The organism is Aeromonas popoffii (genome assembly GCF_000820025.1).
In the GTDB taxonomy this organism is placed as follows: Bacteria; Pseudomonadota; Gammaproteobacteria; order Enterobacterales; family Aeromonadaceae; genus Aeromonas; species Aeromonas popoffii.
Genome location: NZ_CDBI01000014.1, coordinates 115,344 through 173,014 on the forward strand (window position 1 = coordinate 115,344; position 57,671 = coordinate 173,014).

At 60.4% G+C, this 57,671-nt stretch carries 53 protein-coding genes, 1 tRNA gene and 1 pseudogene (2 of these 55 cut by a window edge); 27 read left to right on the forward strand and 28 right to left on the reverse strand.

What is annotated here, in order from left to right; genetic code table 11:
- Both BN1129_RS02825 and BN1129_RS02830 read right to left on the reverse strand, forming a co-directional pair.
- Nucleotides 1-191: the 5' portion of an RNA recognition motif domain-containing protein gene (locus BN1129_RS02825; protein ID WP_080741091.1), read on the reverse strand. It extends 88 nt beyond the left edge of the window; the window shows 191 of its 279 coding nt (coding positions 1-191); the start codon lies at nt 189-191; its stop codon lies off the left edge, out of view.
- Nucleotides 192-409: 218 nt separating this feature from the next.
- Nucleotides 410-952: a hypothetical protein gene (locus tag BN1129_RS02830; protein ID WP_042034362.1), complete on the reverse strand. Its 543-nt coding sequence runs from the start codon at nt 950-952 to the stop codon at nt 410-412.
- 167 nt (nt 953-1,119) lie between these two features.
- On the opposite strand from BN1129_RS02830, the gene mepA reads away from it, so the two are divergent.
- The 23 genes and pseudogenes from mepA to BN1129_RS02945 all read left to right on the forward strand — a co-directional run bounded on the left by mepA (nt 1,120) and on the right by BN1129_RS02945 (nt 25,289).
- Nucleotides 1,120-1,884, forward strand: coding sequence for a penicillin-insensitive murein endopeptidase (gene mepA, locus BN1129_RS02835; protein WP_157013237.1), 765 nt, complete (start codon nt 1,120-1,122; stop codon nt 1,882-1,884).
- A 42-nt stretch (nt 1,885-1,926) separates the two neighbouring features.
- Complete coding sequence (locus BN1129_RS02840) at nt 1,927-2,532, forward strand: LemA family protein (protein WP_042034363.1); 606 nt, start codon at nt 1,927-1,929, stop codon at nt 2,530-2,532.
- The gene (locus tag BN1129_RS02845; protein ID WP_042034364.1) at nt 2,529-3,251 is read left to right on the forward strand and encodes a TPM domain-containing protein; all 723 of its coding nucleotides are present in this window, start codon (nt 2,529-2,531) and stop codon (nt 3,249-3,251) included. Before BN1129_RS02840 ends, BN1129_RS02845 begins: the two co-directional genes overlap by 4 nt.
- Before the next feature lie 29 nt (nt 3,252-3,280).
- Complete coding sequence (locus BN1129_RS02850) at nt 3,281-3,898, forward strand: TPM domain-containing protein (RefSeq protein ID WP_042034365.1); 618 nt, start codon at nt 3,281-3,283, stop codon at nt 3,896-3,898.
- Between the two features lie 177 nt (nt 3,899-4,075).
- Nucleotides 4,076-4,163, forward strand: a tRNA-Ser gene (locus BN1129_RS02855).
- 324 nt (nt 4,164-4,487) lie between these two features.
- Complete coding sequence (locus BN1129_RS02860) at nt 4,488-5,246, forward strand: flagellar motor protein (RefSeq protein ID WP_042034366.1); 759 nt, start codon at nt 4,488-4,490, stop codon at nt 5,244-5,246.
- Nucleotides 5,221-6,099 carry a flagellar motor protein MotB gene (locus BN1129_RS02865; protein WP_042034367.1) on the forward strand — a complete coding sequence of 293 codons (879 nt, stop codon included), beginning with the start codon at nt 5,221-5,223 and terminating at the stop codon, nt 6,097-6,099. The genes BN1129_RS02860 and BN1129_RS02865 overlap by 26 nt, the downstream gene beginning before the upstream one ends.
- A 314-nt stretch (nt 6,100-6,413) precedes the next feature.
- The gene (locus BN1129_RS02870; RefSeq protein WP_042034368.1) at nt 6,414-6,818 is read left to right on the forward strand and encodes an NADH-quinone oxidoreductase subunit A; all 405 of its coding nucleotides are present in this window, start codon (nt 6,414-6,416) and stop codon (nt 6,816-6,818) included.
- Nucleotides 6,819-6,847: 29 nt separating this feature from the next.
- Nucleotides 6,848-7,522 carry a NuoB/complex I 20 kDa subunit family protein gene (locus BN1129_RS02875; RefSeq protein WP_042034369.1) on the forward strand — a complete coding sequence of 225 codons (675 nt, stop codon included), beginning with the start codon at nt 6,848-6,850 and terminating at the stop codon, nt 7,520-7,522.
- 2 nt (nt 7,523-7,524) lie between these two features.
- A complete protein-coding gene (gene nuoC, locus BN1129_RS02880) occupies nt 7,525-9,330 on the forward strand; it encodes an NADH-quinone oxidoreductase subunit C/D (protein WP_042034371.1) in 1,806 nt (601 codons plus the stop codon).
- A gap of 62 nt (nt 9,331-9,392) precedes the next feature.
- Nucleotides 9,393-9,935, forward strand: coding sequence for an NADH-quinone oxidoreductase subunit NuoE (nuoE, locus tag BN1129_RS02885; RefSeq protein ID WP_042034373.1), 543 nt, complete (start codon nt 9,393-9,395; stop codon nt 9,933-9,935).
- Nucleotides 9,936-10,002: 67 nt separating this feature from the next.
- The gene (gene nuoF, locus BN1129_RS02890) at nt 10,003-11,388 is read left to right on the forward strand and encodes an NADH-quinone oxidoreductase subunit NuoF (RefSeq protein ID WP_042034643.1); all 1,386 of its coding nucleotides are present in this window, start codon (nt 10,003-10,005) and stop codon (nt 11,386-11,388) included.
- 133 nt (nt 11,389-11,521) lie between these two features.
- On the forward strand, nt 11,522-14,260 hold the full coding sequence (gene nuoG, locus BN1129_RS02895) for an NADH-quinone oxidoreductase subunit NuoG (protein WP_042034375.1): 2,739 nt from the start codon (nt 11,522-11,524) through the stop codon (nt 14,258-14,260).
- Complete coding sequence (gene nuoH, locus BN1129_RS02900; RefSeq protein ID WP_042034377.1) at nt 14,257-15,225, forward strand: NADH-quinone oxidoreductase subunit NuoH; 969 nt, start codon at nt 14,257-14,259, stop codon at nt 15,223-15,225. Before nuoG ends, nuoH begins: the two co-directional genes overlap by 4 nt.
- 128 nt (nt 15,226-15,353) lie before the next feature.
- Entirely contained in the window at nt 15,354-15,896 is a 543-nt protein-coding gene (gene nuoI / locus BN1129_RS02905) for an NADH-quinone oxidoreductase subunit NuoI (protein ID WP_042034378.1), read from the forward strand.
- A gap of 10 nt (nt 15,897-15,906) precedes the next feature.
- A complete protein-coding gene (nuoJ, locus tag BN1129_RS02910) occupies nt 15,907-16,470 on the forward strand; it encodes an NADH-quinone oxidoreductase subunit J (protein WP_042034380.1) in 564 nt (187 codons plus the stop codon).
- Nucleotides 16,467-16,775 carry an NADH-quinone oxidoreductase subunit NuoK gene (nuoK, locus tag BN1129_RS02915; RefSeq protein ID WP_042034381.1) on the forward strand — a complete coding sequence of 103 codons (309 nt, stop codon included), beginning with the start codon at nt 16,467-16,469 and terminating at the stop codon, nt 16,773-16,775. Before nuoJ ends, nuoK begins: the two co-directional genes overlap by 4 nt.
- Entirely contained in the window at nt 16,772-18,619 is a 1,848-nt protein-coding gene (nuoL, locus tag BN1129_RS02920) for an NADH-quinone oxidoreductase subunit L (RefSeq protein ID WP_042034382.1), read from the forward strand. The genes nuoK and nuoL overlap by 4 nt, the downstream gene beginning before the upstream one ends.
- Nucleotides 18,620-18,697: 78 nt before the next feature.
- Complete coding sequence (nuoM, locus tag BN1129_RS02925) at nt 18,698-20,218, forward strand: NADH-quinone oxidoreductase subunit M (RefSeq protein WP_042034383.1); 1,521 nt, start codon at nt 18,698-18,700, stop codon at nt 20,216-20,218.
- 61 nt (nt 20,219-20,279) lie between these two features.
- A complete protein-coding gene (gene nuoN / locus BN1129_RS02930; RefSeq protein WP_042034385.1) occupies nt 20,280-21,743 on the forward strand; it encodes an NADH-quinone oxidoreductase subunit NuoN in 1,464 nt (487 codons plus the stop codon).
- Between the two features lie 337 nt (nt 21,744-22,080).
- Nucleotides 22,081-22,299 (forward strand): annotated as a pseudogene (locus tag BN1129_RS24455) (hypothetical protein); the annotation flags it as partial.
- Nucleotides 22,296-23,729 carry an HD domain-containing phosphohydrolase gene (locus BN1129_RS02940; protein ID WP_042034388.1) on the forward strand — a complete coding sequence of 478 codons (1,434 nt, stop codon included), beginning with the start codon at nt 22,296-22,298 and terminating at the stop codon, nt 23,727-23,729. The pseudogene BN1129_RS24455 and the gene BN1129_RS02940, both read left to right, overlap by 4 nt.
- A gap of 18 nt (nt 23,730-23,747) precedes the next feature.
- Nucleotides 23,748-25,289, forward strand: a complete 1,542-nt coding sequence (locus BN1129_RS02945) for an HD domain-containing phosphohydrolase (protein WP_042034389.1) — start codon at nt 23,748-23,750, stop codon at nt 25,287-25,289.
- A 238-nt stretch (nt 25,290-25,527) separates the two neighbouring features.
- On the opposite strand, the gene purL is transcribed toward BN1129_RS02945, so the two are convergent.
- Complete coding sequence (purL, locus tag BN1129_RS02950; RefSeq protein ID WP_042034390.1) at nt 25,528-29,439, reverse strand: phosphoribosylformylglycinamidine synthase; 3,912 nt, start codon at nt 29,437-29,439, stop codon at nt 25,528-25,530.
- 149 nt (nt 29,440-29,588) lie between these two features.
- Between purL and mltF the strand changes: the two genes are divergently transcribed.
- Nucleotides 29,589-31,079 (forward strand): membrane-bound lytic murein transglycosylase MltF, encoded by a 1,491-nt coding sequence (gene mltF, locus BN1129_RS02955; RefSeq protein WP_042034391.1) that lies wholly within the window; start codon nt 29,589-29,591, stop codon nt 31,077-31,079.
- 353 nt (nt 31,080-31,432) lie between these two features.
- On the opposite strand, the gene BN1129_RS02960 is transcribed toward mltF, so the two are convergent.
- From BN1129_RS02960 to trmJ, 20 genes are all read right to left on the reverse strand, one after another.
- Nucleotides 31,433-31,666: a zinc ribbon domain-containing protein gene (locus BN1129_RS02960; RefSeq protein ID WP_042034392.1), complete on the reverse strand. Its 234-nt coding sequence runs from the start codon at nt 31,664-31,666 to the stop codon at nt 31,433-31,435.
- Between the two features lie 104 nt (nt 31,667-31,770).
- Entirely contained in the window at nt 31,771-33,267 is a 1,497-nt protein-coding gene (gene der, locus BN1129_RS02965; protein ID WP_042034393.1) for a ribosome biogenesis GTPase Der, read from the reverse strand.
- Nucleotides 33,268-33,341: 74 nt separating this feature from the next.
- Nucleotides 33,342-34,526, reverse strand: coding sequence for an outer membrane protein assembly factor BamB (gene bamB, locus BN1129_RS02970; protein ID WP_042034394.1), 1,185 nt, complete (start codon nt 34,524-34,526; stop codon nt 33,342-33,344).
- Entirely contained in the window at nt 34,519-35,169 is a 651-nt protein-coding gene (locus tag BN1129_RS02975) for a YfgM family protein (protein WP_042034395.1), read from the reverse strand. Before BN1129_RS02975 ends, bamB begins: the two co-directional genes overlap by 8 nt.
- A 3-nt stretch (nt 35,170-35,172) precedes the next feature.
- Nucleotides 35,173-36,450 carry a histidine--tRNA ligase gene (gene hisS, locus BN1129_RS02980; protein ID WP_042034396.1) on the reverse strand — a complete coding sequence of 426 codons (1,278 nt, stop codon included), beginning with the start codon at nt 36,448-36,450 and terminating at the stop codon, nt 35,173-35,175.
- Nucleotides 36,451-36,589: 139 nt separating this feature from the next.
- Entirely contained in the window at nt 36,590-37,705 is a 1,116-nt protein-coding gene (gene ispG / locus BN1129_RS02985) for a flavodoxin-dependent (E)-4-hydroxy-3-methylbut-2-enyl-diphosphate synthase (protein WP_042034644.1), read from the reverse strand.
- Between the two features lie 10 nt (nt 37,706-37,715).
- On the reverse strand, nt 37,716-38,660 hold the full coding sequence (gene rodZ / locus BN1129_RS02990; protein WP_042034397.1) for a cytoskeleton protein RodZ: 945 nt from the start codon (nt 38,658-38,660) through the stop codon (nt 37,716-37,718).
- Nucleotides 38,650-39,441: a PilW family type IVa pilus biogenesis/stability lipoprotein TapF gene (tapF, locus tag BN1129_RS02995; RefSeq protein WP_157013240.1), complete on the reverse strand. Its 792-nt coding sequence runs from the start codon at nt 39,439-39,441 to the stop codon at nt 38,650-38,652. Before tapF ends, rodZ begins: the two co-directional genes overlap by 11 nt.
- A gap of 12 nt (nt 39,442-39,453) precedes the next feature.
- Nucleotides 39,454-40,557, reverse strand: a complete 1,104-nt coding sequence (gene rlmN, locus BN1129_RS03000; protein WP_042034400.1) for a dual-specificity RNA methyltransferase RlmN — start codon at nt 40,555-40,557, stop codon at nt 39,454-39,456.
- Between the two features lie 166 nt (nt 40,558-40,723).
- Nucleotides 40,724-41,152: a nucleoside-diphosphate kinase gene (gene ndk / locus BN1129_RS03005; RefSeq protein WP_042034402.1), complete on the reverse strand. Its 429-nt coding sequence runs from the start codon at nt 41,150-41,152 to the stop codon at nt 40,724-40,726.
- 283 nt (nt 41,153-41,435) lie between these two features.
- Nucleotides 41,436-42,719 (reverse strand): aminopeptidase PepB, encoded by a 1,284-nt coding sequence (gene pepB / locus BN1129_RS03010; RefSeq protein WP_042034404.1) that lies wholly within the window; start codon nt 42,717-42,719, stop codon nt 41,436-41,438.
- Nucleotides 42,716-44,020 (reverse strand): aminopeptidase PepB, encoded by a 1,305-nt coding sequence (gene pepB / locus BN1129_RS03015; RefSeq protein WP_042034405.1) that lies wholly within the window; start codon nt 44,018-44,020, stop codon nt 42,716-42,718. The genes pepB (BN1129_RS03010) and pepB (BN1129_RS03015) overlap by 4 nt, the downstream gene beginning before the upstream one ends.
- A 158-nt stretch (nt 44,021-44,178) precedes the next feature.
- Entirely contained in the window at nt 44,179-44,517 is a 339-nt protein-coding gene (gene fdx, locus BN1129_RS03020; protein WP_042034407.1) for an ISC system 2Fe-2S type ferredoxin, read from the reverse strand.
- A gap of 1 nt (nt 44,518) precedes the next feature.
- Complete coding sequence (gene hscA, locus BN1129_RS03025; protein WP_042034409.1) at nt 44,519-46,381, reverse strand: Fe-S protein assembly chaperone HscA; 1,863 nt, start codon at nt 46,379-46,381, stop codon at nt 44,519-44,521.
- Between the two features lie 28 nt (nt 46,382-46,409).
- On the reverse strand, nt 46,410-46,928 hold the full coding sequence (gene hscB / locus BN1129_RS03030; protein WP_042034410.1) for a co-chaperone HscB: 519 nt from the start codon (nt 46,926-46,928) through the stop codon (nt 46,410-46,412).
- Between the two features lie 112 nt (nt 46,929-47,040).
- Entirely contained in the window at nt 47,041-47,364 is a 324-nt protein-coding gene (iscA, locus tag BN1129_RS03035) for an iron-sulfur cluster assembly protein IscA (protein ID WP_042034411.1), read from the reverse strand.
- Nucleotides 47,365-47,379: 15 nt separating this feature from the next.
- A complete protein-coding gene (iscU, locus tag BN1129_RS03040) occupies nt 47,380-47,763 on the reverse strand; it encodes a Fe-S cluster assembly scaffold IscU (protein ID WP_005310405.1) in 384 nt (127 codons plus the stop codon).
- Between the two features lie 41 nt (nt 47,764-47,804).
- Nucleotides 47,805-49,019, reverse strand: a complete 1,215-nt coding sequence (locus BN1129_RS03045) for an IscS subfamily cysteine desulfurase (RefSeq protein ID WP_042034414.1) — start codon at nt 49,017-49,019, stop codon at nt 47,805-47,807.
- Between the two features lie 57 nt (nt 49,020-49,076).
- Nucleotides 49,077-49,580, reverse strand: a complete 504-nt coding sequence (gene iscR / locus BN1129_RS03050; protein WP_042034415.1) for a Fe-S cluster assembly transcriptional regulator IscR — start codon at nt 49,578-49,580, stop codon at nt 49,077-49,079.
- Between the two features lie 93 nt (nt 49,581-49,673).
- On the reverse strand, nt 49,674-50,396 hold the full coding sequence (trmJ, locus tag BN1129_RS03055) for a tRNA (cytosine(32)/uridine(32)-2'-O)-methyltransferase TrmJ (RefSeq protein WP_042034416.1): 723 nt from the start codon (nt 50,394-50,396) through the stop codon (nt 49,674-49,676).
- 180 nt (nt 50,397-50,576) lie between these two features.
- Between trmJ and BN1129_RS03060 the strand changes: the two genes are divergently transcribed.
- Nucleotides 50,577-50,993, forward strand: coding sequence for a hypothetical protein (locus tag BN1129_RS03060; RefSeq protein ID WP_042034417.1), 417 nt, complete (start codon nt 50,577-50,579; stop codon nt 50,991-50,993).
- Here BN1129_RS03060 and ubiT read toward each other — a convergent pair.
- On the reverse strand, nt 50,940-51,479 hold the full coding sequence (gene ubiT / locus BN1129_RS03065; protein ID WP_084204564.1) for a ubiquinone anaerobic biosynthesis accessory factor UbiT: 540 nt from the start codon (nt 51,477-51,479) through the stop codon (nt 50,940-50,942). The two genes, BN1129_RS03060 and ubiT, sit on opposite strands and share 54 nt — an antisense overlap.
- Nucleotides 51,480-51,668: 189 nt before the next feature.
- Here ubiT and ubiU point away from each other — a divergent pair, with 189 nt between their 5' ends.
- Together ubiU and BN1129_RS03075 are read left to right on the forward strand one after the other, a co-directional pair.
- A complete protein-coding gene (ubiU, locus tag BN1129_RS03070; protein ID WP_042034420.1) occupies nt 51,669-52,664 on the forward strand; it encodes a ubiquinone anaerobic biosynthesis protein UbiU in 996 nt (331 codons plus the stop codon).
- 14 nt (nt 52,665-52,678) lie between these two features.
- Nucleotides 52,679-53,551 (forward strand): U32 family peptidase, encoded by an 873-nt coding sequence (locus BN1129_RS03075; protein ID WP_042034421.1) that lies wholly within the window; start codon nt 52,679-52,681, stop codon nt 53,549-53,551.
- 91 nt (nt 53,552-53,642) lie between these two features.
- Here the strand turns inward: BN1129_RS03075 and nlpI are convergent, their stop codons facing one another.
- The 4 genes from nlpI to secD form a co-directional block, all read right to left on the reverse strand.
- On the reverse strand, nt 53,643-54,590 hold the full coding sequence (nlpI, locus tag BN1129_RS03080) for a lipoprotein NlpI (RefSeq protein WP_280136028.1): 948 nt from the start codon (nt 54,588-54,590) through the stop codon (nt 53,643-53,645).
- 90 nt (nt 54,591-54,680) lie between these two features.
- A complete protein-coding gene (locus tag BN1129_RS03085; RefSeq protein WP_042034422.1) occupies nt 54,681-55,049 on the reverse strand; it encodes a rhodanese-like domain-containing protein in 369 nt (122 codons plus the stop codon).
- A gap of 99 nt (nt 55,050-55,148) precedes the next feature.
- Nucleotides 55,149-56,096, reverse strand: coding sequence for a protein translocase subunit SecF (gene secF, locus BN1129_RS03090; RefSeq protein ID WP_042034423.1), 948 nt, complete (start codon nt 56,094-56,096; stop codon nt 55,149-55,151).
- A gap of 9 nt (nt 56,097-56,105) precedes the next feature.
- Nucleotides 56,106-57,671 carry the 3' portion of a protein translocase subunit SecD gene (gene secD / locus BN1129_RS03095; RefSeq protein WP_042034424.1) on the reverse strand. 288 nt of this gene lie beyond the right edge of the window, so only the last 1,566 of its 1,854 coding nucleotides appear in the window; its start codon lies beyond the right edge, outside the window — the gene reads right to left on this strand; the stop codon is at nt 56,106-56,108.

The following is a 57,671-nucleotide window of genomic DNA, read 5'->3' on the forward strand; positions in this document are numbered from 1 at the left end:
CCATGTAAACCGGCGATAGCCTTCTCAGCATCGCCATTGACAGGCATTTCAATAAAGCCAAACCCCTTGGACTGACCGGTATCACGATCGATGATGATATCGACCTTTTCTACCTGCCCAAATTGGCTGAACACGGTTGTCAGTTCGTCGGCCGTCATCCGGTACGACAGATTACCTACGTAAATCTTCATGCCATCCACTCTCGATTCAAGGTGCCTTCTCTATCCAATCACCAACACAGAAGTAAGGGCACACCCTCCATGCCGGACCTGCCAGGGCATCATGCCGAGGCACTCCCCATTTTGTTCACTCAAGCCATTGATCTCTTGGGTGAACAGAACAGGCAAGATCAATTCGAGTCACTGGCAGTATCTGAGCTTTGAGGCGGATTGTCGAGAAAATAGTCAGCTCACATGGGAAGCAGCGCCTTGAGCATCTCCTTGAGTGCGCGGCGACCATGCCAGGCCCGTTTAAAGCCAAAGCGATAAATGCCGGGTGCGACTTCGTGGGTGCCCTCACGACCTAGCCCCATCAGTTTGGTCGCCGCCGCAAGCTGCTCACCATCGAGCCGAAGATCCAGGCTGAACGCCAGCCACTGGCCGTCGTGGCCCACCGTGCGATCCCGCTCAATGCCGACCAGAGCCGCTCTTGGCAGAGCCAGTGCCCTGTCATCGCTGCCATTGAGCAGGTAGAGGCGCTCATCGTCCCAGGCAAGTTCGGCCAGTCGCCAGCGCTGCCAGTTGCGAGGCAACACCATCATCAACAGCACTATGCCGCCAAACACCACCCCCACCCAGGGCAGCAGCCCCATCGCCGGATAGCCCAGGCCGACGGCGGCCAGCACAGTCACCAGACTCGCCAGCAGCAAGATCCCCATCACAGGATAAAAACGTCGGGCGGGAGGCATCAGGCAACAGAGCCCCGCCTTATCCACCAGCTCACTCACCTTCATCTCGTTCTCCTTATGTTCTCGTGCGCTCACCTAGATGTGTCGCGCATTGTGCGGGAGCCGGACGCCAAGATGCAACCCGACCGGCAAGTCGGGTGACGACCTCGCCAGACTCTTGATATGATTGGGGTTATCTGAGCCCACCTCTTAGCGTAATTGTCGGGAGTCTCATGCTTGCTACCACCCTGCTGTTCATGGCCAGTGCCCTGCATGCCGGTGCCCGCCCAATCGCCCCTGAAGCCATTGGCGGCTATTCGGCCGGCTGCCTCAAACATAGCATGGCCCTCCCGCTGACAGGGCCCGGCTATCAGGTGATCCGCAGCAAACGACTGCGCTACTACGGTCACCCCGACCTTATTCATTATCTCACGACCCTGGCAAACCAGACCCGGATGGCCGGCATGCCGGATCTCTATATCGCCGATCTGGCCATGGCCCACGGCGGCCCCTTCAGCTCGGGCCATCGCAGCCACCAGACCGGGCTCGATGCCGACATCTGGTTCCGGATGGCCAACCAGCCCATCAGCAAATGGGAACAAGATGCCCCCAAGGAGTGGGCGCTGATCGACGAGCCCAGTTACCGGGTCTTGCCGGGACGTTTCGGTCCCCAGCAACTGGAACTGCTGCGCCTGGCGGCCAGCAAGCCCGAGGTTGCCCGCATCTTTATCAATCCGGTGCTCAAGGGCGAGGTGTGCAAGCGGGCCGCTGATGAACCCTGGGTCGCCAAGCTACGTCCCTGGGTCGGCCACTTCAGCCACTTCCATGTGCGGCTGCACTGTCCGGCTGGCAGTCCGGATTGCCAACCCCAAGCCCCGATCCCGCCCGGCAATGGCTGCGACGCCGAGCTGGCCTCCTGGCTCAAGGACAAGCCGCAATTACCCAAGGTCTCGATGACGTACAGCAAACCCAGGCTGCCCGCCCGTTGTGGCAGTTGACCACAAGCTGTTATGGTGCACCTATATCCGCTAGAAATTTCAATGGAGAACAACAAGATGGCCACTTCACTCTGGCGCCGGACAACGCAGAGCCTGTTGACCCTGACCCTGCTGCTGGGACTGACGGGTTGCGGCATGAACAACATTCCGACCCTGGATGAACAGGTCAAGGCGAGCTGGGGCCAGGTTGAGAACCAGTACCAGCGCCGGGCCGATCTCATTCCCAATCTGGTGGCCACCGTCAAGGGCTACGCCAGCCACGAGCAGGAGACCCTGAAAGCGGTCACCGACGCCCGGGCCCGGGTCGGCAGCGTGCAGGTGAGCGATCCTGCCCAGCTCAAGGCGTTTGAAGCGGCCCAGAACCAGCTCTCCAGCGCCCTCGCCCGGCTGATGGTGGTGGTCGAACGCTATCCGGACCTGAAGGCTGATCAGCAGTTCCTCACCCTGCAGGCACAGCTGGAAGGCACCGAGAACCGTATCTCGGTGGCCCGTCGCGACTACATAGAGGCGGTGCGCCAGTTCAATACCGAGATCCGTACCTTCCCCGGCGTCATCTGGTCCAAGTTGCTCTATTCGGATCTGGAGGCCAAACCGAGTTTCAGTGCCAAGCCAGGTGCCGATGAGGCGCCCAAGGTCAGCTTCCAATGAGCAGGCTTGCCCGCTGGCTGTTGCCCTGTCTGCTGCTGTGGATGGCGGCGCTGCAAGCCGCCCCCACCTTTCCAGCCCTCAGCGGCCGGGTAGTGGATGAGGCAAACCTGATGTCCCGTAAGCAAGCCCATCAGCTGACCCAGCAACTGGCCGCATTTGAAAGGCGCAGCGGCATCCAGCTGGTGGTGGTCTCAATCGATACATTGGATGGTGGAACCATAGAGGAGTATGGCTACCAGCTCGGTCGCCACTGGGGCATTGGTCAGAAAGGCAAAAACAACGGCGTCCTGCTGCTGATCGCACAGGATGAGCGCAAGGTGCGCATCGAAGTGGGTTATGGGCTGGAAGGTGCCCTGCCCGACGCCATTGCGGCCAACATCATCCAGGCCCGGATACTGCCCGCCTTCAAGCGTGGCAACATGGCCGCCGGTGTGGTCGCAGGCAGCAGGGGCATCATGCAGGCGCTGGCGGGTGAGTACACGCCGGTGGACACTCCCAAACAAAAGGAGAGGCTGGGCGGTCCCTGGCTGTTCATCCTGATGGTGATTGTGATGCTAGTGCTGCATAACCTGCGCGGCGGTGGCGGTGGCCGACGCCGCGCGGCTTTGCTGACAGGAGGCTTCGGTGCCGGCAGCTTCGGCAGCCGGGGCGGCGGCGGTGGCGGTTTCAGTGGGGGCGGCGGCAGTTTTGGCGGCGGCGGAGCCTCCGGTGGTTGGTAACAGGAATACAGGCATGAAGAGACGACACTATGATTTCTAAACAGTTCTTCCACACGCTGCAGGCCAAGGTTCGCGAGGCGGAGCTGGAAACGGATGCTGAACTGGTCACAGTGCTGGCGCCAGCCAGTGACGGTTATCGCTATATTCCCACCCTGTGGGCGGCGCTGATTGCCATGCTCACCCCCCTGCTGGTGTTTGAGCTCGGCTTCTGGCTCGGCTGGTACGAGATCCTGCTAGCACAGTGGTCGGTGTGGCTGCTGCTGAGCATATTGTTCCACTGGACCCCCATCAAGATGTATCTGATCCCGAAGCAGGTACGCCAGCGCAGGGCGGCGCTGATGGCTCGCCTGCAGTTTGTCGAACAAGGGCTGCACCGCACTCGGGAACGGCTGGGGGTGCTGATCTTCGTCTCTGTGGCCGAACACTATGTGGAAATACTGGTGGATGACGGCATCGCCCAGCATATCGACAATGCCCTGTGGCAGGCGATCATCGACGACTTCACTCAACGGGTACGCAACCGGGAGGTGGAACAGGGATTCATCGAGTGCGTGGAGCGCACCCGCGCCATCCTGACCGATGCCTTCCCGGCGACCCGGGATCAGAATGAGCTGCCCGACAGTCTGATCATCTTGGACAAGCCCTGATCAGGTTTAAAAAACCGGCATTCTGTTCAAGGGATAGGCATTCGATAAAGATTATGAAAAATAAGGGGAAAAATGGTTGACCCTGGCAGCCCTTTCCCCTAAATTACGCCCCGTTCCAGCGCAACGGCGCGGCGAATGAAGTGTTGGCCAAACACGTTAAACCCTGGTCAAAAATTTGGTGAGGTGTCCGAGTGGCTGAAGGAGCACGCCTGGAAAGTGTGTATACGGCAACGTATCGAGGGTTCGAATCCCTCCCTCACCGCCAAATCGCTAAGCCCGACCTAACTGGTCGGGCTTTTTGCTTTGTGGCCTGCGCCATCTGCTCTCGACCGGCGAATGCTCTCCCCCTCCTCTCGCAACACACCGGCATCCCCGCGGTGACATTCTCCCTATCAGGCGTCCTTGCCCACCTCGGTATGAGCATGCCTTGTTTCTCACCCTGCCCAGACCGGCGTTCCGCCCTGCGCCGTAAAATATGTCCCCGCCGGACACGACCCTGATTTATTGCTCACCGATTGGATATCATTTTGAAAAACTGATACTTAAATAGCTACACTAGCCATTATCAATATCCAAGGACGTACAAAAAATGAGCTTGATTGGCCTTGTTTTTGCAATAGTTTGTATCCTTGGCGGTAATATCATCGAGGGGGGCCATCCCAGCGCCCTGCTCGATCTGCCAGCCTTCCTCATAGTGATAGGCGGTACGATCGGTGCCGCACTGACCCAGTTTCCCTTCTCCGTCGTCGGTAAAACCTTCAAACGCTTCAAGTGGCTACTCTCCCCCCCCAAGCTCGACATGCTGGAACAGGCACAGTTGCTGGAGACCCTGGCCGGCAACGCCAGACGCAGCGGCATGCTGGCTCTGGAGGGGATGATCGACGATATCAAGGATCCCTTCCTGAAAAAAGGGGTACAAATGATGGTCGATGGCTACGAGAAAACCAAGATCCACGAGGTATTGGAAAACGAGATCGAGTTCGAGCATGAGGATCTCGAGCAGACCGTCAAATTCTATGAGGCCATGGGCGGCTACTGCCCGACAATGGGGATAGTGGGTGCGGTATTTGGCCTGATCCACGCCATGGGCCTGCTGGATGCCCCTGACAAGCTGGGGGGGGCCATCGCGGTGGCCTTCATCGCCACCATCTACGGGGTGGGTGCCGCCAACCTGATCTTTCTTCCCTTCGGTAACCGCTACAAGGGGTTTGCCCATGATATCCGCCACTACAAGGAGATGACCTTGACCGGTATCCTCTGCATCGTGGATGGCGAGTCGCAAGCCCGGTTACAAGTTACCCTCGAACCTTATCTGGGAGGCCATGGTGGCCAAAAAGAAAAAGCCTGAAGCGCCGGAAAACCACGAACGCTGGCTGGTTTCCTATGCCGATTTCATGACCCTGCTGTTCGCCCTGTTCGTGGTGCTCTACTCCTTTGCCATGGCCAAACAGTCCGAGACCCGGGTGCTGATCCAGGGCTTCATCGAGTCGCTGGGTAAAATCGGCCTCATCTCTCCACCGGCAGGCTCTCCTGTGATGCAGGGCGGCACCGGGATCCTGGAGCCCGAATCCAGGACGACCCCCAGCAGTCCGGATAAAGAGACTGTGCTGGAAAAAGAGGCACCGACCGCAGCGGCAGATCCCTTCAACGAAACCATAGGGGCCTCTGAGAAGCCGAGTGCCACCGAGGCATGGCCGCACAAGACCAAGGAACAAGAGTGGGTACAGGTCACCAAGAAGAAGCTCGAGCAGCAGCTCAAGGCACAGATTGAATCCAAGGATCTGGAGGTGGAGCAGCTTGGCAGCCAGCTGGTGATCCGCATCGGCGAGAAGGCGCTGTTTCCGGCCGATTCGGCCTTCCTGCAGCCCCAGTTCATCCCGCTGGTCAACAAGATCTCCGGCATACTGGCAGACATCCCGGGCAAGGTGGTGGTGACCGGCCACACAGACAACTCGCAGGCGCCGATAGAGCTCTATCGCAGCAACTGGGAGCTGTCAGTGCTGCGCTCGGCCTCCATCGTCCATACCCTGCTCACCAACCCCAAGCTGGATGCAACCAGGGTCATCGCTCAGGGGGTGGCCGATGCCCAGCCACGTTATGCCAACGACACGCCGGAGCATAGACAGGCCAACCGCCGGGTCGAGATCACCCTCTCCCAGGGCAAGGCCGCGGAAGAGGCGCTCCCCATCCTCAAACCATGATCAACACACCCCGCCCTGCGGGGTTTTCTTTGCACATCATCTTGCCAGACTTGCTCCTGTCATCCGACCCGTATCCCCTGCTCTCCTTTGTATGTCACGCCTAGGCAAACTCTGCTGAGCGCCCTTTTCCAGGTCTATTCTCGCCGTTGGAAATGATTCTCAAATGAGAAAATTGACATTGCTAGCAAAATACGATTTTCCTCCCGATGATTAATAATTAATCCTTTGAAATGACATGTAAATCAGTATGGAAGTGGCATAATGCGTAACACCATTGTTAAGTCACATGATTAATTCGGTTAGGGAAAACCTATATGTTTGCTGATATCGCTGTCCAGCATTGGGCTTTTGCTATCTATGTCGTTGCAGCCATTTGCCTGTGTCTGATCATGATAGGTCTGGCCGCCTTGCTGGGAGGCCGAGCCTACGGCCGAGCCAAAAACAAGCCCTTCGAGTCGGGCATAGATTCGGTTGGCAATGCCCGTCTGCGTTTCTCCGCCAAGTTCTACCTGGTCGCCATGTTCTTCGTCATCTTCGACGTCGAGGCCCTCTATCTGTTCGCCTGGTCCGTCTCCGTTCGGGAGAGTGGCTGGGTCGGCTTTATCGAAGCCACCATCTTTATCACTCTGCTGCTGGTAGGTCTTATCTACCTGTGGCGCATCGGCGCCCTCGACTGGGCACCAAAGAAACGCGCTCTGACTGACAAGAAGCCAGACTGAATGACCGATATTCCCTTTGAGGTTGCACCATGAAGTACACCCTGACCCGGATTGACCCGGATGCGCCAGTTGAGCGCTACCCCCAGGAACAACGCCAGACCGTCGATGATCCGCTGGCGCAACAGGCTGAACGCGGCATCATGATGGGGCGTCTCGAGGAGGTGTTGCAAGACACCGTCAACTGGGGTCGCAAGAATTCCCTCTGGCCCTACAACTTCGGCATCTCCTGCTGCTACGTGGAGATGTGTACCGCCTTCACCTCTCCCCATGACGTAGCTCGCTTCGGGGCGGAAGTCATCCGTGCCTCGCCGCGTCAGGCCGATTTCATGGTGATAGCAGGGACGCCCTTCATCAAGATGGCGCCAGTCATTCAGCGCCTCTACGAGCAGCTGCTCGAACCCAAGTGGGTCATTTCCATGGGCGCCTGTGCCAACTCGGGCGGTATGTATGACATCTACTCCGTGGTACAGGGCGTGGACAAGTTCCTGCCGGTCGACGTCTACATTCCTGGCTGCCCGCCCCGTCCAGAGGCATTCCTGCAAGCCCTGATGTTGCTGCAAGACTCCATCGGCAAGGAGCGCCGCCCCCTCTCCTGGGTGGTGGGCGATCAGGGGATCTACCGTCCCCAGATGCAAGCCGAGAAGGAACGCAAGCGCGGCGAGCGGATCAACGTAACCAACCTGCGCACGCCGGATGAGATCTGATCATGAAACTGACCCGAGAATTCCCCAGTAACTACACCATGGCCCAGTGGCAACCGGGCGATCACCAGGATGCCCAGGTAGTCGGCGAGCTGTTTGCCCACTTCGGCGCCGAGCGCTTCACCGTTCAGACCACCCGCACCGGCGTGCCTGTGCTCTGGCTCTCCCGCGAGCTGCTGCTGGACGTGATGGGCTTCTTGCGCAAGCTCCCCTCCCCGTTCGTCATGCTGTTTGATCTCAGCGCCACTGACGAGCGGATGCGTAGCCATCGCGACGGCCTGCCCGAGAGCGACTTCACCCTCTTCTATCACCTCATCTCCATCGACCGTAACGCCGATGTGATGCTGAAGGTGCCGCTCAAAGAGAGCGATCTGAGCCTGCCAACCGTCAGCCGCCACTTCCCCAACGCCAACTGGTACGAACGGGAAGTGTGGGATCTGATGGGCATTCACTTCGATGGTCACCCCCATTTGACCCGCATCATGATGCCCAAAAGCTGGCAAGGACACCCGCTGCGTAAGGACTATCCGGCGCGCGCCACCGAATTCGATCCCTTCATGCTCGATACGGTCAAACAGGATCAGGAGCAGGATAACCTGCTGTTCAAACCCGAAGAGTGGGGCATGAACCGGGGCAACGAGAACGAGGACTACATGTTCTTGAACCTCGGCCCGAACCACCCCTCCGCTCACGGCGCCTTCCGGCTGGTGCTGCAGCTCGATGGTGAGGAGATCCGCGACTGCGTGCCAGACATCGGCTATCACCACCGTGGGGCCGAGAAGATGGGGGAGCGTCAGTCCTGGCACAGTTACATCCCCTATACCGACCGGGTCGAGTACCTGGGTGGCGTCATGAACAACCTGCCTTATGTGCTGGCGGTCGAGAAGCTGGCGGGTATCAAGGTGCCCCACCGGGTCGACGTGATCCGGGTGATGCTGGCGGAGATGTTCCGTATCCAGAGCCACCTGCTGTTCCTCGGTACCTATATCCAGGACGTGGGTGCCATGACCCCCGTCTTCTTCACCTTCACCGATCGCCAAAAGATCTACACCATCATCGAAGCCATCACGGGCGCGCGCATGCACCCGGCCTGGTTCCGTATTGGTGGCGTGGCGCACGATCTGCCGGTGGGCTGGGCTCGTCTCATCCAGGAGAACCTGCTGGACTGGCTGCCCAAGCGACTGATGGATTACGAGAAGGCTGCCATGCGCAACAGCATCTTGCGCGGCCGCACTATAGGCGTCGCCTCCTACACCACAGAGCAGGCATTGGCGTGGGGCGTCACAGGGGGCGGTCTGCGCGCCACCGGCCTCAACTTCGACGTGCGCAAATGGCGCCCTTATTCGGGCTACGATCAGTTCGAATTCGAGGTGCCAGTCGGTGCCAATGGCGATGTTTACGACCGTGGCATGATACGCCTCGAAGAGATGCGCCAGAGCCTGCGTATCATAGATCAGTGTGTGAAGAACATGCCGGCTGGGCCATTCAAGGCAGATCACCCGCTCACCACACCACCGCCCAAAGATCGCACCCTGCAAGACATCGAGACCCTGATCACCCACTTCCTGCAAGTGTCCTGGGGCCCGGTAATGCCAGCCGCCGAATCCTTCCAGATGATAGAGGCGACCAAGGGGATCAACAGTTATTACCTGACCAGCGATGGCTCTACCATGAGCTACCGGACCCGGATCCGCACCCCGAGCTTTGCTCACCTGCAACAGATCCCCTCGGTGATCAAAGGCAGCATGGTGTCGGATCTCATCGCCTACCTGGGCAGTATCGATTTCGTTATGTCGGATGTGGATCGTTGAGTAACCGCTGTTACTAAACAACCGTTACGCGACAAAAAGGACAAGCCACAAAAGGTTAAGCCATGAGCCAGCAATGTCAGTGCCAAAACAATCAGACCCCGCAGGGGCAGAGTTCGTGCCAGGGCAAGGGGGACGGCTTCGTCCTGAGCCAGGCCGAACGCGATGCCATCAGGCATGAGATACACCACTACGAAGATCCCCGCGCCGCCAGCATAGAAGCACTCAAAATAGTGCAGCAGGCTCGCGGTTGGGTACCGGACGGTGCCATCCATGCCATCGCTGCCGAACTCGGCATTCCCGCCAGCGACGTGGAAGGGGTTGCCACTTTCTACAGCCAGATCTTCCGCCAGCCGGTCGGGCGCCACATCATCCGGGTCTGTGACAGCATGGTCTGTTACATCAACGGCCACGAAGAGCTGCTGGCCGGCCTCAAGGAAGTGATGGACTTGGCCCCCGGCCAGACCAGCGCCGACGGCCGCTTCACCCTGCTGCCCGTCTGCTGCCTCGGCAACTGTGACAAAGGACCGGCGCTGATGATCGACGACGACACCTATGGCGGGCTCGATGCTATCAGCCTGCTCAAGACCCTGGAGGCCTACCCATGAGTCTTCACAAGGGCAATCTGCCCATGCGCCTTGAACGGTACAAGACCCCGGAGGCCAATCTATGTCCATGAGCCCACGGCCGACCACGCCCCTGGCCTCCATCGGCACGGCCAACCTGATCGCACGCACCCCCGAAACCCATCCGCTCACCTGGCGGCTGCGTGACGACGGCCAGCCGGTCTGGCTGGATGAATACCAGAGCAAGCAGGGCTATGAGGCGGCCCGCAAAGCCCTTGGCCAGATGAGCCCGGATGAGATTGTCGGCACCGTCAAGGATGCCGGCCTCAAGGGCCGCGGTGGCGCAGGCTTCTCCACCGGCGTGAAGTGGGGCCTGATGCCCAAAGACGAGAGCATGAACATCCGTTACCTGCTCTGCAACGCCGACGAGATGGAGCCGAATACCTACAAGGATCGGCTGCTGATGGAGCAGCTGCCCCACCTGCTGATCGAGGGGATGATCATCTCCGCCAAGGCTCTCAAGGCCTATCGCGGCTACATCTTCCTGCGTGGCGAGTACGTGGATGCCGCCATCAACCTGCGCCGGGCCGTAGAAGAGGCAAAAGCCGCCGGCCTGCTCGGCAAGAACATTCTCGGCTCGGGTTTTGACTTCGAGCTGTTCGTCCACACCGGTGCGGGTCGTTACATCTGCGGCGAGGAGACGGCACTCATCAACTCCCTGGAGGGACGCCGTGCCAACCCGCGCGCCAAGCCTCCCTTCCCCGCGGTTTCCGGCGTCTGGGGCAAGCCTACCTGCGTCAACAACGTCGAGACCCTGTGCAACGTACCCGCCATTATCGGCAACGGCGTGGCCTGGTATCAGGGATTAGCGCTGCCGGGCTCGGAAGATCATGGCACCAAGCTGATGGGCTTTTCCGGCAAGGTGAACAACCCGGGGGTCTGGGAGCTGCCCTTTGGCATCACGGCCCGTGAACTGTTCGAGCACTACGCCGGTGGCATGAAACCCGGCTACCGCCTCAAGGCGTGGCAACCGGGCGGAGCCGGTACCGGCTTCCTGCTGCCCGAGCACCTGGATGCCCAGATGTATGCCGGCGGCATCGGCAAGGTCGGCACCCGCATGGGCACCGGCCTCGCCATGGCGGTGGATGACAGCATCAACATGGTGGGGCTCTTGCGCAACATGGAAGAGTTCTTCGCCCGCGAATCCTGTGGCTGGTGCACCCCCTGTCGCGACGGCCTGCCCTGGAGCGTCAAGCTGCTGCGGGCGCTGGAACGGGGCCAGGGTCAACCTGGGGATCTGGCGACCCTGGAGCAACTGTGCAACTTCCTGGGGCCCGGCAAGACCTTCTGTGCCCACGCCCCCGGCGCCGTCGAGCCGCTTGGCAGTGCCCTCAAGTATTTCCGCGCCGAATTCGAGGCAGGGATCAAGGGGCCGCAGGATAATCACACGCTGTTCAAAGGGATCCAGCCCAATCTGCTGGGTGAACGCTGGTAAGACGAGGATCGGCAGTCTCATGCAAAACCGGTGCAAACCAGGGTTCACAAATGTTTGATGACGCCATTGTCTGATTACGCCTGCCGGCTGATCCAATCTGTGCGTTTTATCTAATTGATGTCAGGGAAGTTGTATGGCTACCATTTTTGTAGACGGTAAAGAGTACGAGGTAGACGGGGCAGACAACCTGCTGCAAGCCTGTCTCTCCTTAGGCTTGGACGTCCCCTATTTTTGCTGGCATCCGGCGCTGGGTAGCGTCGGCGCCTGCCGCCAGTGTGCGGTCAAGCAGTATCAGAATGCCGACGACAAGCGCGGCCGCCTGGTCATGTCCTGCATGACCCCCTCTACCGATGGCACCTATATCTCCATCGAAGACGAAGAGGCGAAAGAGTTTCGCAAGTGCGTGGTGGAGTGGCAAATGACCAACCACCCCCACGACTGCCCGGTCTGTGAAGAGGGGGGCGCCTGCCACCTGCAGGACATGACGGTGATGACAGGCCACAACAGCCGTCGCTACCGCTTCACCAAGCGTACCCACCAGAATCAGGAACTGGGCCCCTTCATCAATCACGAGATGAACCGCTGCATCGCCTGTTATCGCTGTGTGCGTTATTACAAGGATTACGCTGGCGGCGAGGATCTGGGTGTCTATGGCGCTCACGACAACGTCTATTTCGGCCGGGTCGAAGATGGCACTCTGGAGAGTGAATTTTCCGGTAACCTGGTGGAGGTCTGCCCCACCGGCGTCTTCACCGACAAGACCCACTCCGAGCGTTACAACCGCAAGTGGGACATGCAGTTTGCCCCCAGCATCTGCCAGCAATGCTCGGTCGGTTGCAACATCAGCCCGGGCGAGCGCTACGGCGAGCTGCGCCGCATCGAGAACCGCTTCCACGGTGGCCTCAACCACTACTTCCTGTGCGATCGGGGCCGCTTTGGCTATGGCTACGTCAATCTGGCAGATCGCCCGCGTCAACCATTGCTGCGTGACGGCAACGACAAGCTGACCATCACGGTGGACGGCGCCCTGAACCGCGCCGCCGATGCCCTGCGCACCGCCGCCGGCGTCATCGGCATCGGCTCTCCCCGCGCATCGCTGGAGAGCAACTTCGCCCTGCGCGAGCTGGTAGGTACCGACAACTTCTATTGCGGCGTCGAGCAGAGCGAATGGGAGTGCCTGCAAAAGATGCTGCACATACTGCAACACGGCGGTATTCGTACCCCGAGCCTGCGGGACATGGAAGAGGCCGACGCCATTCTGCTGCTGGGTGAAGATGTCACCATGAGCGCCGCCCGCATCGCCCTGGCCCTGCGCCAATCGGTCAAGGGCAAGGCGCGCGACATCGCCCGCAAGATGAAGGTGGACGTGTGGCAGGTCGCCGCGGTGCAGACCCTGGGCCAGAATGCGCGCTACCCGCTACTCATCACCAGCCTGGACAGCACCCGCCTCGACGACGTGGCGGCAGAAAAACTGCACGCCCCCCACGCGGATCAAGCCCGCCTCGGCTTTGCCATCGCCCATCTGCTCGACAGCTCGGCGCCGACCCTGTCCGATCTCGGCCAAGAGCAGCAGGCGCAAGCCGCGCGCTGGGCCGATCTGCTGGGCAATGCCAAAAAGCCGCTCATCATCGCAGGTTCCGGGGCTCGCACCCCGGCACTGATCGATGCGGCCAGCAACATAGCCCGCGCCCTCAAGGGCCGTGGTCAGGACGTCAGCCTGGCACTGGTGGCGCAAGAAGCCAACAGTCTGGGGCTGGCCATGCTGGATGCAGGCACGTCGTCAGGCAAATCGCTGGAAGCGGCCCTTGAGCGCATCGAAGCCCAGGATAACCTGGCGCTGGTGACCCTGGAGAACGATCTCTATCGCCGCGCTCCGCGCAATCGGGTCGATGCGGCCATCGCCCGCCTGCAACACCTGCTGGTGGTCGATCATCAGGATACCCAGACAGCCCAGAAGGCCGATCTGGTACTGCCTGCCGCCAGCTTTGCCGAGGCCGATGGCACCCTCGTCAATATGGAGGGGCGTGCCCAGCGCTACTTCCAGGTCTATTCACCGGCCTTCTATCACGCCGACATCCAGATCCAGGAAGGGTGGCGCTGGCTGGCCGCGCTGCAAGGTGCGCTCGAGCACACGCCCCTGCGCTGGCAGACCTTCGACCAGATCAGCCACGCTTGTGCTGCCAGCCATCCGCTACTGGCCACCATGTTGGAAGCGGCGCCCAACGCAGGCTTGCGCATCCGTGGCATGCGGCTGGCCCGTGAGCCGCACCGCTACAGCGGTCGCACCTCCATGCTGGCGGATCAGAACGTCAGCGAGCCGCGGGTGGCGCAGGATCCCGACTCCCCCTTCAACTTCTCCATGGAAGGCTATGCCGGTGCCCGCCAGAACATGCCGCAAGTGCCCTTTGCCTGGGCACCGGGCTGGAACTCCCCCTCCGCCTGGAACAAGTTCCAGGATGAAGTCGGTGGTCATCTGCGCGCTGGCGATCCGGGTCGCCGTCTGCTGGAGCCGGGTGAAGATACCCTCGGCTGGTTTGATGCCATACCTGCCCCCTTCGTGGCTCAGGAAGCCCTGCAGGTGGTCAACTATGACCAGCTGTTTGGCGGCGAGGAGCTCTCCGCTCGCAGCCCCGTCATCCAGGCCCGCATGAATGAGCCCGAACTGGTGCTGAACCCGGCCGATGCCCACCGCCTTGCCCTCAACGCGGGCCACCAGGTGAGCTTCTCCTGGGGTGGCAGCCACTGGCGCCTCAAGCTGCGGCTGAGCGATGCCCTGGCACAGGGCCTGCTGGGTCTGCCGCTCGGCGTCAACGGCCTGCCGACCGCGCTGCAACAGGTCTACATCAACAACCTGCAGGAGGCGATCGCATGAGTGATTCCCTGATGGCGCTGCTGATTGAAGTCGGCAAAGCGCTGATCGTGCTGGTGGGGATAGTGGGGGCAGGTGCCTTTATGAGCTTCATCGAACGTCGCCTGCTGGCGCTGTGGCAGGATCGCTACGGCCCCAACCGGGTGGGCCCGTTCGGCCTGCTGCAATTAGCAGCTGACATGGTCAAGATGTTTTTCAAGGAGGACTGGATCCCGCCGTTCGCGGATCGCCGGATCTTCATCCTGGCCCCCATCATCGCCTTCACCGCCTTTATTCTGGCGTTTGCCGTGGTGCCCATCACCCCCACCTGGGGCGTGGCGGATCTCAACGTGGGTCTGCTCTACATCCTGGCCATCGCGGGACTGGCAGTCTATGCGGTGCTGTTCGCCGGCTGGTCGAGCAACAACAAATACTCCTTGCTCGGCAGCCTGCGCGCCTCGGCCCAGACCCTCTCCTATGAGGTGTTCCTGGGGCTCTCCCTGATGGGGATAGTGATCCAGACCGGCAGCTTCAACCTGAGAGACATAGTCGAGGCACAGGAGGGCTTGTGGAACGTGGTACCCCAGTTCCTGGGCTTCATTACCTTCCTGTTTGCCGGTGTCGCCGTCACCCACCGCCACCCGTTTGACCAGCCGGAGGCCGAGCAGGAGCTCGCCGATGGCTATCACATCGAGTATGCGGGCATGAAATGGGGTCTCTTCTTCGTGGGCGAGTACATCGGCATCGTGCTGATCTCCTCCCTCATCGTGACCCTGTTCTTCGGTGGCTGGCATGGCCCCTGGTTGCCACCCTTCATCTGGTTTGCACTGAAGACCGCCTGCTTCATGGTGTTCTTCATCCTGCTGCGGGCCTCTCTGCCCCGCCCGCGCTTTGACCAGGTGATGTCCTTTGGCTGGAAAGTCTGCCTGCCGCTGACCCTGATCAACATGCTGATCACGGGTGCCGTGGTGCTGATGAGTGCGCAGTGAGGCCGGAATGGATATGAATATTGTGATGCCGTTTGGCTGGAACGTCTGCTTGCCTCGCGCCTTGCTCCCCACTCGGGATGCAAGACTCTGGGGCTGTGGTGCTGATGAATGTGCAGTGAGGCACAACTATGAAAATTGTTAGCATAATCAAGGGTATAGGCACCCAACTTCGCAGTCTGGGCATGGTGTTTTCCCATGCCTGGCGCCCTCGCGAAACCCTGAGCTACCCGGAAGAGACTGTCTATGCCGCCCCTCGTTTTCGTGGGCGCATCGTGCTGACCCGCGACCCGGACGGCGACGAACGCTGCGTGGCCTGCAACCTCTGCGCCGTGGCCTGCCCGGTCGGCTGCATCTCGCTGCAGAAAGCAGAGCGGGACGATGGTCGCTGGTATCCGGAGTTCTTTCGCATCAACTTCTCCCGCTGCATCTTCTGCGGCCTGTGCGAAGAGGCCTGCCCCACCACCGCCATCCAGCTGACGCCGGATTTCGAGATGGGTGAATACCGCCGCCAGGATTTGGTGTACGAGAAGGAAGATCTGCTGATCAGCGGGCCCGGCAAATACCCGGATTACAACTTCTATCGCATGAGCGGGATGGCCATCGACGGCAAGCCGAAAGGGGATGCCGAACACGAAGCCAAACCCATCGATGTCAAGAGCCTGCTGCCCTGAGGAGTCAATCATGGAACTGGCATTTTATGCCGCGGCCCTGGTCGCCGTTTACAGCACGCTGCGGGTGATCAGCACCAGCAATCCCATGCATGCGCTGCTCAATCTCATTATTTCGCTCATCGCCGTGGCCATGATCTTCTTCTGCCTGGGTGCCTCCTTCGCGGGGGCCCTGCAGGTGATCGTCTACGCGGGCGCCATCATGGTGCTGTTCGTGTTCGTGGTGATGATGCTGAACCTGGGGTCATCCCAGGATCAGGAGAAGAACTGGCTCACCCCCACCACCTGGGTGGGTCCCGGCCTGCTCTCTCTCATCCTGCTGGGCTTTCTGGCCTACGGCATCCTCGGCGTGACAGGGGGTCAGCTTGGCCTGACCGACGTCAGCGCGAAAGAGGTCGGCATCGCCCTGTTCGGCCCTTACGTGCTGGCGGTGGAGCTCGCCTCCATCCTGCTGCTGGCGGGTCTGGTGACCGCCTACCACCTGGGCCGTGAAGACAAGAGCGGGGAAGTGCTTTCCGTTCCCAAAACGGCCGGGCGCCCAGCACCAAGCCCATCTCAAGAAGGAGGTCAGTCATGAGTGGCATCCCCATGGAACACGGTCTGCTGCTGGCCGCCGTGCTGTTTTGCATCGGTTTGTGCGGTCTGCTGATCCGCCGTAACTTGCTGTTTATCCTCATGAGTATCGAGATCATGATGAATGCGTCCGCGCTGGCGTTCGTGGTAGCAGGCAGCCGCTGGGCCCAGGCCGATGGCCAAATCATGTACATCTTGGTGATTTCTCTGGCGGCAGCGGAGGCCAGTATCGGCCTCGCTTTACTACTGCTGCTCTATCGTCGTTACCACACCCTCAACGTGGACACTGTGAGCGAGATGCGCGGATGAGCCTCTTATACCTGACTTTTCTATTTCCGCTGCTGGGATGGCTGGTGCTGGCCTTCTCCCTCGGCCGTTTCGGCGAGCGCAGCTCGGCGCTCATCGGCGTCGGCAGCATAGGGTTGTCGGCCCTCACCACCCTGTGGGTCGGCATCGATTTCCTCAATACCATGCCGGTCGGCGGTGTCTACACCCAGACCCTGTGGCAATGGATGTCGGTGGGCAGCTTCAATCCCACCTTCCGCCTGGCGCTGGACGGCCTGTCGCTGACCATGCTGGGGGTGGTGACCGGGGTGGGCTTCTTCATCCACCTGTTCGCCTCCTGGTACATGCGTGGTGAAGAGGGCTATTCCCGCTTCTTCACCTATACCAACCTGTTCATCGCCAGCATGGTGTTCCTGGTGCTGGCCGATGACCTGCTGTTTGTGTACCTGGGCTGGGAAGGGGTGGGGCTGTGCAGTTACCTGCTGATCGGCTTCTACTACCGCAACCCGGCCAACGGGGCGGCTGCCCTCAAGGCGTTCGTGGTGACCCGGGTCGGCGACGTCTTCCTCGCCATCGGCCTGTTCATCCTCTACCGGGAGCTGGGCACCCTCAACATCCATGAGCTGCTGGTGCGCGCCCCCGTGGTATTTGCCGAGGGCTCCCCTGCCCTGTCGCTGGCTTGCCTGATGCTCTTGGGCGGCGCGGTCGGCAAATCGGCCCAGTTGCCGCTGCAAACCTGGCTGGCGGATGCCATGGCAGGCCCGACGCCGGTCTCTGCCCTGATCCACGCCGCGACCATGGTGACTGCCGGTGTTTATCTCATCGCCCGTACCCACGGCCTCTTCCTGCTCGCCCCCGAGATCCTGCATCTGGTGGCGCTGGTCGGTGCCATCACCTTGCTCCTGGCAGGTTTTGCGGCCCTGGTACAGACCGATATCAAGCGGATCCTGGCCTACTCCACCATGAGCCAGATAGGCTACATGTTCCTGGCACTCGGGGTCGGCGCCTGGGAAGGGGCCATCTTCCACCTGATGACCCACGCCTTCTTCAAGGCGCTCTTGTTCCTCTGTGCCGGTGCCGTCATCGTCGCGACCCACCACGAGCAGAACATCTTCAAGATGGGGGGCCTGCGCAAGAGTTTGCCGCTGGTCTATGCCTGCTTCCTGGTAGGGGGCTCGGCGCTGGCCGCGCTGCCACTGGTCACGGCCGGTTTCTACAGTAAAGACGCCATCCTGTGGCAGGTGCAGGCATCCGGCCAGACCACACTGTTGTGGGCGGGCTTGGTGGGGGCCTTCCTGACCTCCCTCTACACCTTCCGCCTCATCTTCATCGCCTTCCACGGCAAGGTGCAGACGCAGGCCCACGCCGGCCACGGTCTGGCCCACCAGCTGCCACTGCTGGTGCTACTGGTGCTCTCCACCGGGATCGGGGCCCTGATAGTACCGCCGCTGGCGGGGGTGCTGCCGGCTGGGCCGGGAGATCACATAGAGGCGGGTCGTCACACGCTGGAGATCGCCTCCGGCATCGTCGCCATCGCGGGCATCGCCCTGGCCGCCTTCCTGTTCCTGGGTGAACGTCGACTGGCCACCCGCGTGGCGAACAGCGCGCCTGGCCGGCTGCTCAGCACCCTCTGGTTCAATGCCTGGGGCTTTGACTGGTTGTACCATCAGCTGTGGGTCAAGCCCTACCTGCTCAGCACCCGCCTGCTTGGCAAGGATCCGCTGGACTGGATGATGAATCTGCCGGCCTGGCTGGCCCTGCGTGGCCACCAGCTGTTGGCCTGGACCGTTTCCGGCAAGTTGCGCTGGTATGCAGCCTCCATGGGGATGGGCACCGTCCTGATCCTGGCCCTGCTGCTGCTCGGCTGATCCCGTGATGCAGCCCCTGAACTCGCAGCAAGCCCACGGGCCTGCACAGTGACTAGAACATAGACGAGAGCTGATATCGTGACCTTACTCTGGATCTTGTTAATACCCTTCATCGGCGGTCTGCTCTGCTGGCAGACGGAGCGCTTCGGTGAATACTTCGTGCGCTGGGTCGCACTGCTGTCCATGAGCGCCTGCCTGCTGCTCTCCGGCGCCATCTGGTGGAGCGGTGACTTTTCCCTTGCAACCCAGACGGGCGTGTCCGCCTGGGCTGCCGAACTGCAGTTGCCCTGGATCCCCCGCTTCGGCATCTCCCTGCACCTGGCGGTGGATGGCCTCTCCCTGCTGATGGTAATGCTCACCTGCTTCATCGGCGTGCTGGCCATCCTCTGTTCCTGGAAGGAAATCGTACAGCGCATCGGCTTCTTCCACCTGAACCTGCTGTGGATCCTGGGGGGGGTGCTCGGCGTCTTCATGGCGCTGGATCTGTTCCTGTTCTTCTTCTTCTGGGAGATGATGCTGGTCCCCATGTACTTCCTGATCGCGCTGTGGGGCCACTCGGTCACCGACGGCAAGTCCAGGATCAACGCAGCCACCAAGTTCTTCATCTACACCCAGGTCAGCGGCCTCATCATGCTGGTCGCCATTCTGGGTCTGGTGCTGACCCATCATGCCGCCACCGGCGTCTTCACCTTTAACTATCAGGACTTGCTCAACACCCCGATGAGCAAGGGCGTCCAGTGGTTGCTGATGCTGGGCTTCTTCATTGCCTTCGCGGTCAAGATGCCGCTGGTGCCGCTACACGGCTGGCTGCCGGATGCCCACAGTCAGGCGCCGACCGCAGGCTCGGTGGATCTCGCCGGGATCTTGCTGAAAACCGCCGCCTACGGTCTGCTGCGTTTCGCGCTGCCACTGTTCCCGGAGGCCTCCGCCGAGTTTGCCCCCTACGCCATGCTGCTGGGTCTGGTCGGCATCGTTTACGGCGCCATAGTGGCGTTCGCCCAGACCGACATCAAACGCCTGGTGGCCTACACCAGCATCTCCCACATGGGCTTCGTGATGATCGCCATCTACTCGGGCAGCGAGCTGGCGCTGCAAGGCGCCGTGGTGCAGATGATTGCCCACGGCCTCTCCGCTGCCGGTCTGTTCATCCTGTGCGGTCAGCTCTACGAGCGGCTGCACACCCGTGATCTGCGCCTGATGGGCGGCCTGTGGGGCCGGTTGCGCTACCTGCCCGGCGTCATGCTGTTCTTCTCGGTGGCCTCTCTTGGCATGCCGGGCACAGGTAACTTTGTCGGCGAGTTCCTGATCCTCATCGGCAGCTTCCAGGTTGCCCCCATCATTACCGTCATCGCCACCTTCGGTCTGGTACTGGCATCCGTTTACTCCCTCATCATGCTGCAGCGGGTCTGCTTCGGTGCGCCCAAGGACGAGAAGGTGCTCAAGGGTCTGGATCGACGCGAGCTGGTGATGATGATGACCATAGCCGGCCTGCTGGTGCTGCTCGGTGTCTATCCCCAGCCGGTACTCGATACCGCAGGCAGCAGCCTGATGAGCGTGCTGCACTGGTACGCACTGCCGTCTGCAGGAGCATTGCAATGAACCTGACTGTTTCCCGACCGCTGGCCCTGTTGCCTTACTTGTCCCTTACAGGAGCACTGCAATGACATTCACCGCTTCTCAACTGCTGGCCCTGTTGCCCCTGTTGCTGACAACGGGGGCCATGCTGGCCCTGATGCTGGCCATCGCCTGGCGACGCTGTGACGACACCGCCTTCGTCGTCACCATCACGGGCCTCAACCTGGCGCTCTTCTCCCTGCCCATCGTGATGGCGCAGGGTGATCAGGGGGTCACCCCTCTGCTGCAGATTGACGGCTACGCCGTCTTCTACATGGGGCTGGTGCTCATCGGCGCCCTGGCCACCTGCACCTTCGGTCGCTCCTGGCTCAAGGGCTATCCGGACAACCGGGAAGAGTTCTATCTGCTGCTGCTGATCGCCACCGCCGGCGGCCTGGTTCTGGCTGGCTCCCGCCATCTCGCCTCCCTGTTCATCGGGATCGAGATGCTGACCCTGCCCATGTTCGGTCTGGTGGGCTACGCCTACCGCGAGCGCCATTCGCTGGAGGCCAGCATCAAGTACATGGTGCTCTCCGCCGCCGCCACCGCCTTCCTGCTGTTTGGCATGGCGCTGCTCTACGCCCAGGCGGGCAGCCTGAGCTTCAGCGATCTCGGCCTGACCCTGGCGACCACCCCGGCTCACCACCCGCTGCTGATGGGCGGTCTGGGGCTGATGCTGGTGGGATTTGCCTTCAAGCTCTCCCTGGCCCCCTTCCACCTCTGGACACCTGACGTATACGAAGGCGCCCCGGCACCGGTGGCCACCTTTCTGGCCACCGTCAGCAAGATAGCCGTGTTCTGCGTGCTGCTGCGTTTCTATCTGGCGGTGCCTGCCGCGGCGGATCCCATGATCCACTGGCTGCTGGCCGCCATGGCGGTCATCTCCATCGTCATCGGCAACCTGTTGGCCCTGCTGCAGACCAACATCAAGCGGATGATGGGTTACTCCTCCATCTCCCACTTCGGTTATCTGCTGGCGGTGATCGTCGCCAGCCGCCTCGGCCAGATGCCAGTGGAAGCTGCTGGCGTCTACCTGCTGATGTACCTGTTCACCAACCTGGGGGCCTTTGGCGTCATCAGCATGATGTCCAGCCCCTATCGCGGCAAGGATGCGGACTCCCTGCACAGCTACCGTGGTCTGTTCTGGCACCGCCCCTACCTGACCGCCGTCATGACGGTGATGATGTTGTCGCTCGCGGGTATCCCCATGACGCTGGGCTTCATCGGCAAGTTCTATCTGATCGGGGTAACGGTCGATGCCAAGCTGTGGTGGCTCTGTGGTGCCATCGTGCTGGGCAGCGCCATGGGTCTCTATTACTACCTGCGCGTCATGGTCACCCTCTATCTGCTGGAACCCGGCATGCAGCTGCGCGATGCCAAGGCCGACTGGGCCGTCTCCTCGGGCGGCATGGTGGTGCTGCTCTCCGCCATCATAGTGGTGGCACTGGGCATCTACCCCCAGCCGGTCATCAGCTTGGTACAGGGCTTTCAAAACGTGGTACTGCGCTAAAAGTCGCGCCGCTGCCAGCAACACACAACCGGCCCGGGTGGCCGGTTTTTTATTGCTGGTTGAGCAAGCTCACAGCCGCAAGGCGGCAAGCTCACTTTTTATGCGTCTTTCTAACCGCTTATGTCACATCACAGGTCACAGCTGAGTATCATCCCCCCGACCCTTACTGATATATTCATGAAATACAGGAATGGAACTTGGTGTTATGACGCTGCCCTCCTTTTGCCTCTTTGATGCCCGCCCGCTGGCTGATGCGCCGCTCCCCTCTCGAGGAGGTCGACTTGATGGGCTGCTGGCCGAACAGGATATCGGTCGTGTCACCGGGCGGCAGCAAGAGAGCCAGCACGGCCCGGTCGACACACTGGCGCGCAATGACTGCACCGGCCATCAGCAGCACTTTGGCCAGCAGCGGGAGCTGAACACGCTGTTTACCCAGGGCGACGCCCACGAACTGGCTGGCGCACTCTCACTCAGCGAGATGGGTAGCTTGCGGGCAGGGGATTATTCTCTCTTCCACAATGGCGCCATTCTCTGCAACGGAGCAAGGCCGTCATGAACAACGACCATGCCATGGCCATCGTCTGCGATCTTGCCCTCTGCATCGGCCGCGAGGTGACCCTGGATGCCCTGCTGACCCAGGTGCTGCAACGCTTTCTGTTGCATTGTGCCTGCCCGGTTGGGCTGGTGCTGCAGCAGCGGCCACAGGGGGAGTACATGATCGTCAAGGCCATCGGGGACGAGCTGCTGATCCAGCAGCACGGGCAACCACTGGCACTGCCCGCCTGGGTCAGTGACGGCGAGCAGTTCTCCCTGCACGGCGCCATTCCCCTGCCCGGCTCCCGTCCCTATCCCTTTGCCTACCGCTTGCGGATAGAGGGGGGCTATCTCATGCTGCTGCTCTCCCCGAGAACTGAGGATGGGGCTGAACAGCTGCGCCATCTGTTCAGCCCCATCCTCGGCAACCTGGCACGCGCGATCCAGCTGTGCCGGGACAGCGAGCAACTGGCCCTGCGTCAACAAGCAGAGCGGGTGGATATGCAGCACATCAACGAATCCCTGCTCAAGGCGATCCCCATTCCCGTGTGCTACCAGGACGTCGAGGGACGCTTCATCGGTTGCAACCCGACTTTTACCCAGATAACCGGTATCCGCAGGGCAGAGCTGCTGGGGAAGCGTGTGGATGATATTCTGCCGCCCGAGATGGCGGACGAGTACACCCAGCAGGACCTGGAGGTGCTGCGCAGCAAGCAGCCGCAATCTTTCGAACACAGCCTGATCGATCGCAGTGGCCATCGTTATCAGGTGCTCAACTTCAAGGATCTCTTCTACGACCATCAGGGCAAGGTGGCCGGCATCATAGGGGCACTGGTCGATATCACCCATATCAGGGAGAGCGAACAGCATCAGCGCACCTTGCTGTTTCAAACCATAGCGGCGCTCTCCTCCGCCATCGCCCACAAGGATCCCGGTACGGCTGGACATGAAAAGCGCGTACACGATCTCGCACTGGCCATTGGTCAGCACCTGCAGCTGCCACAGGATCGGCTGGATGGACTCGGTCTCGCGGCCATGGTCCACAACATAGGCCTGCTGCAGATCCCGGCCGACATCCTCACCCGCCCCCGTGAGCTCAGGCCGGTGGAGTTTGAACTGATCAAGCTACACCCTCAGGCCGGCTGTGACATCCTCCAACAGATAGACTTCCCCTGGCCCATCGCCACCATAGTGCTGCAGCATCACGAAAACATGGATGGCAGCGGCTACCCGCAAGGCCTGCAGAGTGATGCCATCTGCCTGGAGGCGCGCATCATCCGGGTGGCCGACTCGCTGGCCGCCATGACGGCGCACCGCCCCTTCCGCCGCGCCATGTCGCTGACCGATGCCTTCGCCCAGCTGACGCGCTATGCCGGCATCCACTATGACGAGCAGGTGGTGAATGCCTGCCTCTGCGTGTGGCAAGCAGGCTATCGTTTCACTACCCCCTGATCTGCCGCAGGAGCACAAATGACTTCAAGACCGGATACCTCGTCCCGCCGTCAGCTCGGCGCCCAGCTGCCGTTGCCCGCCGGCCCCCTCTGCGCTCAGGTGATGGATCAGCTGCCCTACCGTGTCCTGCTCAAGGATACCCGCTCCGTCTTCACTGCCTGCAACCGACTGCTGGCCGATGATCTCGCCCTGGAGCCTGCCCAGATCATCGGTAAGTGTGATGCCGACTTTTTCCCGGCCGAGCTGGCCCAACGCTATCGGGATGACGATCTCAGGGTCATGACCAACGGCACAACGCACCAGCACGAAGAGCCCTACCTCAAGGACGGCGAGGCTCGCTGGCTCAGCACCACCAAGTTCCCCCTGCGCGATGAGCTGGGCGAGGTGATCGGTGTCGGGGTCTTTTTCGATGACATCACGGAGCAGAAACAGCAGCAGGAGCAGTTGCTGCAATATACCTGGACGCTGGAGGCCATTGGCCGCGCCCACCATGCCATGCTCAGGCAGGGGGATGAGCAGGTGCTGCTGCAGGAGATCTGTGACGCCATCACCTTTGATGGCCGTTTTCCCCTCGTGACTGTGCTGCAGGAGGCCGTGGATCAGGATGCACTGCAGATACTGGCGCAGGCGGGCAACGCCACCTGGTTTACCAACGACCACTGGCTCACCCGGGATCCGGCCTTGCGTCAGACCATCTGCGATGGCGAGCCACGCAACGAAGCATTGGCGAGCGAGGTTGTCCATCATTCGGCCACCTTGCGGGCCCGCCTGCTGCTCCCGCTACAATGGCATTCCACCGTGCGGGGCGCTCTGCTCATCCACAGCCCGCACGCCAGGGTCTTCACCGGGGAAGAGGTGCGACTCTTCAGCCAACTGGCCGATTACCTGGCCTATGGCCTGCAAGCCCGTGGCACTCAACAGGCCTATCTCGCCGCGCAGCGGGACAAGGTGCTGTATGCCCGTCAACTGGAGCTCGCGCTGGAGGATGCCCTGGGTGCCATCGCCGCCGTACTGGAGCAGCGCGATCCCTACACCGCAGGTCACCAGAAACACGTCGCCACGCTGGCCATGGCCATAGGCCGCGAGCTGGTACTGGGCGACAAACAGCTGCGCGGCCTCTATCTGGGGGCCATGGTGCACGACATCGGCAAGATCCAGGTACCGGTCGACATCCTCACCAAGCCGGGCAAGCTGACACCCCAGGAGTTCAATCTGGTCAAGGAGCACCCGACTGCCGGTTACCAGGTCCTCAAGGACATCGCCTTCCCCTGGCCCATCGCCCAGATGATCCACCAGCATCATGAGTATCTCGACGGCTCCGGCTATCCCGAGGGTCTCGCGGGGGATCAGATCTTGCTGGAGGCGCGCATTCTCACCGTGGCCGACATTGTCGAGTCCATGTCTTCGGATCGTCCCTACCGTGCCGCCCTCGGCATTCCCCAGGCCAGGGCTCACATCATACAGATGCGGGGAGCCCAACTGGACGAGGCGGTGGTGGATGCCTGCCTGCGCATTCTGGATCGGGGCGATTTCACCCCCCACGAGCTGGGCAACAGCTAGGTTGTGCTCAAGGTGTTCAAACTTCAGACGCGGCAATGGCAAGCCATAAAAAGGGCCTCTAAAGAAGCCCATCAAGGTGGTTGTGACGTGAATATATGCGGTATTTCAGGAAGGATGGGCCCCCATAGCATGAGGAGACCGTTTTTCAACCACGTTAGGAACGCAGCCTAGCAGTAAACAGAGAGACAAAAACCGGCCAGCTGGCCGGTTTTTGATTACTGCAGATTGCGCTGCGGGATTAACCCAGTTGCACCCGGGCGTTGCGGAACATCCGCATCCAGGCTCCGTCCTCGCCCCAGTTGTCCGGGTGCCAGGAGTTGGCCACGGTGCGGAACACCCGCTCCGGGTGCGGCATCATGATGGTGGCGCGACCATCTTGCGTGGTCACGGCAGTGATACCGTTCGGTGAGCCATTCGGGTTGGCCGGATACTGCTCGGTCACGCTGCCGCGGTTATCGACAAAGCGCAGCCCTACCAGACCGCTGGCCTGCAACGCGCTCAGGTGAGCGGCATCGCGCACCTCCACCCGCCCTTCCCCATGGGAGACGGCAATGGGCATCACGGAACCCGCCATGCCGGCGAAGAAGGCGGAGGGAGACTCCTGCACCTCCACCAGGCTGAAGCGCGCTTCGAAGCGCTCGGAGCGGTTGCGCACAAAGCGCGGCCACAGATCGGCCCCCGGGATCAGGGTGCGCAGGTTGGACATCATCTGGCAACCGTTGCACACACCCAAGGAGAGGGTGTCACCACGCTCGAAGAAGCGCTGGAACTGCTCGCGGGCGTTGTCGTTAAACAGGATGGACTTGGCCCAGCCTTCCCCCGCCCCCAGCACATCGCCGTAGGAGAAGCCGCCACAGGCCACCAGGGTCTGGAACTCCTCCAGCTTGATGCGACCGGAGAGAATGTCACTCATGTGGACATCCACTGCGGCAAAGCCGGCACGATCAAACGCCGCCGCCATCTCCACGTGGGAGTTGACCCCCTGCTCGCGCAGCACAGCCAAACGGGGGGAGACACCACGGGCGATATAGGGCGCAGCCACATCCTCAGACGGGTTGTAGCTGAGCTTGGCCTGCAGACCCGGATCGGTGGCGTCCTGACGGGCCGCATGTTCCTGATCGGCACACGCCGGGTTGTCCCGCAGACGCTGCATCTGCCAGCTGGTCTCGCCCCAAATGGTGCGAAGCGCAGTGCGGCTGGCGCGATAGACCTCCTGACCCGCGCGCGTGAGGGTGATGAGATCTCCCTCGCACACCGTGCCCAGCACGTGGGAGCAGGCCGCCAGACCGTGACCGGCCAGCAGGGTCATCACGGCTTCTTTGTCGTCACGGCGCACCTGAATGACGGCCCCCAACTCTTCGTTAAACAGCGCCGGCAACAGTTCGCCACCGATGCGATCTAGCTGGATGTCGAGGCCGCAGTGACCGGCAAAGGCCATCTCGGTCAGGGTAACGAACAGGCCGCCGTCGGAGCGGTCGTGATAGGCGATCAGTTTACGATCGGCCACCAGCGCCTGAATGGCGTTGAAGAAGCCCTTCAGCTGCACCGGATTGTCGAGATCCGGCGCCTTGTCGCCCAGCTGGCGATAAACCTGCGCCAGGGCAGAGGCACCGAGACGCTGCTTGCCGTTGCCAAGGTCGATGAGGATAAGGTCGGTCTCACCGAGATCGGTACGCAGCTGCGGGGTGACCGTGCTGCGCACATCCTCAACCCGGGCAAAGGCGGTGATGAGCAGGGAGAGCGGCGAGGTGACGCTGTGCTCCTTGCCATCCTGCTGCCAGCGGGTCTTCATGGACATGGAGTCCTTGCCGACCGGAATGGTGATGCCAAGGGCCGGGCAGAGCTCCTCGCCCACCGCCTTGACCGCCTCATAGAGGCCGGCATCCTCACCCGGATGACCGGCTGCGGACATCCAGTTGGCGGAGAGCTTGACCCGCTTGAGCGATCCAATGTGGGCCGGTGCCAGGTTGGTGAGCGCTTCGGCCACCGCCATGCGGGCAGAGGCGGCGTGGGAGAGCAGCGCGACCGGGGTGCGCTCGCCCATCGACATGGCTTCGCCGTGATAGCTGTCGTAAGTGGCGGCGGTGACGGCGCAATCGGCCACCGGGATCTGCCAGGGGCCAACCATCTGATCACGGTTGACCAGACCGGTCACGCTGCGATCGCCGATGGTGATCAGGAAAGATTTCTCCGCCACGGTCGGCAGGCGAAAGACTCGCTCGGCCGCATCACTCAGGGTGATGCCATCGAGCTGGAGCGCTTTGCCTTGGGCTGGCAGGGTCACCACGTCACGGTGCATCTTGGGCGCCTTGCCCAGCAACACGTCCAGCGGCAGGTCGATGGGCTGGTTGTCAAAGTGTGCATCCGACAGCGTCAGATGTTTCTCTTCGGTAGCAGTGCCGATAACCGCATAGGGCGCGCGCTCACGCTCGCACAGCGCCTTGAACAGGGGCAGCTTGTTCTGGGCCACCGCCAGCACGTAACGCTCCTGGGACTCGTTACACCAGATCTCCAGCGGGCTCATGCCCGGCTCGTCGCTCTGGATGGCGCGCAAATCAAAACGACCACCGCGCTCACCGTCGTTGACCAGCTCCGGCATGGCGTTGGAAAGACCGCCCGCACCTACGTCATGGATGAAGACGATGGGGTTCTCATCCCCCAGCTGCCAGCAGCGGTCGATCACCTCCTGGCAACGGCGCTCCATCTCGGGGTTGTCACGCTGCACCGAGGCAAAGTCGAGATCTTCGGCCGACTGACCGGAGGCCATGCTTGATGCCGCACCGCCGCCCAGACCGATGTTCATGGCCGGGCCGCCCAGCACTATCAGGGCGGCCCCGACCGGGATCTCCCCTTTCTGAACGTGTTCGCTGCGGATGTTGCCCATGCCGCCCGCCAGCATGATGGGCTTGTGATAGCCACGCACCTCAACGCCGTTGTGGCTTGGCACCTCCTCTTCGAAGGTGCGGAAGTAGCCGAGAATGGCCGGACGACCGAACTCATTGTTAAAGGCGGCGCCGCCCAGCGGCCCCTCCTGCATGATGTCAAAGGCGCTGACGATACGGCTCGGTTTGCCGAAATCCTGCTCCCAGGGCTGCTCGAAACCGGGAATGCGCAGGTTGGAGACAGTGAAGCCCACCAGACCCGCCTTGGGCTTGGCCCCACGGCCGGTTGCACCCTCGTCGCGGATCTCGCCGCCGGAGCCAGTGGCCGCCCCCGGGAAGGGGGAGATGGCGGTCGGGTGGTTGTGGGTCTCCACCTTCATCAGGATGTCGACGCGCTCCTGATGATACTGGTACTCACCACTGGCGGGGCTCGGGAAGAAGCGACCACCCTGGCTGCCTTCCATCACGGCGGCGTTGTCTTTATAGGCAGAGAGGACATGATCCGGCGTCTGCTCGAAGGTGTTCTTGATCATCTTGAACAGCGACTTGGGCTGCTGCTCGCCGTCTATGGTCCAGTCGGCGTTGAAGATCTTGTGACGACAGTGCTCGGAGTTTGCCTGGGCAAACATGTAGAGCTCGATGTCGTTGGGGTTGCGACCCAGGCGGGTGAAGTTCTCCAGCAGATAGTCGATTTCGTCATCGGCCAGCGCCAGACCCAGCGCCACGTTGGCCGAGGCCAAGGCACTGCGGCCACCGGCCAGCACATCCACCTGGGTGAAGGGGCGCGGCTCGTGGTGAGCAAACAGGGCGCTCGCAGCGTCCATGTTGGCAAACACCACTTCCATCATCCGATCATGCAGCACGGCGGCAATGGCGCTGCGTTGGGCGGCGCTCAGCTCACCCTGCCCCTTGATGGTCAGGTAATAGGCAATACCACGCTCCAGCCGCTTGACCTGATTCAAGCCGCAGTTGTGAGCGATGTCGGTTGCTTTGGAAGACCAGGGGGAGATAGTGCCGGGGCGGGGGGTAACGAGAAACAGCTGACCGCTGGGGGTGTGTTCGGGGATGGTCGGGCCGTAGCGCAGGAGCTGGCCCAATGTCGCTCGCTCGGGCGGTGACAGCGGGCTCGAGAGCTCGGCAAAGTGCACATATTCGGCATAGACATCCTCTATCTCTACTCCGTTCTCCTCTCTCATCTGTGCGAAGTGTTGCAGCAGTTTTTGGACACGAAAATCAGACAGTGCTGGGGCACCACGCAAGATATCCATATGACCTTTCTCACCAAGTGTTAAAGTGGGGGGGAATTGAGACGCGCATATTATAGGGATCAGGCCGACGCCGGACAAACGTTTTTCTTGATTTACCGAGTGTGACTCGGTGCACACTCTCTGGTATAAAGGTCCCTCTTTTTTGACAAATGCTGATTTTTTCAACAAGGGTACTCCGCTACTTGCGCTGCATTTTTCGACTGCTTATCGGGCTGATGTTGCTGCTGACCCTGGTCGGTTGTAACTTCTACACCCCTTCCAGCCAGCTGGAACAGATCCGCCAACGAGGCGAGATCCGGGTTGGCACCATCTATGGCCCCACCTCCTATTACCAGCGTGACGAGACCGCCCAGGGCTTCGATTACGAGCTGGCGAAAAGCTATGCCGACTGGTTGGGCGTCGAGCTCACCATAGTCCCTGTCTACTCCACCGCCGAACTGGTCGAGCTGCTCAAGAAGGGCAAGCTGGATCTCGCCGCCGCCGCCATCGTCGTGACCCCGGAGCGGCGTGCCCTGTTTCGCTTCGGCCCTGGCTTTTATCAGGTCTCCCCCAAGCTGGTCTATCGCAACGGCTCCCCCAAACCCAAGGAGTTAGGGGATCTCAAGGGCTCCATTGTGGTGCCTGCCGGCTCCACCGGTGAAGACCTGCTCAAGGAGCTCAGCAAACAGCACCCCAATCTGAAGTGGAGTACCAACCGGGACGCAGACGTGGAAGAGCTGCTCAAGCAGGTGGCCGACGGCAAGATTGATTACACAGTGGTGCAAGATACGGTGCTGGCCCGTACCCAGCGCTACTACCCCGAGCTCACCGAGGGGCTGACCCTCTCCAAAAACCAGACCGTGGCCTGGGCCATGACCAAGCTGCCCGATGACAGCCTCTACGCCAGCATCATCGACTTCTTCGGTCAGCGCTTCATGGATGGCGCCATCGCCAAGCTGGACGAGAAGTACTTCGGCCATGTGCAGAACTTCGACTTCGTCGACACCCGCACCTTCCTGCAGCGGGCCAAAAGCCTGCTGCCCAAGTATCAGGATCTGTTCAAGACTCACGCCAGCGTGGTGGATTGGCGCCTGCTGGCCGCCATCAGCTATCAGGAGTCCCACTGGGATCCTGAAGCGCGCTCCTACACAGGCGTGCGCGGCATGATGATGCTGACCGAGCCCACCGCCAAGGCGATGGGGGTCAACAACCGGCTGCACCCGGAGGAGAGCATCAAGGGCGGTGCCCGCTATCTGCAACAGATGATGGAGAAGGTGCCCGCCTCCGTGCCCGATGACGAGAAGGTGTGGTTTGCCCTCACCGCCTACAACATCGGCTACGGCCACATGATGGATGCCCGCCGTCTGACCAAGGAGCTCGGCAAGAACCCCGACGCCTGGAGCGACGTGAAGGAGGTACTGCCCCTGCTGCAGCAGGCGCGCTGGCACCGCAAGGCACGCTACGGCTATGCCCGGGGCGGCGAGGCGCGCAACTACGTCAACAACGTGCGCCAGTATTACCAGAGCCTGCTCTGGCTCGACAACGAGCAGCAGAAGGCCCACCGCCGCGAGGAGCTGGATGACGACGACAGCAGCGAACCGCCCAGTGCCGAACATCCCACCGTCATTGCCGAAGTGGTCAAGCAGATCACCCTGCGTTGAACCCTGTTGACCAGTTTGTTTTACGGGTCGGTTCTCTGTTACCATCCGGATGTGCCGGGGCCTGTCCGAAACTGTTTTTATCGCCTGATTTCATCAGCTTGCCAGCTGGATGACCGCATTTTCAGATGGGCTCCATTCATCAAGGCCGGGATGGCCATCCAATGGGAGGAGACCAAGATGCGAGCTCGCAGAAGAACCACGCTGGTCAGAAAAGCAAAGTGCGCCTGGAGCCCCAGACGTAAACTCAAGCTCAATGACATCAAACGCAAGATATGGCGCAGAAACCGCTCCTACACCTTGCTGATAGCAGAACACACAGCATAAACCCGGCATTTGCCGGGTTTTTTATTGCCTCACACCTGCCCTGCCGGGGTCGCCTCAAAGATCACCGTGCGCTTCGACACCAGGCTGTTGCAGTGGTTACAGAAGTAATCCACAGCGCCGCAGGCCTTGAGCCGCTCCAGCTCTTGCTGGCAGGTCGGACACAGGGCCCGGATGCGATAACGGGCCTGGCACTGACCACAGCGGATCTCGGGGCTGCGGCTGTCCAGCTCGGCGCTGCAGGCCGGGCATATCAGGGTGCTCATACTCGACGCCTCTCAAAGTGAATGTGCTGTGGGCCACCCCACAGCAGATCCCCCTCGCCTCTTACCCAGAAAAAACGGCTGCCGGTGAGGGCAGCCGCTGGGCCTTATTTCTTGGTTTTGGCCTTGAGCAGGCGCTTGCGTTGACGCTCCTGGCTCAGGGTCATGGTGTTCTTCCGCCCCTCAAACGGGTTGGCCGACTCCTGGAACTCGACCCGGATCGGGGAGCCCATGATCTTGAGCGACTTGCGGAAGTAGTTGATGAGATATCGCTTGTACGAATCCGGCAGGTCGTTCAACTGGTTGCCGTGGATCACGATACGGGGCGGGTTGTAACCACCGGCGTGGGCATACTTCAGCTTGACGCGGCGACCGTTCACCATGGGCGGCTGGTGATCTTCCTGCGCCATCTGCATGATGCGGGTCAGCATGGCGGTGCTGGTACGGCGGGTGGCGGACTGGTACGCCTCCTGGATGGATTCGAACAGGTGGCCGACGCCGCTGCCGTGCAGAGCAGAGATGAAGTGGACACGGGCAAAATCGATGAAGCCCAGACGTCTGTCCAGCTCGTTCTTGACGTCCTCTTTCACCTTCTGATCCAGGCCATCCCACTTGTTCACCACCAGCACCACTGAGCGGCCTGAGTGAAGCACGAAGCCCAGGATGCTCAAATCCTGATCCGTGATGGTCTCCTGGGCATCGATCACCAGCAGGCAGACGTTCGCATCTTCAATAGCCTTGAGCGTCTTGATGACGGAGAACTTCTCCACCGTCTCGTGCACCTTGCCACGACGACGCACACCGGCGGTGTCGATGATGACGTACTTCTGCTCGTCACGTTCCATCGGAACATAGACGGAGTCACGGGTGGTCCCCGGCATGTCATAGACGATGACGCGGTCTTCACCCAGCATTCGGTTGGTCAGGGTCGATTTGCCGACGTTGGGGCGACCGACGATGGCGAACTTGATGGGCAAGTCGGCGAACGGGGTCTCCTTGGTATCTTCCCTGGTATCGAGATCACCGGCAGCTACCATGCGCAGCAGGGCTTCTTCGTCGAAGTCCTCTTCTTCATCCTGCGCATCTTCTTCGGCAGCGGCATCGACCAGGGTTTCCAGGTGGGGGGCCAGCGCCAGCTCCAACAGGCTCAGCACGCCACGGCCGTGGGCGGCGGCAATCTGATAGACCTCCCCCAGCGCCAGACCGTAGAACTCGGACACGGCGGAGTCACCGTCGATGCCATCGGTCTTGTTGGCCACCAGAAACACCGTCTTGTGGGTCTTGCGCAGGTGCTCGGCGATGGCCTGATCCGCCGCAGTCAGACCGGCACGGGCATCCACCATGAACAGCACCACATCGGCTTCTTCGATGGCCAGCAGGGACTGTTCGGCCATCTTCAGCTCGATCCCCTCTTCGGTGCCATCGATACCACCGGTATCCACCACGATAAATTCCAGCTCGCCCAACTTCGCCTGACCGTATTTACGGTCCCGGGTCAAACCGGGGAAGTCGGCCACCAGGGCATCCCGGGTACGGGTCAAGCGGTTAAACAGGGTGGATTTCCCCACGTTGGGGCGGCCCACCAGGGCTACTACAGGAGTCATAAAAGCCTCATTCTCAAGACGACAAAGGCTCCGGGTCCGAAGACCAGGAGCCGGATATTCACATTGACGGACGATCAGGGACGCGAAATTGCGTACAACTTACCGCCACGGCTCTGCACATACAGGGTGTCACCGTCCACCAAGGGGGCGGCGTAGAGACCACTGCTGTCGAGCTGCTGCATGGCCTTGATGGTCCCGTCGGTACGATCCAGCCAATACAGGTAACCTTCCACATCGCCGACCACCACATAGTCACCCAAGATGACAGGTGCAGTCACGGTGCGGTTTTCCAGCTGGGTATTGGACCACAGCTCAAGCCCGTTGCGTCTGTCAACGGCAAACAGATGGCTGCGGCTGTCGGTCAGCACGATGGCATTGCCGGTCACCGCCATGTCGCGGTAGCCGGAGTACTTGCGCTTCCACACCTCGTCACCCGTCATCAGCTTGCGTGCCATCAGCTGACCATTGTAGGCAATGGCATAGAGCTCATCGCCGGCGATCAGCGGGCTGGCATCGACGTCGACCATGCGGTCAAGCTCAGTGGCACCACGGGGATCAGCCACCTTGGATTGACGAACCGGCTGACCGTTGCTCAGCAGTGCAATGCCCACCTTGCCATCGGCACGACCATAAATCACCGCACCATTGGTAATGACCGGGGCACCGGCACTGCGCAGTGTCAGCGGCGGCTGCTCTTCCGCCAGGGTCCACTGCAACTTGCCTTCATCGGTATCGAGCGCCACCAGGCGACCCGAGGTGGTCAGCACCACCACACGACCATCTTCGACGACAGGGCTTGCCACCACTTCACCCGGCACCGAGGTCTGCCACAGTACTTCCCCGTTCTCTGCGTTCAGGGCGTAAACCACCCCGTTCTCGGAGCCGAGGAACAGCTTGCCGTAGCGAGAGACCAGACCGCCGGAGAGACGGGCGCTGCGCTTGTCGGCGTTGATGGGCAAGTCAGCCAAGTCCACACGCCACAGCACCTTGCCGCTGGCGCGATCGAAGGCACTCACAGTGCCATCGCGGGCAGCGGCAAAGATGCGATCCTCTTCCACCACAGGTTTGAGCTGGGAGTAGAAGTCACCTATGCCATTCCCGACGGAAGAGGACCAGACGATGTTGGCAGTGAAGGCAGATTCAACCACGGGCAAAGGTGCCATCGGATTGAGATCTTCTTCGGAGCTGAACAGGGAGCACCCCTGCAGGGCGAAGGAGACTGCTGCCCCCAACACCATCATCTTGAACAGATTACGCATCCGGAGCTCCACCCGTGGTCACGGCTGGCAGCGCCAGATCGTCCATCTTCAGCTTGAGCTCGCCACTGCCCTGCAGGCCGCCGGCATCGGCCGCCGCCTGATAGGCATCGCGCGCCTCTTCGGCCTTGCCCTGTTTGAGCAGGATGTCGCCACGCACTTCCGCCACTTGGGCCTTGAAGGCGTCATTGTTGATCTTGCCAAGCTGGGCTAGGGCCTCATCGGCCTTGCCCAGATCATTTAAGACCCGGGCCAGACGCAGGCCAGCGATGGGACGAATGCTCTCATCACCACTGTTCGCCACCAGGGTCAGCTGCTCGACAGCCAGATCCAGCTTGTTTGCCTTGACGGCAGCCGCAGCCAGTTGCAGGGCGGCCAGCTCGGCGTAAGCATCACCCTGGTGGGCACTGATGAAGCTTTGCACCTGTTCGAAGGCGGCGGCATCCCCTTTGGCCAGCTGGGCCGAGATCTCGTTGTAGGCCTGGGAAGCGGCTTCCTGGTTGGTCTGCTGACGCTCGTTGTAATAACGCCAGCCAAAGAGCCCAACCAGACCGATAACAGTTCCTGCGAGCACCGAGGTTCCGTTCTCTTTCCACCAGCTCTTGATGACCTCAACCTGTTGTTCTTCGGTGGTATAAACTTCCACTGCTTACTCTCCTTTGGCTGCCAGCAGGGCAATGGCGGCGTCGACCGTGACGGTCTGTTGCTCGGCCTGGCCACGCAGATATTTGATGGTGATCTCCCCGTTTTGCACCTCGGTTTCACCAAGGATCAGGGCAATGGCCGCACCGCACTTGTCGGCACGCTTGAGTTGTTTCTTGAAGTTGCCGCCACCGCAGTGGCTCATCAGGCGCAAGTCAGGCAGGGCATCACGCAGACGCTCGGCAAGCGCGAAACCAGCCTGCTCGGTCCCCTCACCCACCATGGCCAGATAGACATCCACCGCAGGACGGATATCGCCGTTGAGCTCGAGAGTCTCCAGCATCAGCACCAGACGCTCCATGCCCATGGCAAAGCCCACGGCCGGGGTCGCTTGACCGCCAAGCTGCTCCACCAGGCCGTCGTAACGGCCACCGGCACAGACGGTGCCCTGAGCACCCAGGCTGGTGGTGACCCACTCGAACACGGTGAGGTTGTAATAGTCAAGGCCGCGCACCAGACGCTCGTTCACTTCGAACTGAATGCCAGCGGCGGTGAGCAGGCGTTTGAGCCCTTCGAAGTGAGCCAGGCTCTCTTCACCCAGGTGATCGAACAGACGCGGGGCATTCACCAGAATGGCCTGTACCTTGGCATCCTTGGAGTCGAGCACCCGCAGCGGGTTGCTGTACATGCGGCGCTGGCTCTCTTCGTCCAGCTGATCCTTGTACTGCTCAAGGTAGGCCACCAGGGCATCGCGATAGGCGGCGCGCTCGGCACTCTGACCCAGGGTGTTGAGCTGCAGGGTGACATGATCGCTGATGCCGAACAGACGCCACAGACGGTGGGTCAGCATGATGAGTTCGGCGTCAATATCCGGCCCGTTGATGCCAAACAGCTCGACCCCGAACTGATGGAACTGGCGGTAACGGCCCTTCTGGGGACGCTCGTGGCGGAACATGGGACCCATGTACCACATACGGCGTTCCTGGTTATAGAGCAGACCGTGCTCGATACCGGCACGGACGCAGCTGGCGGTCCCTTCCGGACGCAGGCTCAGGCTATCGCCGTTGCGGTCTTCGAAGCTGTACATCTCTTTTTCAACCACGTCGGTCACTTCACCGATGGCACGCTTGAACAGATGAGTCTGCTCGACGATCGGCATGCGCACTTCGCTGTAGCCATAGCTGGCGACCACTTGGCGCAGTATCTGTTCTACTTTCTGCCATACCGGGCTCTGCTCCGGCAGGCAATCGTTCATACCGCGAATAGCTTGGATCTGTTTTGCCACGTTGATACTCGAGAAAAAGACGTGAAATTTGGCCGCATTATAGGGATTTTCGACCCTGAGGTAAAATCGGGGCGTTCCAATGCGGGATTTAAAATCAGCAACCTAAAAACGGGGCCACCCTAGGTGGCCCCGCACTGGCTCAACCCTCGTCCACCAGGATCTGGTTGGCCGGATCCAGCATGGCCGCCCGGGCGCGAATGCGGCGCTCCAGGATCGGGATGAGATCCTTGTTGTCCAGCCGGTCGACCCGCTGACCGCCTTCGTAAAAGGCGCTCTTGTTGGCGGCCCCCGCCAGCCCCAGATCGGAGACCAGCGCCTCGCCCGGCCCGTTCACCACACAGCCGATGATGGAGACATCCATGGGGGTGATGATGTCTTCCAGCCGCTCTTCCAGGGCGTTGACGGTACCGATCACGTCGAACTCCTGACGAGAACAGGAAGGACAGGCAATGAAGTTGATGCCGCGGGAACGGATGCGCAGGGATTTGAGGATATCAAAGCCTACCTTGATCTCTTCCACCGGATCCGCCGCCAGCGAGATGCGGATGGTATCGCCTATGCCATCGGCCAGCAGCATGCCAAGCCCGACAGCGGATTTCACTGCGCCAGCGCGAAAACCGCCCGCTTCCGTGATGCCAAGGTGCAGCGGCTGCTCGATCTGTTTGGCCAGCAGGCGATAGGCCCCGATGGCCAGGAAGACGTCTGACGCCTTGACGCTCACCTTGAAGTTGTCGAAGTTGAAGCGATCCAGGTAATCCACGTGGCGCATGGCCGACTCAAGCAGCGCCTGCGGGGTCGGCTCACCGTACTTCTCCTGAATGTCTTTCTCAAGAGAACCGCCGTTGACGCCGATGCGGATCGGAATGTTGTAGTGGCGCGCGCAATCGACCACGGCACGCACCCGCTCTTCGTTGCCTATGTTGCCCGGGTTGATGCGCAGGCAGTCGGCGCCATACTCGGCCACTTTGAGCGCGATGCGGTAGTCGAAGTGGATGTCGGCAACGATGGGGATACGGGTCTGCTGCTTGATGAGCTTGAAGGCTTCCGCCGCTTCCATGGTGGGTACCGAGACCCGGACTATGTCGGCGCCAACCCGTTCGATCCGCCGGATCTGCTCGACGGTGGCGGCTACGTCCGTGGTCTTGGTGTTGGTCATGGTCTGGACCGTGATGGGTGCGTCGCCCCCAACCGGTACGTTACCGACCATGATCTGCCTGGATTTACGACGAATGATGGGAGATTCGTGAGCGGACATGGCGGACAAATTACTCCTGCGGCAGTGAGAGGCGAGCAGTCCGGCCGTTGTTGTAACGGCTCATGTCGATGGACTTGCCCTGATATTCCATATTGACCGCCATGGGCGCGCCAATGATGAGCTTGAGCGGCTCGGGTCCTTCCAATACCAGTTGATCATTTGCCTTTTTCAGGCCGCTGAACAGTGTCTTGCCCTTGGCATCCTTGACGTCCAGCCAGCAGTCGGCGGTGAAACTCATCTTGAGCTGAGGTACCTTGGCGGGATCCGTCGTCGCATCGTCTGCTACCGCCAGCGTCGACACACCCGCAGCGGCCACAGTCGCCACGGCGGTATCGGCTACGGGAGCAGAGACCGCAGCCTCGGTGCCGGTCGCCGCGGAGATCGGTGCAACCACGCTAGTGTCGACTGCAACCGGTGATTGCACCGCCCCCTCAATGAGAACAGGGTTAACAATTTCTGGCGACGCCTCGGCAGAGGGCACCACGATGGTAGCGCTCATTTCAGTGGCCGCCAGGGCCTCGTCACCGGCGGAGCGGCGCGCCGTGCTCTGCCACCACCAGGCGACGGAGAGCGCGATCAGCACCAGGATCACCAGCCAGGTCACCACCTTTAGCCGACTGTCGTTGGCCTGCTGGCGCGAGCGACGGGAGAAGCTCTGCATATCGATGTTGTCGGGAGGGGTCAGCCCCAGCTTGTCGTAGGCGGCCAGGATGGTTTCATCCGGGATGCCGACCAGCTTGGCGTAGGTACGCAGGTAGCCCCGGATAAAGGTATGGGAAGTGTGCTTGTCATACGTATCTGATTCGATCGCAGCAATCAGGGTCAGACGAAGGTGAATGCGGGACGCAACCTGTTCTCGTGTCCAGCCAAGCTGTTCACGGGCGTTGCGCAGCAGCTGGCCTGGGCCTGCTACCTGAGAGTCGTCTTGAAAATCGTGTGGCTGTTCAGTAGTCATTGGCTAAGTAACGCTTGGCTTGTTGCGAAGAGGGATATTGCCTTACCAGCTCAGTGCCGAATTGGTGAAGGAGTGCCGGTTTGTCCATGGCCTGAGCCAGCCGCAATCTCAACCAGAGACTGCTCTCGTTCTCGTCTGACGCATCGGCGAAACGAGCGAGATAGGCCTGCACATCTGGCAGCTTGTCATCTTTCATGGAAAGCTCAGCCATGTCCAGCAATAACCTTGGATTGCGGGGATTATACCCCAAGGCCAAGCGATAGTACTCGCTTGCTTTATCATTTCTACGATTTTGCGCGGCGCAAAGTGCCGCATTTTCATAGGTATCAGCAATCTTGATGTAATTGGGTTGGCTGATCGCCTGCAGGAAGGCCTTCTCCGCCTCGTCGAAGCGACCACGGTTACACAGGAAGGCACCATAGTTGTTCATTGCGTCAGCATTGGACGGATCCATGGCGAGAGCTTTCTTGTAGCTCTCCTCGGCCGCGTTGTAATCCTCTACCTGCTGGTAGAAGTAAGCGAAGCCGATATAGACCTGAGGGTTGTCGGGGTCGTACTGAAGGGCGCGATCAAGGTTGAACTTGGCCTGCTCGGCATTGCCCTGTCGAAGATATTGAATGCCTAAGTCCAGACGAGTCTGGGCAGCAGCCTTGAGGTCGGGACCCACTTCACGCTGGGTCGAATTCTGGCCCGCGTAAGTGGTCTCGGTAACACAGCCTGGCAGCGCGCAGAGCGCTGCCACTACGATCAATGTACGTGTATCCATTCCCTGACTATACAATGGCTTAGCTATTTAAACCATTTTGACGGAAATCCCATCCTGTTGCATCCGATTTTTCATGGTGCGTTTGGTGCGATCTATCACCTCTCCCACCAGCTGACCGCAGGCGGCGTCTATGTCGTCACCACGGGTCTTGCGGACGATGACGGTGAAGCCATATTCCATCAACACCTTGGAGAAACGGTCGATGCGGCTGTTGCTCGGCTTGCCATAGGGGTTGCCCGGGAAGGGGTTGAACGGGATCAGGTTGATCTTGCTCGGGGTGTCTTTGAGCACCTTGGCCAGCTCGTGGGCATGCTGCATGTCGTCATTGATATGATCGAGCAGCACATACTCCACCGTCACACGGCCGCCATTGGCATTGGACTTGGCCAGATAACGGCGCACCCCAGCGAGGAAGTCCTCGATGTTGTACTTGTCGTTGATCGGCATGATCTCGGAGCGCAGCTTGTCGTTCGGCGCATGCAGTGAGATGGCCAGGGCCACGTCAATTTGATCACCAAGGATATCCAGCGCTGGCACCACACCCGAGGTGGAGATGGTCACGCGGCGTTTGGAGATACCGTAGCCGAAGTCATCCATCATCAGGCGCATGGCAGGCACCACATTGGCGAGGTTGAGCAGCGGCTCGCCCATGCCCATCATCACTACGTTGGTGATGGGGCGCTTGCCACCGACTATCTTGGCAGCGCGCCACACCTGGCCGATGATCTCGGACACTTTCAGATTGCGGTTAAAACCCTGCTGGGCGGTGGAGCAGAACTTGCACGCCAGCGCGCAACCGACCTGGGAGGAGACGCACAGGGTAGCTCGGTCTTCTTCCGGGATGTAGACGGTTTCCACTTCCTGACCGCCAACCTGCAACGCCCACTTGATGGTGCCATCCGCGGAACGCTGTTCACGGCTCACTTCCGGCGCGCGGATCTCGGCGATCGCCTTCAGGCGCTCGCGCAGTACCTTGTTGACGTTGTTCATCTGATCGAAATCATCACAACCGAAGTGATAGATCCACTTCATGATCTGATCTGCCCGGAATGGCTTCTCGCCCAGTTCGACGAAGAAGGCACGCATGGCATCCCGATCAAGATCCAGCAGGTTGGTTTTTATTTCGCTCATCAAAGGCCTCAGTCCACAAACTACATAAATTATTGGCTGACGATGTCAGGGGGCGGCATTGTACAAATAATGGGTCTGGCTTTCTACCCGGAGAATAAGGGGATATTGACCAAAAGGCTAAAAAACAAAAGGGAGCCGAGGCTCCCTTGATCATCTCAGGACAAGATCAGCGGCGCGGGCAGATCTCGTTGTCAGAGAAGAAGTAGGCAATTTCACGGGCGGCAGAGGCCGGGGCGTCGGAACCATGCACCGCGTTGCGGTCGATGCTCTCGGCGTAGCAGGCACGCAGGGTACCGGCCTGGGCCTCTTTCGGGTTGGTCGCCCCCATGATTTCACGGTGACGGCGGATGGCCTCTTCCCCTTCCAGCACCTGTACCATCACAGGGCCCGAGGTCATAAAGCTGACCAGTGCATCATAGAAAGGCTTGCCCTGGTGTTCTGCGTAGAAACCGGCGGCTTGCTCGCTGCTCATGTGCAGCATCTTGGCGGCGATGACCTTCAGGCCAGCGCTCTCGAAGCGGTTGTAGATGGCACCGATCAGGTTTTTGCTGACAGCATCCGGTTTCACGATAGAGAAGGTACGTTCGATGGCCATTGAGATCTTTCCTTAACTACAGAGTTTTATTGTTAGAATCCATGTTCGGCGGCGATTATACGTAAACAAAAACCGAAACAACACACAAAAAAGCAACTTTTTATTAAACAAAAGCGTCCTCAAAACAACATCACCACTCATCTTGACCCAGTGAAGCAGGAAAAAATGTGCGCTTGTGCACGATAGCCCTGTTAAGCCTCTAAAACCCAGCCTATTGCTCACTCATCCAGCACAGTTGAAAAGGGCACCCTCAGGTGCCCTTCCTTGACGATTGTCATTCTGCTCAGCGTGCTTCCGCCAGCAGGGTATGCGCTATGGTGCGCATGCCAAGGGTGTTGGCGCCCGGCGCCCACAGGCTGTCACCGTTCTCGCTGAAACAGGCGGCCAGATCGACGTGCAACCAACCCCGTCCTTCATTACCGACGAAGCGAGAGAGGAAGCCCGCCGCGTTGGAAGCGCCGCCCGGGCCACCGCCCGGCACAGGGCGGCTGTTGGCCGTGTCGGCATAGTGGGACGGGCACTGCTGGCGGTGCCAGGGCTCCAGCGGCAGCGGCCAGGCGGGCTCCTGTTCGGCATCGGCGTAAGCCATGGCACGACTCACCAGTCCCTTGTCCAGTCCAAACAGGGCGTTGTAACGCCCCCCCAGCGCCATCACGGCGGCGCCCGTCAGGGTGGCTGCATCTATGATGAGCGGCGCCCCGCTGTCGCTAGCCAGTTGCAGGCCGTCGGCCAGCACCAGGCGCCCCTCGGCATCCGTGTTGACGATTTCCACCGTGGTGCCGTTCTTGTAGGTGAGGATGTCACCCAACTTGTAGGCGTGGCCAGAGACCAGGTTCTCGGCGCAGCAGAGGATGAGCTTCACCCGCTTGTCGAGGCCGCGCAGTATGGCCAGCGCCAGGGCACCGGTCACTATGGCCGCGCCCCCCATGTCATGCTTCATGGTGAGCATGCCCTGGGAGGTTTTCATGGAGTAGCCACCGGAGTCGAAGGTGATGCCCTTGCCCACCAGGGCCGCCGCCACCGGGGCGTTACGATCCCCGGTCGGGTTGTAGTCCAGCTCCAGCAGCACGGGCTCACGCTCGCTGCCACGGCCAACCTGATAGAGGCCGACCCAGCCAGCCTGTTGCAGGGCTTCACCTTTCAAAATGCGGTGGCTCACCTTGTCCGGCACCAGCTCGGTGATGAAAGCCGCCGCCTCCACCGCCAGATCCAGCGGCCCCAGCTGTTCCGGGGTCGCATTGGTCATCTCGCGTACCCAGCGCCCGCACAACCAGCGTGCCTCCAGCTCTTCCCTGTCCTCTTCCGACGAGGTGGCCCACTGCAGCTCGACTTCGGCCTTGGGAGTTTGCAACCCCTGGGCGAAGGCCCACTGCTGCTCGCGCTCCCAATGACCGGCCAGCGCCACCCTCTGGATCCCCTGACTGCACAGGCGACGCGCTGCCTGCTGGATATCGAGCAGTGGCGTGGCGGTGACCAGATGGATCACCATGCCATCGGCACGGTGAGAGAGCAGTGCTCCCTCCCCCCACTCGGCTGGCGCGAACTCACGGTTTAACCAGACGTTCATATCGTCACCTCCTGCAGCCAGCGAGCGATCGTGCGCAGGCCGTGGCCCTTGGCACCGGTCGCCCAGAGATCGTTGCCAGATTTTTGATAAGCCGCGGCCAGATCCAGGTGTACCCACCCCTTGCCCTCATCGCGCACGAAGCGGGACAAAAACGCAGCCGCCGTGGTGGCACCGGCCGTGCCTTCGGCGGAAGCCACATTGCCCAGATCGGCAAAGGCGGAGGTGAGCTGGCCCACATGCCAGGGTTCCAGCGGCAGGGCCCAAGCCTTCTCGTGTTCGGCTTTAGCGGCTGCCAGTACCCGTTGCTGCTCGACTTCATCGAGGGCAAACACGGCGTTGTAGTCGCGACCCAGCGCCGTCTTGGCGGCGCCGGTCAGGGTAGCGGCATCGAGAATATAGGCCGCGCCACTGTCGGAGGCCGCCATCAGGCCGTCGGCCAGCACCAGACGCCCTTCGGCATCGGTATTCTGGATCTCGACCGAGATGCCGTTCTTGTAGGTGAGGATGTCACCCAGCTTGAAGGCGTGGCCGGAGACCAGGTTTTCGGCGCAGCAGAGGATGAGCTTGACCCTGTGCTTGAGGCCGCGACTGATGGCGAGCGCCAGGGCGCCGGTCACCATGGCGGCGCCGCCCATATCGGACTTCATCGGCAGCATGTTGTCAGAGGACTTCATGGAGTAGCCACCGGAGTCGAAGGTGATGCCCTTGCCCACCAGGGCAGCCACCACGGGGGCATTGCGATCCCCGGTCGGGTTGTAGTCCAGCTCCAGCAGCACGGGTTCGCGCTCGCTGCCACGGCCCACCGACCAGATGCCGATATGGCCAGCCTCACGCAGCGCCTCGCCAGCCGTGATACGTGCAGTCACCTGATCCCCGGCCAGACCACGAATGAGCAGCAGGGCTGACTCCGCCAGGCTCATGGGATAAATCTCTTCCGGACAACCGTTGGTCACCTCGCGCACCCAGCGGCTCGCCTTGATCAGCGCATCCAGCTCGCGGGCATCAGAAACACTCTGCTCACCGAGGTCCAGCTCACGCACTCCCTTGGCGGCATAGAAACCCTGGGCGAAGGCATAGCGGCGCTCCAGATCCCAGGCTTCACCGGCCAGCTTGACCCGCTTGATACCGGTCGACTCGAGTCGACGGCTAGCACGCTGGATGGCACGCAGTGCATCCTGCTCCTGGCCGGCAAGGTCCAGATGGATCAGCACTTGGTCATCGTTGAAACTGAGCAGGGCGCCTTCGCCCCAATGGGCGGCAGCGGCCTGGGTGGACAACACTACCTTCATCATGTCAGCCATCTTCTCTTGCTTCCTTTTTATTGGCACTTGCATTAATGAATAGGGAAATAACGAGTACAAAAAAGGCCGTTCCCCTCAAGGGTCACGGCCTTCACCATATCATTACTGCACCATGAGATGCTGCACGCTCAATTCACTCATGTGTAATTAAGGTGCCATCAATGGCGTTCTGAGGCGAGGTTGATGGTGTACTTGGGCAGTTCCACCACCAGATCCTCGTCTGCCAGTCTAGCCTGGCAACTGAGGCGGGATTCCGGCTCCAGTCCCCACGCCTTGTCCAGCATGTCATCTTCCAGCTCATCGCTCGGCTCGAGGGAGTCAAACCCCTCCCGCACCACGCAGTGACAGGTGGTGCAGGCGCAGGACTTCTCGCAGGCGTGCTCGAGCTCGATACCGTTGCGCAGTGCCACGTCCAGAATGGTTTCGCCACTCTGGCCTTCGAGGGCAGCACCGTCCGGACAGAGCTCGGGATGGGGCAGAATAATCAGTTTTGGCATATTACACCTTGTTGACGTTTTGTCCGGTCAGCACCTTGCGGATGGAGGCATCCATCCGGCGGGCTGCAAATTCGCCACTGGCAGCGTCCGCCGCCTCGATGGCATCTTTGATTTGATTGGTTGTCCCTGCGGCGCGCATGGCCAGCAGATGAGTAATCGCACTGTCGATGGTGGCGCGCTCGGCGGCGCTCAGCAGCGTATCACCGTCAGCGGCCAGCGCGGCGTTGAGGCTTTCGACCACACGATCGGCCTCCACCTGCTGCTCTGCCAGCATGCGGGCATCCATGTCTTGCTGGGCATTGGCGATGGAGGCGCTCAGCATGGTGAGTATGTCCTCCTCCCCCAGCCCGTAGGAGGGCTTGACCTGGATTTCGGCCTGCACACCAGAGGATTTTTCCATGGCGCTGACCGACAGCAGGCCATCCGCATCCACCTGGAAGGTGACACGAATGTGGGCCGCACCCGCCGCCATCGGCGGAATACCGGTCAGGGTGAAACGCGCCAGAGAGCGGCAATCGGCCACCAGTTCGCGCTCACCCTGTACCACATGGATCGCCATCGCAGTCTGGCCGTCCTTGAAGGTGGTGAACTCCTGGGCGCGGGCCACCGGTATGGTGGTGTTGCGCGGGATCACCTTCTCGGCCAGGCCACCCATGGTCTCGAGCCCCAGGGAAAGCGGGATCACGTCCAGCAGCAGCATCTCGGCATCGGGCTTGTTGCCCACCAGAATGTCGGCCTGAATGGCGGCGCCGATGGCCACTACCTTGTCCGGGTCGATACGGGTCAGCGGCGGACGCTGGAAGAAATCGCCCACCCGCTCGCGCACCAGCGGCACCCGGGTGGAGCCACCGACCATCACCACTTCCAGCACTTCCACCTGCTCAAGATCCGCATCGCGCAGAGCGCGGCGGCAGGCCAGCAGGGTACGCTTGACCAGCGGCATGATGAGCGCATCAAACTGGCTGCGGCTCACCTCGCCCTGCCAGCCGGCAAAGGCACAGGGCACCCGAACGGCATCGGTCAGGCCGTGTTTAACAGCGGCCGCCACGTCCAGCAGCTCGCGCTGGGTACGGGCGTCGAGCAGACCTTCAAGGCCAGCCTGCTCCTTGATCCAGTCCGCCAGCAGGTGATCAAAATCATCGCCCCCAAGGGCGGAGTCGCCACCGGTGGCCATCACCTCGAACACGCCGCGATGCAGCCGCAGGATGGAGATGTCGAAGGTCCCGCCGCCGAGATCGTAGACCGCTATCACCCCTTCCTGACCGGAGTCGAGGCCGTAGGCGATGGCGGCCGCGGTCGGCTCATTGAGCAGGCGCAGCACGTGCAAGCCGGCCAGACGGGCCGCATCCTTGGTGCCCTGACGCTGGGCATCATCGAAATAGGCAGGCACAGTGATGACAACGCCATCCAGCTCACCGCCCAGTGCGGCGGCGCCCCGCTCGGCCAGTTTCTTCAAGATTTCGGCAGAGACCTGCACCGGGTTGACCAGCCCCTGACGGGTCTGAAACTGGGGCATGCCATTGTCGGCGGCCACAAACTGGTAAGGCTGCTGGCGGGTATCGATATCGGCCAGCGCCTTGCCCATCATCCGCTTGGCGGAGACGATGGTGTTGTGCGGATCGAGGGCCGCCTCGCGTTTGGCGTCAAAGCCGACCCGAATGGCATCAGCCTGGCCATTGTCAAACTGATAGTGCACCACAGACGGCAGCAGATCGCGCCCCTGCTCGTCGCAGAGGGTATCGGCGTGACCGCTGCGAACCGCAGCAACGAGAGAGTTGGTGGTGCCAAGATCGATGCCAACGGCACGTTTATGCTGATGAGGTGCGGCGCTCTGGCCGGGCTCGGCGATTTGCAGTAATGCCATGGGTAATCAAAATTCCAGCGTTAAAGGATCAAGACTCGAACAGCGAGTCTTCGAATCGTTCCAGCTCTTCGAGGAGCTTGTCGACAAACTTGAGTTTGCGAACGCAATCAGCCGCGCTCACATCATCGCCAGCGGCGAGATCCTGCGTCAGGCGTTGCATCAAAAACTGGTGATCATGCCTGATTTCGTGGCGAAAATCCTTGATGGCACGCTCAGGCTCGGACTCCCCTTTCAGGTCGGCCAGCCGCTCACGCCACTCCAGCTGCTGCATCAGGAAGGTAGTGTCTTGCAGGGTTTGCTGCTCGCCACGAAGTTCGGTGCCGCGCAGGGAGAGCAGATACTCGGCTCGGCGCAGGGGCGCCTTGAGGGTCGTGAAGGCATCGTTGATCTGGGCGGCACGTTGCACCGCAACCAGTTGCTCCCGCTCGGGAGCCGTGGCAAAACGATCGGGGTGGAACTGGGTTTGCAACTGACGGTAGGTATCCGCCAGCTGACGGGTATCGAGCTCGAAGCCTTCAACCAGCCCAAACAGCTCGAAATGATTCATGCAAGCCTCTTAGACACGTTCGCCACCACCACACTCGCCCCTGGCTTGGGCGATATTGAACTGGCCGTTTCCGGCCAGTTCAAGCGACAAGACATGCCGTATGTCAAACCGGTTAGACATTGAAACTTTCGCCACAACCACACTCGCCCTTGGCGTTGGGATTGTTGAACTGGAAGCCCTCGTTGAGCCCCTCCTTGACGAAGTCCAGCTCAGTGCCATCCAGATGGATCAGGCTCTTGGCATCGACGATGACTTTGACACCGTTTTGCTCAAACACCTGATCTTCATCCGCCAGCTCATCGACAAACTCCAGCACATAGGCAAGACCCGAACAGCCGGTGGTCTTGACACCGAGGCGAAGGCCAATGCCCTTGCCCCGGTTGGTCAGAAAAGAGGAAACCCGTGCCGCTGCGGCATCTGTCATGGTAATGGCCATACTGCGCTCCTGACCTTAGAGACCTTTCTTCTGCTTGTAATCGGCGATGGCGGCCTTGATGGCATCCTCAGCCAGAATGGAGCAGTGGATCTTCACCGGCGGCAGGGCCAGCTCTTCCGCGATGTCGGTGTTCTTGATGCCCGCGGCCTCGTCCAGCGTCTTGCCCTTGACCCACTCGGTCACCAGGGAGCTGGAGGCAATGGCAGAGCCACAGCCGTAGGTCTTGAACTTGGCATCTTCGATGATGCCATCGTCGCTGATCTTCAGCTGCAGCTTCATCACGTCGCCACAAGCCGGGGCGCCAACCATGCCGGTCGCTATGTTGGGATCGTTCTTGTCGAAGCCACCTACGTTGCGGGGATTCTCGTAGTGGTCGATTACTTTTTCACTGTAAGCCATATCTAACTCCTGCTAATTCCGTTGATCACTGATCCTGTGGATCAGTGATGAGCCCATTCGACCGTGTTCAGATCGACGCCATCTTTGTACATCTCCCACAGGGGAGACATCTCGCGCAGACGACCGATGGAGTCACGGATAAGCTTGATTGCGTAATCAATCTCTTCTTCTGTAGTGAAGCGACCCAAGCTGAAACGGATGGAGCTGTGCGCCAGCTCGTCGTTCAGACCCAGTGCACGCAGCACATAGGAGGGCTCCAGGCTGGCCGAGGTACAGGCAGAGCCGGAAGAGACTGCCAGATCCTTCAGCGCCATGATGAGGGATTCCCCTTCCACATAGGCGAAGCTGACGTTCAGGTTGCCCGGCACACGCTGTTCCAGGTCACCGTTGATATAAACGGCTTCGATGTCCTTGATGCCATCCCACAAACGCTGACGCAGAGCCATGATGTGTTGACCTTCGCTCACCATCTCTTCCTTGGCGATGCGGAAGGCTTCGCCCATGCCGACGATCTGGTGGGTCGGCAGGGTGCCAGAACGCATGCCGCGCTCATGACCGCCACCGTGCATCTGGGCTTCCAGACGCACGCGGGGCTTGCGACGCACGTAGAGGGCACCTATGCCTTTGGGGCCGTATACCTTGTGGGCGGACACGGAGAGCAGATCCACTTTCAGGGCTTCCACATCCACCGGGATTTTGCCCACGCTCTGGACCGCGTCCACGTGCAGCAGGATCTTGTGGGAGCGGCACAGATCGCCGATAGCGGCAATATTCTGCACCACGCCAATCTCGTTGTTCACATGCATGATGCTGACCAAAATGGTGTCATCGCGCAGGGCGCCTTCAATCTGCTCCAGGGTGAACAGGCCGTTCGGCATCGGCTCGAGGTAAGTCACCTCATAGCCTTCACGCTCCAGCTGGCGACAAGTATCGAGTACTGCCTTGTGCTCTGTCTTGGAGGTGATGATGTGTTTGCCCTTGCCAGCATAGAAATGGGCAACGCCCTTGATGGCCAGGTTGTTGGATTCGGTCGCGCCGGAGGTGAAGACGATCTCGCGCGGGTCGGCACCGATCAGGTCTGCCACTTGATTACGGGCCAAGTCTACCGCCTCTTCGGCTTGCCAGCCAAAGCGGTGGGAACGGGATGCTGGATTGCCAAACAGGCCATCCATGGTGAGACACTGCATCATTTTTTCTGCGACACGCGGGTCCACCGGACAGGTTGCCGAATAATCAAGGTAAATAGGCAGTTTCATGTTTTTCTCCGTTACAGCCAGGGTCACACATCGACCGACTGTGGAAAGCACGTTTGTTTATAGTTGGACTTTCAAGCTCACATCGCCGCGTTCTGCCCGATCAACCAGGGACAACACGGTTTTCATTTGTTCGTCTTGCTTGCCGGCAATCCGGCGCACATCCGCCTGACTCACCAGCTCTGCCAGGGTGATATCCCCCAGGAAACTGGAAATGCGCTCGCTAAGATCACGCCACAGGGAGTGAGTGAGGCATTGGGTACCGCCGTGGCAGCCCCCTTTGCCGAGGCACTTGGTGGCATCCACCGACTCGTCGACTGCGGTGATCACCTGACCGACCGAGATGGCGTCAGGGGCCAGACCGAGGCGATAACCGCCACCCGGGCCACGTACGCTACTCACCAGGCCATGCTTGCGCAGGCGGGCAAACAGCTGTTCCAGATAGGACAAAGAGATGCCCTGGCGTTCTGAAATATCAGCCAGAGGCACAGGCCCCTGCTCTGCATGCAACGCCACGTCGAGCATGGCAGTCACAGCGTAACGTCCTTTTGAGGTCAGTCTCATATGCCTTACCGTCTTGCGAACCAATCAACATGGGCATATGGTCACATACCCGACTAAAACAGTCAAGTATATGGTTGAGTAATACAGTCAGGTTTAATCCTGCGGTTTCGGCTTCTGTACCGAGGTCAAAATACCGCGCAAAATGTTCAGCTCCACCGTTTCCGGACGGGCCCGATTGAACAGGCGACGCAGCTTGCTCATCACCTGCCCGGGATGGTCGTCAGCAATGAATCCCGTCTTGAGCAGGGTCTGCTCCAGGTGCTGATAGAAGCCTTCCAGCTGATCGGCACTGGGATAATCCGCCTCACTCACTACCTCGGGAGCCTGATCCTGCAACCAGTGCATCCGCACTTCGTAGCAGATAGTCTGCACCGCCATGGCCAGATTAAGAGAGCTGTATTCGGGGTTAGCCGCAATGGCCACGTGGTAGTGGCACTTCTGCAACTCGTCGTTGGTGAGGCCAGTGCGTTCACGGCCAAACACCAGGGCCACCGGATGCTTCACGCCTTCCACCACCGCCTTCTCCCCCGCTTCGCGAGGATCCAGCATGGGCCAGCTCAGGGTACGGGAACGGGCACTGGTGCCTATGACCAGACCACAATCGGCAATGGCTTCATCCAGCGTCGACACTATGCGGGCATTGGCCAGAACATCGCTGGCACCTGCCGCCAGGGCCATGGCGTTGTCATCTGGCAAGGCCTGCGGATCAACCAACACCAGTTGGGTCAGTCCCATGGTCTTCATGGCGCGTGCCGCAGAGCCCATGTTGCCGGTGTGAGAAGTGTTTACCAACACGATACGAATCTGATCCAACATGCCCTGTCAATCTTCAGTCAAAAATGGCGCGCAATTGTAACATAGCCAATCGCTATTTTGGCACCGTAAAAGGCGCACCATTTCACAACAAAACCCTCATTGTGTAGAACAAAGCATCATGAGCAGAGGCTGACCACGGGCTAAACTTGGAGGATGCGTGGATCTAGGAACGGAGGCAACATGTGCCCGCACTGGCTTTATGAGAGGTTACCAGTCTGCTATCTGCTGACCGCGGTCGGCATGATCACGCTCACCCAAACCCCCTTGCTCTGGCTGGCGGGCAGCCTGTTGTTTGTCGCAGGCGCTGTCATCTGGATGATGCGCTCCAGCTATCGACGTACCGACCTGGTCATCTTTCCGACCAAACGCTGGTTCAAGCCGGAGTGGCTGTACGAGGCGCAGCCCTTCATCTGGCTGGCGCTGGGTCTGTTGCTCTCCCGCCTCCCCAACGCTGCCGCCCTGCTGGCTGTGATCCCTTGTGTCTGGGCCTGTCGCTGCCTGTGGGCTCGCAGTCACTACCGCCACCATGCCAGTGGCCTGGTATTACACCTGAGACGGGACCCCGCCCGTCGGCGCAGAGTGCGACTCCTGCGCTGACGCGGTGCGCGCCCGTTCGATGAAGGTGGCAAGATCCAGCAGCGGATAGCGCATCAGGCTCGGCAAGCCATCCAGGTCCAGGCTGTCCATCAGGTTCTTCACCTCCAGTCCCAGCTCGGTATCCCCTTCAATCTTCAGCTTGCGTTGAAAAAAGAGAGAATCAGGATCTTCCTTGCGACCGGCGATCAGGATGAGGTCATTGGTGGTGCCGCTGAAGCAGACATCCGCCCGCTCACAATGGCGGGCCACCACCAGTTTTCCATCCTGTTCGCTGATGAACCAGCTGAGCTCGAGATCCGACACCTCGACCCTGAGCCATTTGCCGGCCAGAAATTCGAAATCACCATCCTGGATGGCTTCCTTGAACACCCGCGCCAGCAGGCGCTCCATCAGGTTCTGCTGCAGCGCAAACGGCACCAGCTTGAGGGGGCGGCGCAGAAAGCGGGGAGCCTGTTCGACCAGGCGAGATTGCAGTTGTTGAAACACGATAAACTCCCAGTTTTTGCGCATTCAAACACAAGGCCACGCGCTGGATCCTGTTGAAAATCAAACTTGTGCCGACTTACCTCAAGAAGGGTAAAGCCACACAAAGCTGCCTCAGGTCAAAAAGTGGGAAGGCATCGATGAATACAATCGGGCTACTTTTGCATTTTTTGCCCTCTCGGAGCGTACCCGATGGAATTACTCTGTCCGGCAGGTAGTTTGCCGGCACTGAAAACAGCCGTGGATAACGGGGCCGATGCGGTTTACATCGGTTTCAAGGATGACACCAATGCCCGCCACTTTGCCGGCCTCAATTTCACCGACAGCAAGCTGGAAAAAGCGGTGGACTACGTGCACCAGCATGGCCGAAAGCTGCACATCGCCATCAATACCTTCGCCCATCCGGGATCGGATACCAGATGGAAGCAGGCAGTGGACCGGGGTGTGGCGCTCGGTGCCGACGCCCTGATCATCGCCGATCTCGCCGTGCTCGATTACGCCAGCCGCCACCATCCGGACATGGAGCTGCACGTTTCGGTGCAGGCCAGCGCCACCAACGCTGCCGCCATCCGCTTCTATCAGCAGCATTTCAACGTTGGCCGAGTGGTGTTGCCACGGGTGCTCTCCATGCATCAGGTCAGGCAGCTGGCCCGCGAGACTGACGTCGGTCTCGAGGTGTTCGCCTTCGGCAGCCTCTGCATCATGGCGGAGGGACGTTGCTACTTATCCTCCTACATGACAGGTGAGAGTCCCAATACGGTGGGAGCCTGCTCACCGGCCAAGTTTGTACGCTGGGAGGAAACACCGAGTGGCCTCGAATCCCGCCTCAACGAGGTGCTGATCGACCGTTACGGCCCGGGTGAAAACGCCGGTTACCCTACCCTGTGCAAGGGCCGCTTCGAGGTGGATGGCCAGACCTACCATGCGCTGGAGGAGCCGACCAGCCTCAACACCTTGGGGCTCTTGCCAGAGCTGTTCCAGACCGGGATCCAGTCGGTCAAGATCGAGGGGCGCCAGCGAAGTCCCGCCTACGTGGAGCAAGTCACCCGGGTCTGGCGCGCGGCCATCGACGCCTACCAGGCCAATCCCGATGCCTATAGCGTCAAAGCCGAGTGGGATGCCCAGCTCGCCCGCGTCTCCGAGGGGAGTCAGACTACTCTCGGCGCCTATCATCGTCAGTGGCAATAAAGGATCTCAACCACATGCAATTCTCTCTCGGGCCTCTGCTCTTCTACTGGCCCAAAGCCGATATCCAGGCCTTTTATGACGCCGCGACACAGAGCCAGGCGGACATCATCTATCTGGGGGAAACGGTCTGCAGCAAGCGCCGCGAACTCAAGGTGGATGACTGGATCTCCCTCGCCCGCCAGGTGGCGGCCTCAGGCAAGCAGGCCGTACTCTCCACCCTGGCGCTGATCTCGGCCCCCTCGGAGCTCAAGGAGGTCAAACGGCTGGTCGACAATGGCGATCTGATGGTCGAAGCCAACGATCTCGGCACGGTGCAACTTGCCTGGGAGGTGGGGATCCCGTTTGTCTGCGGCCCGGCCATCAATGCCTACAACGCCGACGTGCTGCGTATGCTGCTCAAACAGGGGATGACACGCTGGGTGATGCCGGTGGAGCTGTCGCGCGACTGGCTGATGCAGCTCAATCAGGATCTGGGCAGCGCTCGCCAGCAGTTCGACGTGGAGGTGTTCGCCTACGGCCACTTGCCGCTCGCCTACTCAGCGCGCTGCTTCACCGCCCGCTCCCTCGACAAGCCAAAGGACAACTGCGAACTCGCCTGCATCCACTATCCCACAGGCCGGCTGGCCAGCAGCCGCGAGGGACAGAAGGTGTTCAACCTCAACGGTATCCAGACCCAGTCAGGTTACTGCTACAACCTGGGCAACGAGATCACCGGCATGGAGGGTCTGGTGGACGTGGTACGCCTCTCCCCCGAAGGACTGGACACCCTTGAGATGCTGGATCGCTTCAAGGCCAATCAGCAAGGTCAGGCCCCCCTCTCCCTGCAACGGGAGCGTGACTGCAACGGTTACTGGCGCCAGATCCCCGGTATGAGTCTGGTGGAATAACGCCGTACCGATACCAGAACGCAGGCAGCAGGCAGCAGACAGCAAAAAGGCCTCATCATTGAGGCCTTTTTTACATATCGAGCACCAGCAATCAGTAGGCCTGCTTGCTGCTCTTGCCCTGTGCGCTCTGGGTCCCCGGCGGCACGGGTTTGCGCGCCATCAGTTCCAGCTCGAGCAGGGCATATCTGTGCTCGATGAAGTCGTACACGTTGTTGGCGAGTGCCAGCTTGAAGTAGCTGATGGCTTCCTTGCGGTTGCCCCTGGCCAGTTCAAATTTGCCGAGGTAGAAGTAGGTTTCACTCAAGCGCTCAGCAAGCTCCCGGTTATCCTTCACCCCTTTCACCACGTTGCTCATCAACTGGGTCGCATTGATCTCGCCGGTGTAAAGGCGCACCAGATCCCAGTTCCAGGCGTCGTCGTCATACTTGTTGAGACGCTCGCGCATCCGGCTCATGGCGGCTGGCGCATTGAGCTTTTGCTCGGCCAGATAGAGCCAGATCACCCGATAGGGATCTTCTGGCTGCGCTTCATAGAAGCGTTTCATATCGGCGGCGGCCAGCTCGGGACGATTGCCGTAATAGAGCGCAATGCCACGGTTGAGATAGGCATAGTCATAATCGGGAGCCAGCTCGAGGGCAGAATCAAATGCCTCGTAGGCTTCGTCATAATTCTGCTGCTGCACCAGATAAACGCCGATGAAGTTGTAGGCCTCGGCAAAATCCGGTTTCTCCCGCAAGGCCCGGTTGAAATCCAGCCTCGCCAGGGAGCGCAAGCCAACCCGGTCAAACACCACGGCACGCTCATAAAACAGTTCAGCCCGTTGCTCGGTGGTCAACTCCATCTCACCGAGCATTTGCCCGAGTCGTGCCAACGCCAACTCGCTCTGGTAAGAGACCTGCAGGGGGGTCGCCAATACCAGTGAAGCGGGTTGCGGCTTGGGAACTTGAGGCGCTTCAACCTGACTGCTACTGCTGCAACCCCACATGGGGAGCAGCAACAGGATACCAAGGAGGTATCCAATCCCTTTCCTGACGTTCAATGAACACTCCGACGCTGACGCTTGACCCCGCATATGGTAAAGGTCAACCGACACTTTGTCATGTGGCTGAACCTCTCTCCCTCAAATAAATCAGGATTCGACAGGGTATCCGGCATCACACCAGCCCCGAAAACCACCATCGACGCTGACAACCCGGCTATACCCCATCTTCTGCAGGTTATCCGCCACCAGGATGGAGCGAAATCCCCCACCACAATAGAGGTAGAGCTCGGTGGCCGGATCCGGATAGCGCGTCTCAATATCGCGCTCAATCACGCCACGACCGAGGTAAACCGCGCCAGGCAGATGGCCCCTGCCCCACTCGCTCTCCTCACGCACGTCGATCAGGTGAAAGGCACGTCCCTCATTCTGCCAACGTTTTATCTGGTGCACGTCAGTCTCTGTTACCTGAGGACGGATCGCCTCGACCAGCGCCAGAAAACGTGGATTATGTTGCATGGTTTGCTCCTTGCCTTGAGTAATAGGACATTGATGATGAGTAGCATCATGACTCACTCGGCCCATAAGAGAAAGGGCGCCTCACGGCGCCCTTGTCGATTACGGCAGGATCTCTTGCTGATCCGCGCCCTCTTTTTCCACCGGAGTCGGCAGCATGTGCTCCCGTTTAACCCCGAGGAACATGGCGAACGAACTCGCCACATAGATGGAGGAATAGGTACCAAATGCCACACCTATCACCATGGCTACCGCAAACCCGTGGAGCAGGGCGCCGCCTTTGAGCAGCAACGCCAGCACCACCACGAAAGTCAGACCCGAGGTAATGATGGTCCGACTCAAGGTTTCGGTCATGGAGAGATCCAGGATGTACTCGGTATCCCCCTTGCGCACCTTGCGGAAATTTTCCCGCAGGCGATCGAACACCACTATGGTGTCGTTCAAGGAGTAACCTACCAGCGTCATCAGCGCCGCCAGCACGGTCAAATCGAACTCATACTGGAAGAAGGCAAATACGCCCAGAGTGATGACCACGTCGTGCACCAAGGAAACGATCCCCCCCAACGCCAGACGCCATTCGAAGCGCACCGCCACGTAGGCCATGATGCAAAGGATGGATGCCAGCATAGCCAGGGCACCATCGGTAGCCAGTTCATCGCCCACTGAAGGGCCGACGAACTCGACGCGCTTGAGCACGGCCTCCGGATCAATCTGCTGGGCAGCTGCCAGCACCTGATTGCCCTGCTGCTCTACCCTGACCCCCTCTTGTGGAGTCATCCGCACCAGCACGTCACGGCTGGATCCGAAGTGTTGCAGGGTTGCCCCTGCAATCTTCTGCTCATCCAGCACCTTGTGGATCTTGTCCAGGCTCACCGACTGCGGGAATCCCACCTCTATGGTGGTGCCGCCGGTAAAGTCCAGACCCCAGTTCAGACCCCGATCGAACAGGAAGAACAGGGAGATCACCATCAGCAGGGTAGAGAAAACCACACCCGGCTTGGCATAGCGCATAAACGGGATTGGTTTTTCAAAATGTAGAATCTGAAACATGTCTCTTCCTTAGATCGGCAGCTTGTCGATATGCCGTCCACCCCAGACCAGATTGATAATGGCGCGGGAAACCGTGATGGCAGTAAACATGGAAGCCGTCAGACCAATACCCAGCGTCAAGGCAAAGCCCTTGATGGCACCGGTACCGATACCGAACAGGATCACACAGGTGATGAGCGAGGTGACGTTGGAGTCGGCGATGGTCGAGAATGCGCGATCAAAGCCCAGATGGATGGCCTGCTGCACACCGCGACCGTTGCGGATCTCTTCCCGGATACGCTCGAAGATCAACACGTTGGCATCCACCGCCATTCCCAGCGTCAAGACGATACCGGCAATGCCCGGCAGTGTCATGGTGGCCCCCGGGATCATCGACATAATGCCGACAATCAATACCAGGTTGATCACCAGCGCCAGGTTGGCCACCCAGCCGAAGGCACGGTAGTAGATCCCCATGAACAGTACGATCACCAGCATGGCCCAGCCGATGGCTTCCATCCCGCTGTCGATGTTCTGCTGACCCAGGCTTGGGCCTATGGTGCGCTCTTCCACAATCTGGATGGGGGCAATCAGGGCACCGGCACGCAACAGCAGCGCCAGGTTATGGGCTTCATTGGCGTTGTCGATACCCGTGATGCGGAACTGGCTGCCAAGACGCGACTGGATGGTGGCGACGTTGATCACCTCCTCCTGCTTGCGGAACTTGCGCTTGCCATCCGGACCGGGTTGGCCCACCGGCTTGTACTCGATGAAGACGGTCGCCATGCCTTTACCGACGTTGTCCTTGGTAAAGTTGGCCATCTTGTTACCACCCTGGCCATCGAGTTTGATGTTGACCTGAGGGCGGCTGTACTCATCGAAACCGGACTGGGCACCCACTATGTGGTCACCGGTCAGGATCACCCGCTTTTGCAGCACAACCGGACGGCCGTGGCGGTCGGTATAGACCTTGGAGCTCGGCGAAACACGGCCATCAGCGGCAGCCTGGATATCAGCGGTTTCATCGACCATGTGGAATTCCAGGGTCGCGGTTGCCCCCAGGATCTCCTTGGCGCGGGCAGTATCCTGAATACCGGGCAGCTGGACCACTATGCGTTCAGCGCCCTGCTGCTGGACCAGCGGCTCAGCCACACCCAGTTCGTTCACCCGGTTACGGATAATGGTGATGTTCTGCTCGAGAGCATACTTTCTCACCTCTTTGATCTTGGCATCACTGAGGGCAGCGTTGAGAACGAACTCGTCCCCTTTCTGCTCTGTGGTGAAGTTCAAATCCGGGTTCTGACGACGCAGATAAGAGATGGCGCGTTCCTGATCCGCTTCATCACGGAACAGAACCTGTACCTGATCACCGACCCGGCGCACGCCGGAGTAACGGATCTTCTGGGTACGCAGCTCGGTGCGAAAATCCTGCACCATCTGCTCTTGCTGCTTGGTCAGCGCCTCGGCCATGTCCACTTCCATCAGGAAGTGCACACCACCGCGCAGATCCAGACCCAGCTTCAGCGGTGCAGCACCGATGGCTTCAAGCCAGGCCGGCGTGGAGGGCGCCAGGTTGAGGGCGGTAATGAAGTTGTC

Excerpts from the sequence above, each read along its gene's own strand:
- bamB (WP_042034394.1), bottom strand. The coding sequence starts at position 34,526 with ATGCGTAATCTGTTCAAGATGATGGTGTTGGGGGCAGCAGTCTCCTTC.
- fdx (WP_042034407.1), bottom strand. The coding sequence starts at position 44,517 with ATGCCAAAACTGATTATTCTGCCCCATCCCGAGCTCTGTCCGGACGGT.
- nuoG (WP_042034375.1), top strand. The coding sequence starts at position 11,522 with ATGGCTACCATTTTTGTAGACGGTAAAGAGTACGAGGTAGACGGGGCA.
- nuoF (WP_042034643.1), top strand. The coding sequence starts at position 10,003 with ATGAGCCCACGGCCGACCACGCCCCTGGCCTCCATCGGCACGGCCAAC.
- mltF (WP_042034391.1), top strand. The coding sequence starts at position 29,589 with ATGCTGATTTTTTCAACAAGGGTACTCCGCTACTTGCGCTGCATTTTT.
- ndk (WP_042034402.1), bottom strand. The coding sequence starts at position 41,152 with ATGGCCATCGAACGTACCTTCTCTATCGTGAAACCGGATGCTGTCAGC.
- nuoK (WP_042034381.1), top strand. The coding sequence starts at position 16,467 with ATGAGTGGCATCCCCATGGAACACGGTCTGCTGCTGGCCGCCGTGCTG.
- nuoI (WP_042034378.1), top strand. The coding sequence starts at position 15,354 with ATGAAAATTGTTAGCATAATCAAGGGTATAGGCACCCAACTTCGCAGT.
- BN1129_RS02865 (WP_042034367.1), top strand. The coding sequence starts at position 5,221 with ATGGTGGCCAAAAAGAAAAAGCCTGAAGCGCCGGAAAACCACGAACGC.
- nuoN (WP_042034385.1), top strand. The coding sequence starts at position 20,280 with ATGACATTCACCGCTTCTCAACTGCTGGCCCTGTTGCCCCTGTTGCTG.
- rlmN (WP_042034400.1), bottom strand. The coding sequence starts at position 40,557 with ATGAGCGAAATAAAAACCAACCTGCTGGATCTTGATCGGGATGCCATG.
- secF (WP_042034423.1), bottom strand. The coding sequence starts at position 56,096 with ATGTTTCAGATTCTACATTTTGAAAAACCAATCCCGTTTATGCGCTAT.
- hscB (WP_042034410.1), bottom strand. The coding sequence starts at position 46,928 with ATGAATCATTTCGAGCTGTTTGGGCTGGTTGAAGGCTTCGAGCTCGAT.
- BN1129_RS03045 (WP_042034414.1), bottom strand. The coding sequence starts at position 49,019 with ATGAAACTGCCTATTTACCTTGATTATTCGGCAACCTGTCCGGTGGAC.
- BN1129_RS02830 (WP_042034362.1), bottom strand. The coding sequence starts at position 952 with ATGAAGGTGAGTGAGCTGGTGGATAAGGCGGGGCTCTGTTGCCTGATG.
- BN1129_RS02870 (WP_042034368.1), top strand. The coding sequence starts at position 6,414 with ATGTTTGCTGATATCGCTGTCCAGCATTGGGCTTTTGCTATCTATGTC.
- BN1129_RS02960 (WP_042034392.1), bottom strand. The coding sequence starts at position 31,666 with ATGAGCACCCTGATATGCCCGGCCTGCAGCGCCGAGCTGGACAGCCGC.
- nuoH (WP_042034377.1), top strand. The coding sequence starts at position 14,257 with ATGAGTGATTCCCTGATGGCGCTGCTGATTGAAGTCGGCAAAGCGCTG.
- pepB (WP_042034404.1), bottom strand. The coding sequence starts at position 42,719 with ATGAACGTCTGGTTAAACCGTGAGTTCGCGCCAGCCGAGTGGGGGGAG.
- der (WP_042034393.1), bottom strand. The coding sequence starts at position 33,267 with ATGACTCCTGTAGTAGCCCTGGTGGGCCGCCCCAACGTGGGGAAATCC.
- ispG (WP_042034644.1), bottom strand. The coding sequence starts at position 37,705 with ATGTCCGCTCACGAATCTCCCATCATTCGTCGTAAATCCAGGCAGATC.
- BN1129_RS03075 (WP_042034421.1), top strand. The coding sequence starts at position 52,679 with ATGCAATTCTCTCTCGGGCCTCTGCTCTTCTACTGGCCCAAAGCCGAT.
- BN1129_RS03085 (WP_042034422.1), bottom strand. The coding sequence starts at position 55,049 with ATGCAACATAATCCACGTTTTCTGGCGCTGGTCGAGGCGATCCGTCCT.
- BN1129_RS02840 (WP_042034363.1), top strand. The coding sequence starts at position 1,927 with ATGGAGAACAACAAGATGGCCACTTCACTCTGGCGCCGGACAACGCAG.
- nuoL (WP_042034382.1), top strand. The coding sequence starts at position 16,772 with ATGAGCCTCTTATACCTGACTTTTCTATTTCCGCTGCTGGGATGGCTG.
- pepB (WP_042034405.1), bottom strand. The coding sequence starts at position 44,020 with ATGGCTGACATGATGAAGGTAGTGTTGTCCACCCAGGCCGCTGCCGCC.
- iscR (WP_042034415.1), bottom strand. The coding sequence starts at position 49,580 with ATGAGACTGACCTCAAAAGGACGTTACGCTGTGACTGCCATGCTCGAC.
- iscA (WP_042034411.1), bottom strand. The coding sequence starts at position 47,364 with ATGGCCATTACCATGACAGATGCCGCAGCGGCACGGGTTTCCTCTTTT.
- nuoJ (WP_042034380.1), top strand. The coding sequence starts at position 15,907 with ATGGAACTGGCATTTTATGCCGCGGCCCTGGTCGCCGTTTACAGCACG.
- BN1129_RS02845 (WP_042034364.1), top strand. The coding sequence starts at position 2,529 with ATGAGCAGGCTTGCCCGCTGGCTGTTGCCCTGTCTGCTGCTGTGGATG.
- ubiU (WP_042034420.1), top strand. The coding sequence starts at position 51,669 with ATGGAATTACTCTGTCCGGCAGGTAGTTTGCCGGCACTGAAAACAGCC.
- rodZ (WP_042034397.1), bottom strand. The coding sequence starts at position 38,660 with ATGACTACTGAACAGCCACACGATTTTCAAGACGACTCTCAGGTAGCA.
- BN1129_RS02945 (WP_042034389.1), top strand. The coding sequence starts at position 23,748 with ATGACTTCAAGACCGGATACCTCGTCCCGCCGTCAGCTCGGCGCCCAG.
- nuoE (WP_042034373.1), top strand. The coding sequence starts at position 9,393 with ATGAGCCAGCAATGTCAGTGCCAAAACAATCAGACCCCGCAGGGGCAG.
- BN1129_RS02875 (WP_042034369.1), top strand. The coding sequence starts at position 6,848 with ATGAAGTACACCCTGACCCGGATTGACCCGGATGCGCCAGTTGAGCGC.
- trmJ (WP_042034416.1), bottom strand. The coding sequence starts at position 50,396 with ATGTTGGATCAGATTCGTATCGTGTTGGTAAACACTTCTCACACCGGC.
- nuoC (WP_042034371.1), top strand. The coding sequence starts at position 7,525 with ATGAAACTGACCCGAGAATTCCCCAGTAACTACACCATGGCCCAGTGG.
- mepA (WP_157013237.1), top strand. The coding sequence starts at position 1,120 with ATGCTTGCTACCACCCTGCTGTTCATGGCCAGTGCCCTGCATGCCGGT.
- BN1129_RS02940 (WP_042034388.1), top strand. The coding sequence starts at position 22,296 with ATGAACAACGACCATGCCATGGCCATCGTCTGCGATCTTGCCCTCTGC.
- hscA (WP_042034409.1), bottom strand. The coding sequence starts at position 46,381 with ATGGCATTACTGCAAATCGCCGAGCCCGGCCAGAGCGCCGCACCTCAT.
- purL (WP_042034390.1), bottom strand. The coding sequence starts at position 29,439 with ATGGATATCTTGCGTGGTGCCCCAGCACTGTCTGATTTTCGTGTCCAA.
- BN1129_RS03060 (WP_042034417.1), top strand. The coding sequence starts at position 50,577 with ATGTGCCCGCACTGGCTTTATGAGAGGTTACCAGTCTGCTATCTGCTG.
- iscU (WP_005310405.1), bottom strand. The coding sequence starts at position 47,763 with ATGGCTTACAGTGAAAAAGTAATCGACCACTACGAGAATCCCCGCAAC.
- BN1129_RS02860 (WP_042034366.1), top strand. The coding sequence starts at position 4,488 with ATGAGCTTGATTGGCCTTGTTTTTGCAATAGTTTGTATCCTTGGCGGT.
- BN1129_RS02850 (WP_042034365.1), top strand. The coding sequence starts at position 3,281 with ATGATTTCTAAACAGTTCTTCCACACGCTGCAGGCCAAGGTTCGCGAG.